Annotated in this window: 35 protein-coding genes (2 of these 35 cut by a window edge); 19 read left to right on the top strand and 16 right to left on the bottom strand. The window is 72.4% G+C overall.

What is annotated here, in order from left to right; translation table 11 throughout:
• From WME83_RS11895 to WME83_RS11905, 3 genes are all read right to left on the bottom strand, one after another.
• On the bottom strand, window positions 1-1407 hold the 5' portion of the coding sequence (locus tag WME83_RS11895) for a hypothetical protein (protein ID WP_437319392.1). The gene continues 1137 nt to the left of window position 1, outside the view; the window shows 1407 of its 2544 coding nt (coding positions 1-1407); its start codon is at window positions 1405-1407; the stop codon falls past the left edge of the window.
• A gap of 78 nt (window positions 1408-1485) precedes the next feature.
• On the bottom strand, window positions 1486-2472 hold the full coding sequence (bla, locus tag WME83_RS11900; protein WP_437319393.1) for a class A beta-lactamase: 987 nt from the start codon (window positions 2470-2472) through the stop codon (window positions 1486-1488).
• 75 nt (window positions 2473-2547) lie between these two features.
• Window positions 2548-6558 carry a protein kinase domain-containing protein gene (locus WME83_RS11905; protein ID WP_437319394.1) on the bottom strand — a complete coding sequence of 1337 codons (4011 nt, stop codon included), beginning with the start codon at window positions 6556-6558 and terminating at the stop codon, window positions 2548-2550.
• A 1057-nt stretch (window positions 6559-7615) separates the two neighbouring features.
• Here WME83_RS11905 and WME83_RS11910 point away from each other — a divergent pair.
• The 3 genes from WME83_RS11910 (at window position 7616) to WME83_RS11920 (ending at window position 9050) form a co-directional block, all read left to right on the top strand.
• Window positions 7616-8248 carry a hypothetical protein gene (locus WME83_RS11910; RefSeq protein ID WP_437319395.1) on the top strand — a complete coding sequence of 211 codons (633 nt, stop codon included), beginning with the start codon at window positions 7616-7618 and terminating at the stop codon, window positions 8246-8248.
• Entirely contained in the window at window positions 8245-8496 is a 252-nt protein-coding gene (locus tag WME83_RS11915; protein WP_437319396.1) for a hypothetical protein, read from the top strand. Before WME83_RS11910 ends, WME83_RS11915 begins: the two co-directional genes overlap by 4 nt.
• Window positions 8497-8603: 107 nt before the next feature.
• On the top strand, window positions 8604-9050 hold the full coding sequence (locus WME83_RS11920; protein ID WP_437319397.1) for a hypothetical protein: 447 nt from the start codon (window positions 8604-8606) through the stop codon (window positions 9048-9050).
• A 24-nt stretch (window positions 9051-9074) separates the two neighbouring features.
• Here the strand turns inward: WME83_RS11920 and WME83_RS11925 are convergent, their stop codons facing one another.
• Window positions 9075-11309, bottom strand: coding sequence for a penicillin-binding protein 1A (locus tag WME83_RS11925; RefSeq protein WP_437319398.1), 2235 nt, complete (start codon window positions 11307-11309; stop codon window positions 9075-9077).
• 534 nt (window positions 11310-11843) lie between these two features.
• Window positions 11844-13607 (bottom strand): serine/threonine protein kinase, encoded by a 1764-nt coding sequence (locus WME83_RS11930; RefSeq protein WP_437319399.1) that lies wholly within the window; start codon window positions 13605-13607, stop codon window positions 11844-11846.
• A gap of 696 nt (window positions 13608-14303) precedes the next feature.
• On the opposite strand from WME83_RS11930, the gene WME83_RS11935 reads away from it, so the two are divergent.
• Window positions 14304-16088: a hypothetical protein gene (locus WME83_RS11935; protein WP_437319400.1), complete on the top strand. Its 1785-nt coding sequence runs from the start codon at window positions 14304-14306 to the stop codon at window positions 16086-16088.
• A 168-nt stretch (window positions 16089-16256) separates the two neighbouring features.
• Here the strand turns inward: WME83_RS11935 and WME83_RS11940 are convergent, their stop codons facing one another.
• Together WME83_RS11940 and WME83_RS11945 are read right to left on the bottom strand one after the other, a co-directional pair.
• Window positions 16257-21809: an AAA family ATPase gene (locus tag WME83_RS11940; protein ID WP_437319401.1), complete on the bottom strand. Its 5553-nt coding sequence runs from the start codon at window positions 21807-21809 to the stop codon at window positions 16257-16259.
• A gap of 761 nt (window positions 21810-22570) precedes the next feature.
• The gene (locus WME83_RS11945; protein ID WP_437321985.1) at window positions 22571-23215 is read right to left on the bottom strand and encodes a class I SAM-dependent methyltransferase; all 645 of its coding nucleotides are present in this window, start codon (window positions 23213-23215) and stop codon (window positions 22571-22573) included.
• Window positions 23216-23522: 307 nt separating this feature from the next.
• Between WME83_RS11945 and WME83_RS11950 the strand changes: the two genes are divergently transcribed.
• Window positions 23523-24149 carry a DUF924 family protein gene (locus WME83_RS11950; protein WP_437319402.1) on the top strand — a complete coding sequence of 209 codons (627 nt, stop codon included), beginning with the start codon at window positions 23523-23525 and terminating at the stop codon, window positions 24147-24149.
• A 226-nt stretch (window positions 24150-24375) separates the two neighbouring features.
• Here WME83_RS11950 and WME83_RS11955 read toward each other — a convergent pair whose 3' ends face one another.
• On the bottom strand, window positions 24376-24945 hold the full coding sequence (locus WME83_RS11955; RefSeq protein WP_437319403.1) for a hypothetical protein: 570 nt from the start codon (window positions 24943-24945) through the stop codon (window positions 24376-24378).
• A 76-nt stretch (window positions 24946-25021) separates the two neighbouring features.
• Window positions 25022-26482 (bottom strand): peptidoglycan-binding protein, encoded by a 1461-nt coding sequence (locus tag WME83_RS11960; protein WP_437319404.1) that lies wholly within the window; start codon window positions 26480-26482, stop codon window positions 25022-25024.
• 526 nt (window positions 26483-27008) lie between these two features.
• Between WME83_RS11960 and WME83_RS11965 the strand changes: the two genes are divergently transcribed.
• Both WME83_RS11965 and WME83_RS11970 read left to right on the top strand, forming a co-directional pair.
• The gene (locus WME83_RS11965; protein ID WP_437319405.1) at window positions 27009-28655 is read left to right on the top strand and encodes a sigma 54-interacting transcriptional regulator; all 1647 of its coding nucleotides are present in this window, start codon (window positions 27009-27011) and stop codon (window positions 28653-28655) included.
• On the top strand, window positions 28652-32581 hold the full coding sequence (locus WME83_RS11970) for an nSTAND1 domain-containing NTPase (protein ID WP_437319406.1): 3930 nt from the start codon (window positions 28652-28654) through the stop codon (window positions 32579-32581). The genes WME83_RS11965 and WME83_RS11970 overlap by 4 nt, the downstream gene beginning before the upstream one ends.
• Before the next feature lie 13 nt (window positions 32582-32594).
• Here WME83_RS11970 and WME83_RS11975 read toward each other — a convergent pair whose 3' ends face one another.
• The gene (locus tag WME83_RS11975; protein ID WP_437319407.1) at window positions 32595-33638 is read right to left on the bottom strand and encodes an ADYC domain-containing protein; all 1044 of its coding nucleotides are present in this window, start codon (window positions 33636-33638) and stop codon (window positions 32595-32597) included.
• Window positions 33639-34141: 503 nt separating this feature from the next.
• Here WME83_RS11975 and WME83_RS11980 point away from each other — a divergent pair.
• From WME83_RS11980 to WME83_RS11990, 3 genes are all read left to right on the top strand, one after another.
• Entirely contained in the window at window positions 34142-35665 is a 1524-nt protein-coding gene (locus tag WME83_RS11980; protein ID WP_437319408.1) for an RtcB family protein, read from the top strand.
• Window positions 35666-35779: 114 nt separating this feature from the next.
• Window positions 35780-40015, top strand: coding sequence for a PAAR-like domain-containing protein (locus WME83_RS11985; protein WP_437319409.1), 4236 nt, complete (start codon window positions 35780-35782; stop codon window positions 40013-40015).
• Window positions 40016-40026: 11 nt separating this feature from the next.
• The gene (locus WME83_RS11990) at window positions 40027-40473 is read left to right on the top strand and encodes a hypothetical protein (RefSeq protein ID WP_437319410.1); all 447 of its coding nucleotides are present in this window, start codon (window positions 40027-40029) and stop codon (window positions 40471-40473) included.
• A gap of 113 nt (window positions 40474-40586) precedes the next feature.
• Here the strand turns inward: WME83_RS11990 and WME83_RS11995 are convergent, their stop codons facing one another.
• Window positions 40587-41294, bottom strand: a complete 708-nt coding sequence (locus WME83_RS11995) for a DUF4405 domain-containing protein (protein WP_437319411.1) — start codon at window positions 41292-41294, stop codon at window positions 40587-40589.
• A gap of 141 nt (window positions 41295-41435) precedes the next feature.
• Window positions 41436-42041 carry an RNA 2'-phosphotransferase gene (locus tag WME83_RS12000; protein ID WP_437321986.1) on the bottom strand — a complete coding sequence of 202 codons (606 nt, stop codon included), beginning with the start codon at window positions 42039-42041 and terminating at the stop codon, window positions 41436-41438.
• A gap of 111 nt (window positions 42042-42152) precedes the next feature.
• Between WME83_RS12000 and WME83_RS12005 the strand changes: the two genes are divergently transcribed.
• Window positions 42153-43091 carry a LysR family transcriptional regulator gene (locus WME83_RS12005; protein ID WP_437319412.1) on the top strand — a complete coding sequence of 313 codons (939 nt, stop codon included), beginning with the start codon at window positions 42153-42155 and terminating at the stop codon, window positions 43089-43091.
• A gap of 23 nt (window positions 43092-43114) precedes the next feature.
• Here the strand turns inward: WME83_RS12005 and WME83_RS12010 are convergent, their stop codons facing one another.
• Entirely contained in the window at window positions 43115-44059 is a 945-nt protein-coding gene (locus WME83_RS12010) for a lipocalin/fatty-acid binding family protein (protein ID WP_437319413.1), read from the bottom strand.
• A gap of 519 nt (window positions 44060-44578) precedes the next feature.
• Between WME83_RS12010 and WME83_RS12015 the strand changes: the two genes are divergently transcribed.
• Both WME83_RS12015 and WME83_RS12020 read left to right on the top strand, forming a co-directional pair.
• Complete coding sequence (locus WME83_RS12015; RefSeq protein WP_437319414.1) at window positions 44579-45742, top strand: hypothetical protein; 1164 nt, start codon at window positions 44579-44581, stop codon at window positions 45740-45742.
• Between the two features lie 130 nt (window positions 45743-45872).
• Window positions 45873-47405 carry a hypothetical protein gene (locus WME83_RS12020; protein ID WP_437319415.1) on the top strand — a complete coding sequence of 511 codons (1533 nt, stop codon included), beginning with the start codon at window positions 45873-45875 and terminating at the stop codon, window positions 47403-47405.
• Between the two features lie 116 nt (window positions 47406-47521).
• Here the strand turns inward: WME83_RS12020 and WME83_RS12025 are convergent, their stop codons facing one another.
• Entirely contained in the window at window positions 47522-48064 is a 543-nt protein-coding gene (locus tag WME83_RS12025) for a DinB family protein (protein ID WP_437319416.1), read from the bottom strand.
• A 295-nt stretch (window positions 48065-48359) separates the two neighbouring features.
• Here WME83_RS12025 and WME83_RS12030 point away from each other — a divergent pair, with 295 nt between their 5' ends.
• The 3 genes from WME83_RS12030 (at window position 48360) to WME83_RS12040 (ending at window position 52017) form a co-directional block, all read left to right on the top strand.
• On the top strand, window positions 48360-49160 hold the full coding sequence (locus WME83_RS12030; protein WP_437319417.1) for a methyltransferase domain-containing protein: 801 nt from the start codon (window positions 48360-48362) through the stop codon (window positions 49158-49160).
• A 283-nt stretch (window positions 49161-49443) separates the two neighbouring features.
• A complete protein-coding gene (locus WME83_RS12035) occupies window positions 49444-50427 on the top strand; it encodes an aldo/keto reductase (protein WP_437319418.1) in 984 nt (327 codons plus the stop codon).
• A 30-nt stretch (window positions 50428-50457) separates the two neighbouring features.
• Window positions 50458-52017 (top strand): DUF6798 domain-containing protein, encoded by a 1560-nt coding sequence (locus WME83_RS12040; RefSeq protein ID WP_437319419.1) that lies wholly within the window; start codon window positions 50458-50460, stop codon window positions 52015-52017.
• A 72-nt stretch (window positions 52018-52089) separates the two neighbouring features.
• Here the strand turns inward: WME83_RS12040 and WME83_RS12045 are convergent, their stop codons facing one another.
• Complete coding sequence (locus WME83_RS12045) at window positions 52090-52971, bottom strand: PAS domain-containing protein (RefSeq protein ID WP_437319420.1); 882 nt, start codon at window positions 52969-52971, stop codon at window positions 52090-52092.
• A gap of 905 nt (window positions 52972-53876) precedes the next feature.
• On the opposite strand from WME83_RS12045, the gene WME83_RS12050 reads away from it, so the two are divergent.
• From WME83_RS12050 to aqpZ, 3 genes are all read left to right on the top strand, one after another.
• Window positions 53877-55790 (top strand): GNAT family N-acetyltransferase, encoded by a 1914-nt coding sequence (locus WME83_RS12050; protein WP_437319421.1) that lies wholly within the window; start codon window positions 53877-53879, stop codon window positions 55788-55790.
• A 122-nt stretch (window positions 55791-55912) separates the two neighbouring features.
• A complete protein-coding gene (locus WME83_RS12055) occupies window positions 55913-56305 on the top strand; it encodes a DUF4156 domain-containing protein (RefSeq protein ID WP_437319422.1) in 393 nt (130 codons plus the stop codon).
• 270 nt (window positions 56306-56575) lie between these two features.
• The gene (gene aqpZ / locus WME83_RS12060) at window positions 56576-57313 is read left to right on the top strand and encodes an aquaporin Z (protein WP_437319423.1); all 738 of its coding nucleotides are present in this window, start codon (window positions 56576-56578) and stop codon (window positions 57311-57313) included.
• Here the strand turns inward: aqpZ and WME83_RS12065 are convergent.
• Window positions 57250-57671, bottom strand: partial view of a sulfite exporter TauE/SafE family protein gene (locus WME83_RS12065; RefSeq protein WP_437319424.1) — the 3' end only. It continues 472 nt past the right edge of the window; 422 of the gene's 894 nt are visible here — the last part of the coding sequence; its start codon lies off the right edge, out of view — the gene reads right to left on this strand; it ends in the stop codon at window positions 57250-57252. The genes aqpZ and WME83_RS12065 overlap by 64 nt on opposite strands.

Raw genomic sequence — 57671 nt, forward strand, 5'->3', positions numbered from 1 at the left:
CTGGGCCGCGGCCGCCGCCCGCTGGGCGGTCGCCTCGGTGAGCGGCACCGACGGCTCGCCGATCCGGGAGAGGAGGTGGAGCGCGCCCTCGGCGTCGACCGCGTAGCTCAGCGTCTCGATCCGCGCGAGGCCGCGGCGCAGCGCGGCCTCGTCGGGGCCTCGGGGGCCGCGGCCGCCGGGCGGCTCGGGCTCGCCGAGGGCGCGGCGCAGGACGGCGAGGTCCACGCCGAAGCGGAAGTCGGGGACGCCGGCGAGCGGCGCGTTCGTGTTGAAGGCGTCGGTCGCGATGAGCTGCCACGGCATGAGGCACCGCTCCGCGAGGCAGAGGCCGTCGAGCCCGGGGCGGAGCGCGAGGCCGACGAGGCCCGGCCCCGGCGACGCGAGCGGCTGCACGGCCGAGACCACGTCGATCTTGAGGGGGCCGCGCAGCGCCTCGGCGAGCGCGCCGCGCAGCGCCGCCGCGAGGTCGTCGCCGGGCGCGGGCTGGAGGCAGCGGGTGACGGCGGCGGCGCGCTGGGGGTCCTCCGCGCGGGCGAGGTGGGTGACGACGAGGGTGGGCCGGCCGGGCTCCGGGGGCGCGGCGCACGTGGCGGGCGCCGTGGTCATGAGCGACGGCGCCTTGGCCGGCGGCGCGGGGAGCGCGTCGAAGGACGCGAGCGCCTCGCGCAGCGCCGCCCCGGTGCGCGACGGCGCGCCCCCCGGCACGGGCAGGACGTCGGCCTTGGCGACCCGGTGGCGGAAGAGCAGCGAGATCGCGGCGAGGAGCGCCAGCGCGGCGAGCGCGGCGAGCGCGGGCGTGGGCCGGCGCTCCGGGCGGAGCAGGCGGAGGCCGCCGGTCGAGGCGACGCCCCAGCAGGCGAACGGCAGCGTGAGGAGCGCGACGACCGCCCAGACCGCGAGCAGCGCCGCGGCGATGCCGGTGCCGAGGCCGCGGTTCAGCGAGGCGACGTAGACGGCCGAGGAGAGGAGCCCGTAGCTCAGGAAGGCGAGGTAGCCGAGCGAGGCGAACGACGTCGCGCGGAAGGCGCGCGGCGCGAGGGGGTGGGGGAGGAGCGAGAGCGCGGCGGTGGCGGCGTGGAGCAGCGCGAGCGCGGCGGTGGCCACGGCGAAGAGCGTCCACGGCCGGAAGGGGAGGGAGAGCGCGGCCCACGCGAAGACGGGGGCGTGGAGGGCGCTGAGGAGCCCGACGGCCCAGCGGCGGGGCGTGGAGGGCGCGAGGGCGGCGGGGGCGAGGGTGGCGGGCGCGGGGGCGGCGCCGCGGTCGGCGGGCGCGGGGGCGGCGCCGCGGTCGGCGGGCGCGGCCGGGGGGGAGTCCGCGAGGGGGGCGGCCGCCATCGGGGGGGACGGCGGAGCGCTGTCGCGGAGCGGCTCCGAGGGCGCGGAGGGGTCGGTGTCGGGCGCCTGCATGGTGCGGCGACGCTTATCACGACGTCCGGCGCGCACGATCGCCGCCGTGGATCGACGGCGGCGCAGGGGGGCGCCGGCTCAGCCGAACGCCTCGGCGACGACGCGGGCGACGTCGGCGTGCGCGGCGTTCCGCGCGTCGGCGCTCGCCGACGGCGCGTCGACGAAGCTCGCGATCACGATCGGAGCGCGCGACGGGGGCCACGCGACCGCGACGTCGTTCGCGATGCCGTTGCCGGTCCCGGTCTTGTCGCCGACGACCCAGTCCTTCGGCAGGCCCGCCCGGAGGCGGGCGAGGCCGGTGGTCGCCCGGACCATCCACGAGGCGAGGCGCTCGCGCGACGCCCGCTGGAGCGCGCGATCGCCGACCAGGATGGCTCGAAGCGTATCGGTCATGGCGTCGGGGGTCGTCGTGTCGCGGAGATCGCCGGCCACGTTCTCGTTGAGGGCCGGCTCGTTGCGATCGAGGCGCGTCACCTCGTCGCCGAGGCCGCGGAGGTAGGCGGTGAGGCCGGCGGGGCCGCCGATCTGCGCGAGGAGCAGATTGGCGGCCGTGTTGTCGCTGATCTCGACGATGGCGGCGCAGAGCTCCTCGACGGTCAGGCTGCCCTGCGCGAGGTGGGCGCGCGTCACCGGCGCGTGCTCGAGCAGATCGGACTCACGGTAGGTGACGCGGTGATCCAGCTTGAGCTGGCCCTGGTCGGCGCGCGCGAGGACGCACGCCGCGAGGAGCGCCTTGAAGGTGGAGCACATCGCGAAGCGCTCGGCGGCGCGGTGACCGACGCGCGCGCCGGTCGCCGTGTCGAGGGCGGCCACGCCGATGCGGCCGCCGACCTGCGCCTCGATGCGCGCGAGGGCCGGCGCGGCCTGCGCGCCCGGCCCGGGCGAGGCCGCTGGTGAAGCGGCGGCCTGCGCGCTCGCGGCCGCCGGGGGCGTGGTCGCTGGGGCCCCGCTCGAGGTCTGGGCGCCGGCCGGTTGCGGCTGCTGTGCTCCTGCGCAGCCGAGGAGAAGGACGGAGGCGGCTCCACCGAGAAAGCCGCGGCGTGAGGATCGAGGGTGGTCTTGCATGCGGGCTGCCGTACGCCCGCGGAGCGAATCTCATTCCCGAGCGGAGAGGAAGAGGTCCGGCATCCCGGGCACTCCTCAAGATCGACCCATGAACGCCTCGGCGGGCTCTCCCAACCATGCGCGCGCCAGCGCCACGGTGCGGGTGTTCTCCGGAACGTTCTCGAGGAAGCTCTTCTTGTAACTGGGGTCAGCGATCTTGTGGACGATCGCGAGCAGGTGCGCTCGAGCCGTGGCAATGGCGGCGCGCGCGGCTCCTCGATCCCCCGTGGCGTGGAGGGCCTCCGCGTGGGCGAGGCGCACGAAGGCGCCACGGAACATTCCGCATGCACCGCCCATGTCCTCGACGCGAGCGAGCGCTTCTTCCGCAGCAGCGAGGGCTTCGGCGGCGCGACCTTGGGAGCGCCGGAGGGCCGAGAGCGTCCCCAGCGCGCCGGGATAGTCCATCGGAGACGCCTCCGCCAGGAGCTGCAGCGCCGCCGTGATCTCACGCTCGGCGCCCTCGAGGTCCCCGGCGCGGCGGCTCACCTCCGCGAGGGCCCAGCGGCCTCGACCCTCGTCGAGGGGGACGCGGTGCTCGTACCCGAAATCGCGGAGCTCCACGGCAGGCTGGCGGGCCTCGTCGTGCGCGCCGCGGTCGGCGCGCAGCCACGCCAGGCCGAAGCGACGAAACGCGCTGAATACGGCCAGGCCTGTGTCGACGAACGGCGCCAGCCCCGAGAGGACCTGCTCGGCGGCGAGCGGCGCGCCGAGGTGCCATAGGCACATTCCTTTCGCCAGGTGGGCGATGCCGATGTCGGACTCGTGATTGGCCGATTGAGCGCGAGCGAGATCCATGGCGCGATTTGCGTCGTCGAGCCCTCGCCACGGTTCTCCTGCTATGCAGGCGCTCCTGATCGAGGACATGACGGTCCACACGAGAGACGCGAGCGGCTCCTGACGGTCGAGGGCGTTGATGCCGGCGTCGAGCCGTTCCATGGCCTCGTCCGCCCTTTGAACTCTCCCGAGGACGTCGAGCCCGCTGACGGCCGCGACGATCGCCAGCGCGTGAAGACGCGCGGCGCCGGGGGCGGGGGTCGTCTCTTGAAGCAGCTGGATCGTGGCCATGTACTCATCGATCCGTCGCGCCGCGAACGCGCTGGCCAGCATCGCCATCGCCCCCCGCGACCAGGAAGAGGAGCCGCGCGGCGAGATCCTCATCACCTCTTCGGCGTACGCCGCTGCGTCGCCCAGTGTCTGCGGACACCAGACGAGCGCCTCGCAGAGGATGCCGAGCAGCGCGCTCCGCAGCTCCTCGGAGCCTCCACAGGCGAGCCCCTGGCGAGCGCGGACGGCCGCGGCGGCCACGTCGCCGCTCCGGTGCGCCTGGTCCGCGGCGCGAAGGTAGAAGTCTGCTGCCCGGGCGCGATCCCCGCCGCGCTCGAAGTGTCCAGCCAGCAGCATGGGATCTGTCTCCCCGCGCTGCTCGAGCCACGCGCCCGCGATCCGATGTCCGAGCGCCATGTCCGCCTCGGTCAGCATCGCATACGCGCCTTCCCGGAGGAGCGCGTGCCGGAACGCGAACTCTCGCTCTCCCGGGAAACGGCTCTCCTGGAGCGCCACGAGCACCTCCAGGTCGACAAGGCGCGCGAGATGCGCATCTGCGGAGGGCGGAGGCTCCGCACCACCGAGCAGCGACGAGACGCCGCCCTCCCAGAACACCTCGCCGAATACGCTGGCCGCGCGCAGCAGCCGCCGCGCCTCGGGGTCGAGCCGCGACAGGCGCGCTTCCACCATGGCGAGCACGGTCTCGGGCAGCGCCTCACCACGGCCCTCCGCCACCGCCCGGATGAGCTCCTCCAGGTAGAACGCATGCCCGCCGGCGAGCGCCACGATGCGCTCCAGCATCTCCCGGCCGATGCTCGCGCCGAGCGCCTGCCGCACCAGCCGCTCGCACGCCTTGCGCGGCAGCTCCTTCAACCGGATCTCCTGCGTCTGGCGCTCCGCCCACAGCCGGGGAAAGGCCTCATGCACCTCGGGCCGGGCCAGCGCGAGCACCATCCAGGGCATGGCGCGCAGATCGCGCAGCGCTGCGTCGAGGAAGCTCACCGTGGGCTGGTCGCCCCAGTGGAGATCCTCGAGCACGAGCAGCACCGGCCGCTGCGCCACCTCGGCCCGAAGGAAATCCAGCCAGGCCTTCCGCAGCTGGTCGCTCATGAGCTGCGCGTTCTGACGCGCCGTCCGCAGGGCCACGCTCTCCTCGTCGGCGAACGGCGTATCCACGATCTCGCCCAGGAACGCCGCGATACCCCGCTGATCGGCCGCCGGGGTGCTCCCGGCCACCCGGGCCCGGATCTTGTCCCGGCGCGCCTCCAGCGGCTCGCCGTCGCGCAGGGAGAGCGCGCTCCGGAGCACTTGCCCGAGCAGGCCGAAGGACGATCCTGCTCGCAGCGAGTCGACGCGACCGGTCCAGATCGCGACCTCATCGCCACGCTGGCGAAGTCGGCCGGTGAGCTCGGAGGCAATGCGCGATTTGCCCATCCCGGCCGGCGCCGTGATCAGCACCGCCCGGGCGAGCGGCTCCTCGAAGCACTCCTGGAGGAGCGCCTCGAGCGTCGCGATCTCCCAGTCGCGCCCCACGCAGGCCGTGGCCTTGCCGAGCAGCGTGCGTGCTCCCTCCGCGAGCTCGCGCTCCGCGCGTAGCTCGAGCCCGGCGTCGGTCTCCACGACCTCGAAGCGCGCGTCGAGCAGCCCGGCCGTGACCTCGTCGATGGCGACGGGCCGAGCCCGGCCGCGCACGGGGGGCGCCGCCAGCATCCGCGCGGCCCGGTCGATGGCGTCGCCCGCGCACAGGCGCCCGGTCACCTCGGACCGACCCGTCGCCAGCACGACCGGTCGATCCCGGGAGACGGCTCGCAGCGCGAGCGCGCAGCGCGCGGCCTGGGCCGCTTGATCGGTGGGGACCTGGGTCGTCCGTGCGAGCGTCACGATGGCCGTGCCGTCGACCAGGACCTCCAGGAGCCCTCCGTGGTCTGCGGCGGTCCGGCGCAGCTCTCCCTGAACGCTGGAGAGCTCTGCCTCGCAGAGCGTCGGCGCGCCGTCATCGGCGGGCGGCTGCTTGCCGAGCAGCACGACCGACAGGATCCGCCGCTCTCCGCCGGTCAACGACGGAGGCTGCGTGCTCCTCGACCGACGCGTGTGGACGGAGGGGCGCCGCTGCGCACCGCGAAGCGCCTCGAGCTCCTCGGCCACCGCGGCCGCGTCGCCGGGGCGCTCCTCCGGCTCCTTGGCGAGCATCCGGCTCACGAGCTGCTCGAGCGCCTCCGGCACCTGGGGGCAGCGTTCGCGCACGCGCGGCGCTTCCTCGGCAAGGACCTTGGCGAGGATGGCGATGAGGTCGTCGCCGAGGAATGCCGGCGTCCCCGTCAGGCACTCGAACAGCACGCAGCCGAGCGCGAACACGTCCGCGCGCGCGTCGACGTCGCGCCCGCTGCGCGCTTGCTCCGGCGCCATGTACCCCGGAGTGCCGAGCAGCGCTCCCGCCCGGGTGATCGTCTTGGCGTCGCCGCGCCTCGCGATCCCGAAATCGAGGACCTTCGCGCGCGTCACGTCGCGCTCCACGAGGAAGATGTTGCTTGGCTTGAGATCGCGGTGGACGACGCCGCGCGCGTGCGCCGCCGCGAGCGCCTCGGCGACGCGCGCCCCGAGCGCCAGCGCCTCGTCCACGCCGAGCGCCCCGCGCGCGAGGCGGACCGACAGGTCTTCCCCCGCGAGCCACTCCATCACGAGGTAGCGCTGGCCCGAAGGGGTCTCGCCGCTGGTCACATACTCGACGATCCCTGGATGTCGCAGCTCGGAGAGCACCGCGGCCTCTCGCGTGAACCGCACTTCATCGTCGAGGCGCCGCTCGAGGAGGACCTTGACTGCCACGTCCCTGCCAGAGCTCCGGTCTCTCGCCCGGAAGACCTCTCCCATGCCGCCGGCGCCTGCGCGCCCGTCGATCTCGAACCTTCCAGCGATCACGTCCCCCGGCTGCACCGCCGTAGTATCGACCTCCCGCAATGAGGATGTCCACTTGAGATGCCGATGCTCGGCGACAATCCCTTCCACCGCCGGACGAACATCGGAATTGCCGGCGGGACGGTGCGGAGCTGAGGGCTCCTCTCGCCATCCTCGAAAGGGAGCGAGGACAGCCCGGCGCGTCCTCGTCCTGCGCGACGCCATCGTCGTGGGGAGCCCGGGATAGCCCACGAGGCACGCGGTCGCTGGTCGGAACGGTACATCGAAGAGGCCATCACGCCGAGCCACGGGGGCGGCGAGCGCCGGGAGCCGGCGGGCGCGACCAGGTGAGCGCGCCGCGGCACGGCCGGGCTCATCGCATCCTGCGCCGAGCGGCTCTGCCGCGATGCGCGGCGGGCGCCGGTCATCGGATGCGGCATGGATGCGCAGCGCGCAAAGGCGAGGCCCGCCGCCCGCCGCCGGCTCGCGGTGCTGCTCCTCGCAGCGCCCCTCCTCTGGGCGAGCTGCGGCCGGCCGTCCGCTCGGGTGCCCGCGGCGCGCCGTGTGGAGCCGCGCGTGCGGGCCGTCCTGGAGGCGCACGTCGCCGCCGCGCGCGCGGGCTCGGTCCCGCTGCTGCTCGTCGCCGACGCCGCGACGAGCGCGTCCGCGAAGGGCCCGCCAGCGGCGACGCCGCCGCCGGCGACCGTCGTGTCGTCGGGTGTGCCGTTCGCGCCGGGCGCGCTGCGCGACGTGGCCTCCTCCGCCTGCGCGACGGCTGCGGCGCCCAGGTTCCGCTGCGCGCGAAGCCGCTCGCGGTCTGGCCGCTGGACGGCTCGATCCGCGTACACCTTGCAGGCAAACCCGTTCTCGCACCGGCCCGTGTCGACGTTGCAGCGCCGCGAGAAGCAGTCGTCATCGGACTCGCTGGCGGCCTCCGCGAGCGCGCAGCACGGCTCCTGGCAGCGGAGCACGCCGAAGGAGCCCGCAAAGCAGAGCAGCTTGCCCTGCGGCACGCCGGGACAGCACTCCCCGAACGACGCGTCGCAGATCTCGCCGGGCGGACGGCATTTCGGCGGTTGCCCACACGCCGTTCGGCTCTGTCTGGCAGTTCTCGGTACAGCGCTGCGCGTCGTCCGTGCAGAGCTCGCCGATCGGCATGCAACCGCCGATGGACTGGCAGAAGGCGGCCCCGGGAACGATCTCGACACGCGTTGGAGCAACACTGCGATGGGCCGCTGCACGCCTCGCCGGCGGGATCGCACGCCCCCTGCGCCACGCAAACGAGCACGCCGTCACCCCCATCCGCGCACAGGTTGCTGCAGCAGTCGGCGTTGCTGGAGCACACCTCTCCCTCCACATGGCAGCCGCCGAGCGGCTGACCGCACCACCTCTCGCCGGCCACGGGCGCGTCCTCGCAGACGCCGCTGCAACACTCGCCGCCGCCCACCGAGCAATCCTCGCCCGGCTGCAGGCAGCCGCCGCCCTGCGAGCAGGTGCCGCCGTCGCACAGGTTGGAGCAGCACTCGGCGTTCAGTCGTGTAACTGTTCCTTGTCGATGCAGATTGCCCTCTCCAGAGCCAGGCTGCAGATCGCGCTGTTCGCCTTGAGGGCGGCCGTCGCGAGCGCCGGGCTCGGCGTCGAGGTGCTCGAGCCGATCCTCAATTTGAAGAGCCGCAGCGGCGTCATCCCGCTGCTCTCGCTGAGCTGCGAGCAGAATGTGCCCACGTGGTACACATCGTGTCTGCTGTTCGCGTGCGCGCTCACCCTGGCGATCCAGGCTTTGCCGAAGAGGGATGTATGAGATCCACGGTTGTGCTCGTCCCGTTCGGCTTCGCGTGCATCGGCGCGCATCTTGGCTATGTCGCGATCACCACCCTCGCGTTCGCGATCTTCTGGGCAACCCTCTCGCTTGGACGAATGTCGGCGCGGGTTCACCAGCAAGACTGCTCCGCGCACGTTGTCAATCCGGAGACAACCGCGCAAGCACATCCGAGCCAAGCCTTGAGCAACGCGAGTGATCGCGCGATGCAGCCCGTGGCCCCGAGTTGACCAAGACTCCAGATGTCGACACGACGCGAGGACCTCGCCGCTCCACCGAAGCTCGGCGGACGCCGCCGGTTCCGTCCCTGAAGTCATCCACGCCGATCGGAGGATCCATGCGCCAGCACATCCGTGCCCACCACGTCGTTGCTCTGTTGCTCCTCGCTCTCCTCTGGGGCGGAATCGCCGCATGCGGCGATGACCCGCCCGAGCACGACTGCGCGATCGGCGATCCCGTCGACGGACCAACGTGCGAGTGCGACGGAGCTGACTGCGTTTGTCCCTCGTCCGGCGACTGCGCGATCTTCTGCATCGCAGATTGCGATCTCCAGTGCGCCGGCTCCGGAAGCTGCGATTTCGACTGCGGCCCTGACTGCGACATCGCCTGCACCGGATCGGGCAACTGCGCGCTCACCGTGGGCCATGGCTCGACCGTGGATTGCACTGGGTCGGGCGACTGTGATGTGGTCTGCAGGGGAGACTGCGACGTCCGGTGCCCCGGCTCGGGCGACTGCGTGGTCCACTGCGAGCCCGGAGCGGTGTGCACGACAGACGGGGCGTAGTCGGCCCTCCGAGCTGACCGAGGCTCAAAACGGCCACATGATCCGAGGAGCCTCGCCGATCGACGGGAGCTCGGCGTGCTCCGTCGGCTCCGTGCCTGCAAGGAACACCTCCTCGATCGCGCCGGCGGCGCCCGGCAGCGCGAGTCGACCGGTGGCCGCATCGATCGGCACGTGCACGAGCCCATCCGGCGGCGCGGCGAAGTCGGTACGCGGTCTCGCCTTGTGCGCGTCCTGCATGAACGCGATGAAGGCCGGGAGGGAGGTCGCGCCGCCCGTCTCGCCGGGGCCGAGCGGGGAGGCGTCGTCGTAGCCCGTCCAGACGGCGCACGCGATGTCGGTCGAGTAGCCCACGAACCACGCGTCCTTCGCGGCGTTCGAGGTGCCCGTCTTGCCCGCGACCGGCGTGCTCATGGATCGCGCGCGCTTGGCTGTCCCCGACTCGACAACGGAACGCAAGAGGCTCGTCGTGATGTACGCCTCGGCTTCGCCCATCACCCGGCGCGCTGGCGCTGCGCTGGGCAGCGGCAGCGGCTCGCCGCCCGGGCCGATGATGCTGCGAATGATCGCTGGATCGCGGTACGTACCCCCTGCGGCGAACACGTTGAACGCCGCAGCCATCTCGAACGGCGTCACCTCATAAGCGCCGAGCGCCAGCGACAGATCCGCGCCGAGCTTCGAGGTGATCCCGAGCGATCGCGCCCACTCGACGACCTTGGCGGGCCCGAGCTGCTCGAGCGTCCACACCGCGGCTACGTTGACGCTCTGGGCAAGCGCTTCGCGCAGCCGGCGCGGCGCCTGCCCGTCGCTCTCGTCGTAGTTGTCGGGCCTGTATTTCCCCTGGAGAGCGGCCGGCTGGGTTTCGAGGATCGACGCCGCGGTGAATGCCCGCGTGTGGATCCCGTAGCTGTACACGATCGGCTTGAACGTCGAGGCGGGCTGGCGGTGCGCCGACCTCGCCCGATTGAGGGCGCCGCGCACGGCGTCGTAGCTGCCGACGACCGCGAGCACCTCGGCCGTTCGGACGTCGAGGGCGACGAGCGCGCTCTGGGGCCCGAGCGCGAGCTCCAGCCGTCCGCTGCGCGGGTCGCCGCCGGCAAAGGTGACGCGCACGACCTTGCCGATCTCGGCGAACTGGCTCGGGGGCAGGTTGCGTGGATTGTAGCGCGCCGCTCTCTCCAGCTTCACCACGCCTTGCGCCGTACCCACGCGCACGGTGAGCGTGCCTGCCGCGTCGTCGGCCTTCGTGACCACGCCGTGGTAGACGCGCTCGCTGCCCTGCGTGGGAGCTCCCTCGAAGGGAGCCGGATCTCCCTTGCCACGCTTCAGCGGAGCGATGAGCCCGCGGCGCGCGGCGTACGCGTCGAGATTGCCGCGCACCGCCGCTCTCGCGGCGATCTGCAGCTTCGGATCGATCGTGGTCGTCACGGTGTACCCACCGCGGTTGGCCTGGGGGCCCACCGCGGCGACCAGCGCGCGCTCGACCTCGGCGACGACCTCGGGCGCCAGCTCGGCGGCGTGTTCGGGCGGGGGGGCCAAGGCGATCTTCTGGCGAGCGGCGGCCTCGACCTCGGCGCGTGGCGCGAGCCCTTTATCGCCTAGCTGCTGGAGCACGTAGCTGCGCCGCTCCTCGGCGCGGGCGAGGTCGACGCGCGGAGAGTAGATGCTGGGCCCCTTGACCAAACCTGCGAGCAGGGCCGCTTCGGCGAGCTGCACGTCTCGAACACTCTTCCCGAAGTAGTACCGCGCGGCTTCCTCGACACCGTAGCGCCCGTGCCCGAAATAGATGTGGTTCAGGTAGAGCTCCAGGATCTCGTCCTTCGTGAGCTCCTGTTCGATGCGGCGAGCGAGGATGAGCTCACGGATCTTGCGCGCGAAGGTGCGCTCCGGTGTGAGGAGCACGTTCTTGATCACTTGCTGGGTGATCGTGCTGCCTCCCTGGCGGGACTGCCCGGACCGCAGGTTCACGAGGAGCGCCCGCAGGATGCCGACGTAGTTCAGCCCCTCGTGCTTGTAGAAGTTCGCGTCCTCCGCGGCCAAGACGGCCAGCTTCATGCTTCTCGGCACCACGGAGATCGGAACGACGGTGCGTCGCTCGACGAAGAGCTCCGCGAGCGGTGTCCCGTCGCGCGCGAGGATGCGCGTGACCTCTGGCGGATGGTAGCTCTTCAGCTCCGAGGTCCGCGGCAGGTCTTGGCCGTAGTGCCAGATGAGCACCGCAAACGCCAGAAGACCGAGGCCCAGCAGCGTCGACGCGGCCATGGCGATGCGCCACGCCCATCGCCGCAATCGCCGTTTCCACTGGACCTTTCGCGGGCGCTGATGCGCCTGCTCCCGCGCCCGGCGGGCCGCCACGGCGCGGCCGAGCGCGCTCGCCAAGACCCGTAGCGCCGATGCGATCCGACCGGTGGCCCTCGCGAGCCGTCGCGCCGGCAGCGCGCCTGGCACGGGCGGTCGCGCAGGGGGCTCGGCCGGCGATGGCCCTGCGGCGCCGCCCGCGGGCGGCGGCGACCACGGCAGGGTCGGTCGCTCCTGTTCGGCCTGTCGAGCCCTCTCGGCGGGGATCGCCGGCGTGGCGGCCTGCGGCGAGCGCACCCATAGCTGGGTCGCGGGCTCGTTCACCTCCGCATCGTCGCGGCGGGCATCCGTGCCGCCGTGCGAGGCGGACCCGAGGTCACGACGGCCGAACTGGTCCATATCCATCCAGCTTCTCCGCGCCGTGGCGAGCCGAGCGCGCGCATCGTGGCGCCCTCATCGCAGACGGCACGAGGGCAGCGCACGAGCGCGATGCGACGGTCAATCGGGGCATGAGGCTCCGCACACCTGAACGTTGCCAGGACAGGTCTCTATCTGCCCGAGACACGTGCCGATGACGCATTCGGATCCAGGCGGGCAGTACACGATGCACGGGGCGCCCGTGATGCAATTGATCGAGCAATCGCCTTCGCACGAGACTTTGTAGATCCCCGATCCCACGCAGTTGACCAATGCGTCTCGGCGCGCTCCGATCTTGCAGACGCTCCCGCCTTGACAATCCACCTGGCACGCTTCCTCGCACACGTGATGGCAATCGTTTGCCTCGATACAGCTGGTACGCTGCGACGCGCTGGGCCCCTCCTCGGGGCCGCGGCCAGGCGAGCGAAGCCCTGTGTCGCCCTTCTTCTCGGGGCTGGGCTCCGGAGCCTTCGCAAGGCGATCCGCCGCCGAAGCGGCGGGGACCTTGGCAGGCGGCGCGGCCGCCGATTTCTGCGCGCCGGTCGCGGCTGGCGGCGTCGCGTCGGACTCGACGTGCACCGCACGAAAGTACACGGCGGCGAGCACGCCTGCGGCGAGCAGCGGGAACGCCAGCACGGCCCATCGCAGTCTCCGTCCACCTACCGTGGTCGCCGTCCACTGCGTCGCCTGGGTGAACGCCGAGGCCGCCGATGAGGAGGCAGGAGCCGGAGCGACGGCCGATCCGCCGCCCAGGGCGCCCTGCGCGCTCGCAGCATGCCGGACGTCGGCGGTGGCCGCATCGCGGTTGGCGCTCCCCATGCCGCCTGCCGGCGGCGGCGTGGGACGCAGATCACCGGCGCCCGAGACGCGCACCGGTGCGGCTGACGAAGGGGCGAGCCCCTGTGGCAGCCACACCGTGGCGGCGGTACTGAGCGAATCTGCCGCGGGGGCGGAGGTCCCGGCCGCGCCGAACCGCAGGGCAAAGGGGGGCGGTTGACCGGCGAAGACCGCGCGTACGTCCTGCTGCATGACCGTCGCGCTCGGGTAGCGCTCGTTTCGATCGAACGCGAGCGCTCGATCGACGATGGCGCACACTCCCTGCGGAGTCTCCGGAGCGACGCTCGCGAGCGGCGGCGCAGGCAGCGTGGCCATCTTGACGACCAGCTCGGTGTCAGATTCCGCCTCATGAATGCGCCTCTTTGCGATCAGACGAAACATCGTCGCTCCGACCGCGAACACGTCGGCACGCGCGTCGACCTCGTCGCCTCGGACTTGCTCGGGTGGCATGTATGCGACCGTGCCGAGCGTCGTCCCAGTGCGCGTATGAACGAAGTCGGTCGCGGCCTGCCTGACACGGGCGACGCCGAAGTCGAGCACCTTCAGGCGCCCGTCGCGCGTGCGGAACAGGTTGTCTGGCTTGATGTCGCGGTGGACGATGCCGTGCGCATGGGCCGCGTCCAGCACGTCCAGCAGCCCGTCGACCATGCCCAGGAGCTCGGCCAAGTCCATCCTACCCAGGCGCCTTCCGCGCGCGGCGATCGACTCACCATCGAGCAGCTCCATGACGAGGAACGGGCAGCCGTCCGCGGCCGTGTCGATGTCGTGTATTTCGACCGCGCCGGGATGCACGAAGCGATTGACGGCCTGCGCTTCCTGATAGAACCGCGCGCGCAGCTCGGGCACGCGCGCGATCTCGGGGTGAAGGATCTTGATGGCCCCTCGCCGCCCGATCTTGTGCACGCCGACGTAGACGGCGGCCATACCGCCCGCGCCCAGGAGCCGCTCGATCGTCCACTTTCCGCACAACACCGTGCCGATTCTGCGCTGCAGTTCGAGTTCGTCCATATCCGGTCTTTGGCTTTCTAACTTCCGCGGCGGAGTCCTCGCGGCGCCCCGTCGTCGACCTGACCGTCGTTCACTCCAGTCGATTCAAAAGCCAAACCCCATCTGCGCACAAACGCCGACATTCTTACAAGATTTGACATGCGACGGGTTTTGTGCTGGGGATCCACGGCGTCGAGGAACCTCTCGAGCTCGGTGCTCTGCCGGCACGTTCGGAGTACTCACGTTCAAGGCCTCGACCTGGGGTCATGGGGCCAGCGGATGGCCTGAAGGTTACCCTATCGCCCGAGCGAGCGGGGGCAGGAAGCTGGCCAGGCGCGATGGCACCGTAGCAGCACCGGAGTACCTTCCGATGCGAGCTCTCGTTCTGCCTCGTCGAACGGTTTGCCTGTCTCGTCGAACGGTTCGCGACCGAGCTCGCTCGGCGGGCCGGCCAGGTCCGTCCACGATGTCCCCTTGAGCGGCCGATGCTCGGCGACAATCCCTTCCACCGCCGGAGGAACGAATCGCCGGCGGGACGGTGCGGAGCCCAGCGCTCCTCTCGCCATTCATGACGTCGAGCGACGGTGGCGGCGAGCGCCGGAAGCCGGCGGGCGCGACCGGGCGAGCGCGCGCGTGTCCGAACGGCCGGGCTGATCGCGGCCTTGCGCCGAGCGGCTCCGCCGCGATGCGCGGCGGGCGCCGGTCATCGGATCGGACATGGATGCGCAGCGCGCAAAGGCGAGGCCCGCCGCCCGCCGCCGGCTCGCAGCGCTGCTCCTCGCAGCGCCCCTCCTCTGGACGAGCTGCGGCCGGCCGTCCGCTCGGGTGCCCGCGGCGCGCCGTGTGGAGCCGCGCGTGCGGGCCGTCCTGGAGGCGCACGTCGCCGCCGCGCGCGCGGGCTCGGTCCCGCTGCTGCTCGTCGCCGACGCCGCGACGAGCGCGCCCGCGAAGGGCCCGCCGCCCGCGAAGGGCCCGCCGGGGGCGACGCCGCCGCCGGAAGCCGTCGTGTCGTCGGGCGTGCCGTTCCCGCCGGGCGCGCTGCGCGATGTCCGCCTCCTCCGCCTGCGCCACGGGCGCGGCGGCCAGGTCCCGCTGCGCGCGAAGCCGCTCGCGGTCTGGCCGTTGGACGGCTCGATCCGCAGCGCCCTCATCGCGTTCCACGCCGCGCTCGCGCCGGGCGAGCGCGCGATCTACACGCTGGAGCACGGCGCTCCCCCGCGCCCCGCAAAGGACGCTCCGCCCGGCGAGCCCCCGGCGGGCGCGCCCCGGGACCGCGCTCCGGCGGGCTCCGCCGGGCAGCGGGCGGACGCGCCGGGCATCGAGGGCGCCACGCTCGACGAATCGCTCCTGCCGGACCCGGACGGCCCGATCGCCGCGGTGCTGCCGCCCTCGTGGTACGCGGCGAGCCAGGTGTGCGGGCCGCAGCTCCCCGCCATCGACGACCGCCGCTTCCCCGGGTTCGAGAGCGGCATCGAGGGCGCGCTCGCCCGCATGACGCCCGCCTACGACGCGTACGGGGTCAGCTGCGCGGGCGCGCACCGCACTTACTACGACGGCCCGCACGCGCTCTACCAGCGCTTCCTCCGGAACGGCGACGCCGCCCGCTACCGGCGCGCGCGCGCCGAGGCCGTCTGGTACCGGCAGCACGAGCTCCGGTTCTCGCCCGACCGGCGGCTCGCGGTCCACGTCTGCGAGAAGGAGGACTGGACCCCCGCGGCGCCCCTCTCCTGGCAGGTCCTCCGGCGCATGCTCGGCCAGGGGATGCTCGATGACTACCTGCTCACCGGCGACCCGGCGGCGAAGGAAGCGGTCCTCGCGATGGGCGAGGCGCTCCGGCTGAACCTGCCCGCGCTCACGGGCGGCAAGGAGGACGTGCTGCGCGCGACCGAGCGCAACATGGCCTGGGCGATGATGACGCTGTCGAGCTACTACGCCCTCGACCCGCGGCCGGAGCTCCTCGCGGTGCTGCGCGGCCTCGCGGATCGCACGGTGGCGTGGCAGCGGCAGGGCGCGTCGGGCGCCTTCGAGCACGACCTCCACCGCGCCGACCCGACCGAGTGCGAGCGCGGCCCGCGCGGCGGCTCGCCGTTCATGACCGCGCTGCTCGTCGACGCGCTCATGGATTACCGCGCGCTCACCGGCGACCCGCGGGTCCGCGACGTGGTGGCGCGCGCGGCGGACTGGCTCGCGGAGCGCGCGATCACCTCGGACCGGCGCGCGCTCCGGTACCTCTGGGGCTGCGAGACCGACGCGTACGACGACAGCGGGACCGCCGACCTCAACCTGCTGATCGTGCCCGTGTTCGGCGCCGCCTATGCGCTGACCGGCGATCCGCGGTGGATCGACGTGGGAGACGCGCTGGCGGACGTCGGCGTGAAGGAGATGTGGGTGAAGCAGCCCAAGCACTGGAACCAGGCGATGCGCGCGTTCGGGCGCTACCTCGGGTACCGGGCGGCGCCCGCGGCGCCGGCGACGGCGGGGCGGCTGTCCGCCGGGCGCTAGCTACGCGTGTCAGGAATCCCGCCAGGATCTCTGCGACGACGAGACGGAGTGAACGACGCGGCCGACATCGGCGGCGACCAGACCGTGACGGTGTGCGGGATCAGACGCTCGCTGTCGGCGGCTATCGCTACCGCGGTCTATCACGCACGAAGCCGCTCAAGGCAACCGCTACGACGACAGATCCCCCGCGCGCTCGGTCGAGAGCGGCAGCTCGACGCAGAAGGTCGAGCCCCGGCCGACCTCGCTCGACACGCGGACTCGGCCGCCGTGCGCCTCGACGATGGTGCGGGTGATGTAGAGGCCGAGCCCGAGCCCCCCGAAATGCTTCGACGAGACGCCGCGGCGAAATCGCTCGAAGAGCTGCGCCTGCACTTCGGCCGGGATCCCGATCCCACGGTCCGTCACCGAGAGCCGCGCGACCCGATCTTCTCGGGTGATGGCGATGTCGATCGGCTGGCGCTCCCCGAACTTGATCGCGTTGGTGAGGAGGTTGGTCACGACCTCCTCCAGGCGGTGCGGGTCCCACCGGCCGATGACCGGCTGCTCCGCGCGCACGGCGACCGCGCTGCCTGACTGCGCGATCTGATGGCCGAGGAGGGCGACGACCTCGTCCACGAGCGCGCGCAGCTCGACGGGCGCTGTGTACAGCTCGAGCCTCCCCGCCTGGATCCGGGAGACGTCGAGGAGCATATCGACGAGGTTGGTGAGGCGCTTGACCTGGCGGCCAGAGAGGGCGACCGCGGATCGCACGCGCTCGACGTCCATGCCCCGCGCGAGCCTTTGCCCCAGCGATTGAATGGCGAGCTGCAGGCTGGTGAGCGGGGTGCGGAGCTCGTGCGAGGCGATAGAAAGGAACTCGTCCCGCAGGTGCACGGCCTCCTCCGCTGCCGTGCGCGCCCGCCGCTCGTCCAGGAGGAGCTGATCGCGCTGCTGCTCGGCGCGGACGCGCGCGCTGATGTCGCGGAAGCTCCAGACCCGCCCGACCACGCGCCCGCCGAGGCGCTGGGGCTGCGAATAACGCTCGAAGACGCGCCCGTCCGCGAACGGGATGGTATCGAAGCCGGACTCCTCGGGCGAGGCATAGAGAGCGCGGATCCTTTGCAGGAACGCCTCGGGATCGAGGACCTGGTCGCAGACGAACGTACGGAACGTGTCGTCCGACCCGGTGGAGAGGATCTCGTCCGGGATGCGCCACATCGCCGCGAACCTGTGATTCTGACGCACGACGTGCTGCTCGTCGTCGACGACGAGGATGCCGTCCGCCGTCGATTCGAGCGTGGCCTCGAGGAGCGAGTAGGAATGGCGGAGCACCTCCTCGGCGCGCCGTCGCTCCGCGTTCTCCTGCTGCAGATCCGCATAGAGGCGCGCATTCTCGATGGAGCTGGCCGCCTGGGCCGAAAGGAGCCGGATCACCTCGACGCGATCGGGGGTGAAGGCAGAGCGGGTGAGGTCGTTTTCGAGATAGATCACGCCGGCGAGGCGGCCCTTGTAGACGATGGGCGCGGCGAGCGAGGAGCGCGGCGCACCGCCGGCGAAGCAGGGATCGCGCCCGAACGGCCCGTCGATCGCGAGGTCGCCGAGCAGGACGGTCTCGCGCGTCCGCGCCACGTACGTGACGACGCTGGCCGGCAGGTCCTTGCGGCCCTCGAGGGGCGCCGCGCCGAGCACGTGGACCGACGCATCCCGGATGTGGTGCTCGGCCTCGACGACGAGCCGTCCGTCACGCAGGAGCAGGAGGACGCCGCGCCGCGCGCCGGCGTTCTCGACCATGATGCGCATGAGCGCGTCGAGCAGGCGGTCGAGGACGATCTCGCCCGAGATGGCTTGGGAGGCTTTGAGCACCGAGCCGACGTCGAGCGCGGAGCCGGCCTGCGGGCCCCTCTCGCCGCGGAGGCTCTCGCCCGGGACGAGGTCGGGGTACGCCTGCTCGAGGCGCCGCATCGCCTCCGTCGCGCCCCAGCGGCCGTACGCCCTGTGTGCCTTGGTCAGGTAGGCGCCGGCGATGGTCTCCTTGCCGAGCGCGCGGAAGCAGAGGCCCGCGAGCTCGTTGCCGAGCGCCTCGTCGTGGAGATAGCCGCCGCGCTGCGCGAGTGCGATCGCCTCGTCGTAGCGGTCCCCGGCGGCGCGCGGGTCGCCGCGGGCGCGCTCGAGCTCGGCGAGGAGGAGGGCGCGGCGGTGCGCCAGGTTCTCCGGGCAGAGGTCCGCCCAGCGCGAGAGTTTTTCGGCGGAGACCTCGGCGCGGGCGAGGAAGAGCGCGCGCTCCTCCGGGGAGACGACGTCCGCCGCCTGCGTGAACGCGATGCCTGCGTAGCCATGGAACGCGGGGTTGCCATGCCAGGCCGCCACGGCCGGGATTTCGATGTCCGGCAAGAGCGCAGCGCGCGCCGCTTCCTCGAACGCCCCCTGGAAGACGCAGAGGACGACGATGTAGAAGTGGGCGAAGAAGAACGAGGCCTGGTTGTCGATGCGGCGGGACTCCTCGATCACCTCGTCGATATCGACCCACGCCCCCTTGAGCGTGGCGGGGCGCTCGGTCTCGACCGAGAGCTGGTGCGCGATCTGTCCGACCGCGCCGACCGCCCAGGTGATGGCATTGAACTCGTCGAGCTTGCGCATCGGCTGGTAGCTCTGCGCCTCGGCGAGGAGGTCGGAGAGCGGGAGGCCGCGCAGGAGGCTGTTCGTGATGCCATTGGCCGTGTTGTAGAACGACCAGATGTACTGGCCCGTTTCGAGCCCGGCGTGCATCCCGGCGACCAGCGACGACTTGCAGGTGGCGTAGCCCTCTCGCCAATGCTGCACGAAGGCGCCCCACATATTGCGGAGCATCGCCTCGGACTTCTTGTCCGTGTAGCGGTCCGCGAGGTCGACGGCGGCGCGTCCGAAGCGGTAGCCGAGCGCGATGTCGCCGCGGGCGCAGAGGAGCATCCCGAAGTTCATGCAGCCGAAGATCGAGTTCTTCGAGAGCCCGTGGCGCAGCGTGTTCTCGAGGATCTGTGCGACCGTGATGCCGAGGTTGTTCGTGGCCAGGAAGTAGCAGGGGAGAAAGAGCTCCTGGAGCACGTCCTGCATGGCGAGGATCTCCGGGTCCGCGAGCGGCGGCAGGCCTGGCAGCGCCTCGGTCGTCCTTTCCCGGACGAGATCCATCGTCGCCCGCACCTGGGCGTCGAGCATGACGTCGTCCGGGAAGGGAGGCAGGTCGATCCCGAACGGGCGCAGGGCCTCGAGCCCCTCCGCGAGCGCGGCTGGCAGGTCGTTCTTGAGCACCTGCACGTTCATCTTGAGCCGCAGCACCTCGGTGCGGTCGAGCCGGCTCGCGGCCCGCTCCAGGCCGTCGGAGAGGATCGCGAGGGCGTCGTCATGCCGGCCGCAGAGCGAGAGCATCAGGGCGGTCCTCTTCGCGTACTCGAGGCGGAGCGGGTACTGTGACGCCCAGGCGTCCTCCGGAAGGCGTAGGAGGCCGAACTGCAGGTAGCGCAGCGCGGCGCCGAAGGCGGCCGAGTCCTCGGCGCGGCATGCGGCCTCGAGGCTCATGCGGGCGAGGTGCAGGCGCTCCGCGGGGTCCGACACGAGGTCGCCTGCGCTGTTCAGGTGGCCGACGACGTCGAAGAGGCTCTGGCTCTCCGAGAGGTCTAGCTTGCCCGCGAGCAGCCGGCCGATCCGGAGGTGGAAGGCGGGTCGGTCCACCTCCGGGATCATCGCGTAGGCGCCCTCCTGGACCTTGTCATGGGCGAAGCGGTAGCCGTCGCGCCCGGCGATCACGAGCCCCTCGCTCACGGCGAGATCGAGGCGGGCGTACGCGTCTTCCGGCGAGCACTCGTTCACCGCGGCGAGCACGTCGAGGTCGAACCGGTTGCCGATCGCCGCGGCGAGGTTGAGCGCCTTCACCGTCGACGGCGGCAGGCGCGCGATGGTGCGCACCATGAGGTCTGCGACGTTGTCCGTGTACCGGAGCGCGTCGATCGCGGCGAGGTCCCAGCGCCAGCCTGATCCGGCTGCGTACGCGAGGACGCCGTGGTCGTGCAGCGACCGGACGAACTCCTTGACGAAGAACGGGTTGCCGCCGGTCTTCTTCTGCACCGCATCGGCGAGCGGCCCACAGTCGCTGCGCTTGAGGCTATCCGAGAGCATCTCGATCAGGTGCGGGCGCGCGAGCGGGGCGAGGACGATGTTGCGCACGACGAGCCCGGCTTGCTTGAGCTCCTCGATCGCCAGGACGAACGGGTGCGCGGGCGATACCTCGTTGTCACGGTAAGCGCCGCAGAAGAGGAGCGCGTCGAGCGAGTCGTCGGCGAGCAGCGCGCGGAGCAGCACGAGGCTCGCGGGGTCGATCCACTGAAGATCGTCGAGGAACAGGACGAGCGGGTGCGTGCGCCGCGCGCACACCGAGACGAACCGCAAGAAGCACCGGTTCAGGCGGTTTTGCGCCTCGATCGGGCCGAGCGTCGGGACGGGCGGCTGCGGGCCGATCACGTGGGAGAGCGACGGGATGACGTCGCAGACGACCTGCGCGTTCGGCCCGAGCGCTTCGAGGAGCGCGCTCCGAAAGCGGAGGATGCGAGCCTCGCTCTCGGTGAGGATCTGCCTCACGAGGCCGTCGAACGCCTGGATCACCGCGCTGTAGGGGGCGCCGCGGTTGTATTGGTCGTATTTGCCGCTCGTGAAATAGCCCTTCTGCCGCGCGAGTGGCTTCAAGATCTCGTGCACGAGCGAGGACTTCCCGATCCCCGAGTAGCCGGAGACGATGACGATCTCACGGCTGCCCTCGAGCGCGCGCTCGAACGCGGCGGTGAGCGCCTCGATGTCATGCTCGCGGCCGTAGAGCTTCTGGTGGATCCGGAAGAGGTCCTGACGATCGCGCTGGCCCGCGACGAAGGGCTCGATCGTCCCCGTGCCGCGCAGGGCCTCGCGGCAGCGCTCGAGGTCGGCGAGCAGGCCCTCGGCGCTCTGGTAACGCTCCTCGGCGTTCTTCGCGAGCAGCTTGAGCACGACGTCGGAAACGGCCTCGGGGATGGTCGGATCGACGCGGGACGGCGGCGCGGGCGCGAGGGCGAGGTGCGCGTGAATGAGCTCCATCGGGTCCAGGGCCTCGAAGGGGCGCTGACCCGTGAGCATCTGGTACAGGATGACGCCGAGCGCGTAGAGGTCGGTCCGGTAGTCGACGCCGCGGTTCATGCGGCCTGTCTGCTCGGGGGAGACGTAGGGCAGCACCTCGGCGATGACCGCCGGCGCGTAGAGCCGTTCGTGCGCGCGGGTGATCTCGGCGTCGACGCCGAAGCCATTGATCTTGACCGCGCCGCGCGCGCCGACGAGCACGTTCTGCGGGCGCAGATCGCGGTGGACGAGCCCGGCCGCGTGCACCGCGGCGAGACCTTCTGCGAGCGCGGCCGCGAGATCGAGCGCCTCGCCGACCGGCATCCTGCGTGACGGGCGCGCGGCGAGGATCCGCGCGAGATCGCGGCCCGGGAAGTCCTCGAGGACGACGATCAAGGAGCCGGCGAGCGCCTCGACGCCGCGCAGCGCGACGACGCGGGGCGAGGCGAGGCGCGCGACGCGCTCGTACTGGTGCTTGAAGCGCGCGACCTCGGCGCCGGTCGATCTTTCCGCGCGCAGGATTTTCAGCAAGACCGGGACGCTGTCGCCTTCGCGGCATGCGCGGTACAGGGTGAAATCGGCGGTTTCCTCGATCTTCTCGCGGAGCAGGTAGCCTCTCTCGACGATCATCGCAAACCTTGCTCGCTCGCCCGTAAAGGCGACGCACTGCGACCAGCTACCTTTATATGCCAGAGGGTGTGACTTGGCACCGGGGCAGTTTGGACCACGCCCAGCTCGTGCGACTCTTGGGTGTGCAGGCGCGTGAGGTCGTCAGGACACTCCGAACGCCGCCCTGGAGTCTGGACGCTCGGCGCACCCGTTGGCGGCCAGGGGTCTCATGGGAGGGGTGTTCTGCCTCTCCCGGAGCTTGACGGCCAGCCCGCCGTGCTGCGCACGGGGGAAGGAGCGCGTCTTCCCGACCCGACGCGCGATCCCTGGATCGAGCGCCTGCTCTGGAAGCGGAGCGTCGTCGTCGATCGCGGACCGCTGCGCACCGCGCTGAAGATGCTCCACGAGGCGGAGCGGCCTAACGTGCTCCTCATCACCGGCGAGACGAAGAGCGTTGATCTCGTCACGTGTGCGTGCTCGGGACCGGCCAGCCAGCGTGGTGTAGACAATACTGTACAGTCGAGTGAACTCGATGGATCGGTTGGTTTTGTAGGCGGATCAGTGGGCCGTACTTTTTTGTACGTTATACCAGCTGCCGGTCGTTGGCGGGAAAGTCTTGACAGGTCGGAATGGCTTTGCGCGGGCTGTTCTCCTCCAGTCGTAGATCTGCCGCGTCGATCCCGATGAACTCCGAAACCCTCGCCCCTGTGCGGGCGAGGAACAGCAACAGGGCGTGATCGCGGCGGCCCTGCACCTTCTCTTCGGTCGCGGCGAGCTGCGCGCTACCCCGGCTTCTTCGTCACGACCAACGCAACCATTCCCCCAGCACCGACCTCCCTCTCCTCGATCTCGACGAACCCTACCTCGCGCATCTCGCGGAGGATCGTCTCGCGATCGTAGACATGGACGACCGGCGCCTTCCCGAACCAGCGCAGCACCGTGATGATCGCGCCGTAAGGTACCCAGGTGCTGCCGAGGCAGACGTTGGACGAGATGAACGAGCCGCCGGGCTTGAGGAGGTCGAAGATGGTCTTGAGGGTGCGCCTCCGATCGGGGACGAGGTGGAGGATGGAGTAAGCCCAGGCGCTGTCGAAGTGCTCGGGCTCAACCGGAGCACGTCCGTCGAGCGTGCCCTGGCGAAAGGTGACGTTGGTCGCGCCTTGGACCTGCTTCTTCTGGCTGGCGATGCGGATCATCTCGGACGAGACGTCCATCGCGTGGATGTGGCCGGCGAACGGCGACATCTCCAGGGCGAGCGAGCCGGTGCCGCAGCCGATCTCGAGGACCGTCGGCGGGGACGCGCTCGGAACGAGCGCGCGCACCGCGATGTCGGCGGCTCGACGGCAGGCGGCTGACAGCCACGGCGCGCGACGTCGCGAACAGGTCCCTGTCGAGCCGCCACCCCAGCGCGAACCGTCGTTCGGCAGCGGAAGTAGCTCGACTGCGTGAGGATCGGGGAGTCATCCATGCGGTGGACCGAGCCGCCCCGATCCGGTAGGCTGATGATGCTGACGCGTTGTGGGGGCGGCGCATCGCTTCGAATGCGGGGGTGCCTCTCATGTTGCTGACACAACTAGTTCTTCGAGCTCTATGCGGCCGCCGCCGATGAGCTGCTCCCGGCGATCACGACATCCGTCTCACGCTCGGCGTCGGGCGGCTCAGGTGGCGGCGACCCCGCGCGCGCCGTCACCGAGCGCGCCCCCGCCGGCGGACAGCTGACACCGAGGAAAGCTGATGCTCATGACAGAAGAAGTCGAAGAGGTTCTCGGATTCTGGTTTCCGGAGCGGATGAGCGGTGACAAGGAGGAGCTCACCCGCCAGGTCGAGTGGTGGTTCCGCGGCGGCGCGGACGCCGCCATCCTGGAGCGGTTTCCGCCGCTGCTGGAGCGCGCTGCGCGTGGCGAGCTCGACGGGTGGTCGAGCGCGCCGCGCTCCCGGCTGGCGCTCATCCTCGTGCTCGACCAGTTCTCTCGCACCGTATACCGGGGGACGGCTCGCGCGTTCGCGCAGGACCCGAGAGCGCTCGCCCTGGCGCTCGAAGGGATAGAGATCGGTCATCACGCGGCGCTGGAAGACCCTTGGCAGAAGACCTTCTTCTTCTTGCCGCTCGGGCACTCGGAGGACCTCTCCAACCTGGATCGAGCCGTCCAGCTCGCCGAGGAGCTCGTGAGCACGGTGCCCGCGGAGTTTCGTTGGTGGTTCGAGTTCTCCGCGAACCAGGCCCGCGGGCACCGCGACGTGATCTCGCGGTTCGGTCGGCATCCGCATCGCAATGAAGCCCTGGGCCGGCAATCGACGCCGGAGGAGCTCGAGTTCCTGGCGAGCGGCCAGCTCGTTCATGCGCGCCCCCTGCCGCGCTAGCGGGAGCGACAGCGGTAGAGCGAACAGCGGCGACGGCTCCGCAGCACCAAGGGCGCTCAGGCCACGGTCGCGCCTCGTCACGGCCCCACGTCGCCGGCTGCTGCTCCTCGGGTTCGTCGGATCCGACGGTCACGTCGCGGTTCGAACCAAGCTTGCTCACCCCGCCGGTGCAACCGGCAGCCGAGCAGCCGACCAATCGCCTCGTGAACGACCCGGGCGGGCGGAGCTAGCCGGCCGGCCGGAGCCGGAAGGCGCCGCACTCCGGGTGCTCGATGCGCCCGGCGAAGAGCGAGCCGTCGAGCGCGAGATCGCCCTTCATGCTCACGGTGACGTAGTTGGGAGGGCGCTCGAGCCAGGCGCCGGGCGAGAACGCCGCGGTGCGCGTCTCGGGGTCGTAACGGCCGCGCATGAGGTACTTCCCGGATGCGCCGGACGCGGCATGACGGAAGTCGAAGACGGCCTTGATCCGGTCGCCCTGGACCTGAAGGATCCGGAACGTCATCTCGGTCGTGCCCTGCGGGCAGTCGTAATCGCCGATCCAGGTGCGCGTCCGCGCGAACGGGTTGTCGCCGCGGGGCTCGTCCGGCACCCAGTCGTCCGCGGCCACCGCGGCTCCCGCCGCCGAGGGCGGATCGTGGATGACGATGTAGATCGTCTCGGCGGGGGGCGGCGGCTCCGGGGCGCGCGGCTCGGCCAGGGTGGGCGCGGGGCCGCAGGCGGCGAGCAGGAGGGCCGCGCAGGGGGCGCGGCGCAGGGCAGAGCGACGTTCGGGGACAAGGGCGTTCGCGGTACCCATGGGCGGGAGGGTACCACAGGGGCGCGCGGCCGGAGCCAGCGCCGGCGCGCCGGGCGGGCGGCGGCGCGCCGCGCGATCAGCCGGGGAAGGAGCGGTACAGCGAGCTCATGTTCCGCGCGTACGTGTCGGCGTGCGCGGTGTAGTAGCGCAGCCGCGAGAGCTCGAAGGCGGCGCCCGCGGCGTCTCCCGCGTCGAAGCGCGCCAGCGCCGGCTGGTAGTGCTTGCCCATGAGCCGCCAGTAGTCGGCGGCGCCGTCGAGCGCCTCGGCGTGGGCGCGGAAGCGCATGTCCACCTGCTTCCACACGTCGGGATTGCGCTGCACCCGCTCGGCGACGCGGATCACGTAGTACTGCCCGGGCCACTGGCCGAATCCGGTGATGTTGCCCAGGTTGTAGTTCCACACCTTCTGCCCGCGTCCGTTCTCGATGGCCACGTGCGCCCACGCGCAGGCGAGGCGCGCGCGGCTCGGGTTCTCGTGGAAGACGAGCTCGTGGCTGTGCTCCAGCACCGCCGAGAGCTCCGCCTCGGAGAGCGGCGTGGCTTGCTTGGGCACCTCGCGTGGGGGCAAGCCCTCGCCGCTCCGCGCCTCGGCGGCGCTCCAGGTGAGGGGACCGACGATGCCATCCGCCCCGAGGCCGTGCCGCTTCTGCCACTGGCGCGTGAGCCGCTCGGTCACGCCGCCGAAGACCCCGTCCGGCTCGGCCCCGATGACCCGCTGCCAGGCGGCGACGTCCTCGCCCCGCGCGCCGAGGCGCAGGATCTGGCGGACGACGGGGCTCGGCCCCGGCTGTCCGCTCGCCGAGGCGTGCTCGGCCTGCTCGAGGGCGTCGGCGCCGACCGGCGGATCCGCGGGTCTCGTCGGGTCGGCCCCGGCGCCCTCCAGCCAGGGGCGGATGTGCTGGCGGAGCACCCTCGGCAGGACCTCGCGCTGCTGGAGGATGTGCGCCTCGGCGTCGATGGCCTTGCTGGCGTACGAGTAGATCCAGAGCTGCCCATCGTTGCGCACCGCGGGCGCGTCGACGGGGCCCGCGGCGTCGAGGGGCCACTCCGTGGCCTGGCGGAGCACCGTCGCGGTGGAGAGGAAGGGCGTCTCCGGCGACCTGAGCTGCTCGACGTAGCTTTGCTGGGTGTGCGTGGCCACGACGAGCAGCTCGCCCCGGCGGGCGCGCGCGAACGTGTCGCGCCACACGTCGATCTGCCAGGCGACCGGCGGCTTGCTCGCGTGGGTGCCGTCGACGAGCACCAGGGCGGCGACGGCGCTGTTCGCCTGCGCCCTCTCGAGCAGGCGGGATCGCACGCCGCTGCAGCCGAGAGAGTAGCCGGCGAGGACGATGCGGCCGAAGGTGGGGAGGTGCAGCCGGTCGCGAACGGCGGCGGTCACCGCGTCGAGGTTGTCGGCGGTCTTGCCGGTGGCATAGGCGACCACGCATGGCGCGGGGCCGAGGGCGTCGCGCAGCGCGGCGTCCATGTGAGGGCCGACGAGGTAGCAGAGGACGAGATCGCGGGGCTCACCTGAGCCCATCTGGACGATGCGCATGGCGGATTCCTTTCCTCGATGAGGGCCGGCTCAGGCGCGAGCTCGAGGTCTTGCAGGTGCGGCCACCCCCCGATGGATTCACCCTCAAGATCACGACCACGGGCGTCGGGCGTCAAGGCTGTGTCTGGCGAAGGGAGTCGAGCTGGTGTCCTGAACGGCTTGGGTTCGGGTGCCGTGGGTGGCTGCAACCGGCAGGCCAGGAGGAGGAGCCCGGCGCCACGCCAGCGAGAGGCGCGGGCGAGGTGGGTGGAATGGGCGGCGCCGAGCAACACGGGGAGCGGCGGCCCCTGCGCGATGAGCCCGGGTCCGCTCGAACGGAGTCCGCTGCGCCGGACTGCGTCCGCGCCAGCGGACTCGCGCGGGCGACCCAGGTTGGCGGCGGCGACCCAGGTTGGCGCCGGCGATCGTCCGTTATCGCGTACCAGTGAAGAAACACAGCTTCCGAGGCACAGCGCAATCGCGCCTCGACTCGGCCGGCCCCCCTCGGATCTTCACGCCGCACCGCGTTTCGGTATACCGGGGAAGTATGCCATCTCCTCGGGATGACGAAGCCCGCCCCGCCTCACCCGCTCCTCCTGCGGACGCCGCCCTTCGCATCGAGCAGGAGCGCGATTTCTATCGCAAGCTCCTCGAGCTCGGGCAGACCGAAGAAATCGAGCCGTTCCTCGCCGAGGCCCTCGCCCTGATCGTCCAGATCACCGGCGCCCGCAGGGGCTATGTCGAGATCGTGTCTGACCCGGACGCCCGGGGCGAGCCGCCCTTCTGGGTCGCCCACGGCTGCCAGGACAAGGACGTCGCCGAGATCCGCGCCGCCTTCTCGCGGGGCGTCATCGCCGAGGCCCTCGCCACAGGCCGCACCATCATCACCGTCTCCGCCCTCCACGACCCGCGCTTCCGCGCCAACGAGAGCGTCGAGCGCAACCGCATCGAGGCCGTGATCTGCGCCCCGATCAACGTGCGCTCCCCCGCCGGCGCTCCGCCGCTCGGCGTCGTCTATCTCCAGAACCGCATCGAGAAGGACCGCTTCACCGAGGAGGATCGCCGCCGCGTCGAGGCCTTCGCCCGCCACCTCGCCCCCTTCGCCGACCGCCTCATGCTGCGCTTCCGCCGCCGCGACGAGGCCGACCCGACCCTCCCGTTCCGGCGCGCCCTGCGCGCCGACGCGATCGTCGGCAAGAGCGCCGCCCTCGCGCTCGTCCTGTCGCAGGCCGCCGTCGCCGCGCCCCTCGACGTCACCGTCCTGCTCACGGGCCCGTCGGGCACCGGCAAGACCCAGCTCGCCCGCGTCCTGCACGAGAGCGGCCCGCGGGCGCGCGGCCCCTTCGTCGAGCTCAACTGCGCCGCGCTCCCCGAGGCGCTCCTCGAGAGCGAGCTGTTCGGCGCCCTGCCCGGCGCGCACTCCACCGCCAGCCGCAAGCTGGAAGGCAAGGTCGCCGCCGCCGACAAGGGCACCCTCTTCCTCGACGAGATCGGCGAGCTCAAGCCCTCGGCGCAGGCGAAGCTGCTGCAGCTCCTGCAGTCGAGGGAGTACTACCCCCTCGGCGCGAACCGCCCCGTCCGCGCCGACGTGCGCGTCATCGCCGCGACCAACGTCGACCTCAAGGCCGCCGCGCAGCGCAAGGAGTTCCGCGAGGATCTCTTCTACCGGCTCCAGGTGCTGCCGATCCGCCTCCCCGCGCTCTCGGAGCGCCGGGAAGACATCGCCCTCCTGGCCGAGCATTTCTGCGCGGCGGCCTGCAAGACCCACGGGCTGCCCGCCGTCCACCTCAGCGTCGACGCGCTCTGCGCCGTCGAGGCGGCGGAGTGGAGCGGCAACGCGCGCGAGCTCGCCCACGCCGTCGAGGCGGCCGCCATCCGCGCCGCGGCGCAGGGGGGCCCCCAGGTCGAGCGGCGCCACCTCTTCCCCGGCGACATCGCCGCGCCCGAGGGCGCCGCCGCGGCCCCGGCCATCACGACCGCGCCCTACCGGGGCCTGACCTTCCAGGAGGCCACCCGCCGCTTCCAGGCGGAGCTGCTCCGCGGGGCGCTCGAGGAGAGCGGCTGGAACGTGGGCGAGGCGGCGTCGAAGCTCGATCTCGCCCGCTCCCACGCCTACAAGCTCGTCCGCGCCTTCGGCCTGACGCGGCGGCGCGGCGGCCCCGACGAGCCTCGGCCGGGCGCCAAGCCGCCGTGAACGACGCCCGCAGCCTCGACGACGCGGCGTGGAGCCCGCCCGCCACGTTCGACGGCTACCGGCTGCTGCGGCTCATCGGCCGCGGCGGCATGGGCAGCATCTACCTCGCCCACGACAGCCTCCTCGACCGCCCGGTCGCCATCAAGTTCATCGCCGCGCCCCGGCCCGACGCCGTCGCGCGGCAGCGCTTCCTCATCGAGGCCCGCGCGCTCGCGCGGCTGTCGCACCCGAGCGTCGTCGCCGTCCACCGCGTCGGCGAGGTCGACGACCGGCCCTACCTCGTGTCCGAGTTCATCCGTGGCAAGAGCCTCGCCGAGCTGGAGAAGCCGGTGTGCTGGAGGCGGGCGCTGCGGCTCGGCCTCGGCCTCGCCCGGGGCCTCGGCGCCGCCCATCGCCACGGCGTCCTCCACCGCGACATCAAGCCCCAGAACGCCATGCTCGGCGAGGCCGGCGAGCTCAAGCTCATCGACTTCGGCCTGGCCAAGCTGATCGAGGAGCCCGCCGCCGCCCTCGGGAGGCCGCCGCCCCCGAGCCACCGCGCCTCCAGCGCGATCCTCCGCGAGGTCGACGGCGCCGCGAGCACGGTCGCCTGCGAGGGCGATCCCGCCTCCAGCGCGGTCGACCGCGAGTGCGATCGCACCTCCGGCACGCTCACCCGCGCCGACGCGCTCCTCGGCACGCCCCTCTACATGGCCCCCGAGCTCCTCCGCGGCGCGCCCGCGACCCGCCAGAGCGACGTCTATGCCCTCGGCGCCGTGCTCCACGAGCTCTGCACGGGCGCCGCGCACCGCGCGGGCGTCTCCCCGGACGCGCCCCTCGACGACTGGATCGACGCCGCGCCCGCGCCGCTCGAGTCCGCGGTCCACGGCGTCGACCCGCGCTTCGCCGCCGCCGTCGCCCGCTGCCTCGAGCCCGCGCCGGAGCGCCGCTTCGGCTCCGGCGAGGCGCTCGCCGAGGCCCTCGAGCTCGTCGACCTCGAGGAGCCCCGGGCGCCCATCCCGGAGGGCAACCCCTACCGCGGCCTCCGGCCGTTCGAGGCCGAGCACCGCGCGCTCTTCTTCGGCCGCGAGGGCGACATCCGCGCCGTGCTCGACAGGCTCCGCGCCGAGCCGCTCGTCGTCATCGCCGGCGACAGCGGCGTCGGGAAATCGTCGCTCTGCCGCGCCGGCGTGCTGCCCCGCGTCGTCGAGGGCGCGCTCGGCGACGGGCGCGCGTTCCAGGCGTTCTCGCTCGTGCCCGGCCGGCGCCCGCTCGCCGCGCTCGCCGCCGCGCTGGACGCGGTCACGCTCGACGAGGGCGCGCTCCCCCCGGCGTCGGGCCTGCGCATCGAGGGCGACGTCGAGGGGCTCACGCGCGCGGTGCAGCGCCGGATGGCCCGCGCGCGGGGCGCGCTCTTCTTCGTCGACCAGCTCGAGGAGCTCTTCACCCTGGCCGAGCCCGCCGAGGCCGCGCGCTTCGCCGAGGCCCTCTGCCGCCTCGGCTCGCTCGCCGCGGGCGTGCGCGTGCTCACCACCGTGCGCGGCGATTTCTTCACCCGCCTCTCGTCCCTCCCGGCCCTGGGCGACGAGCTCGGGCGCGCGCTCTATGTCCTGCGCCCCCTCGGCCCCGACGGCATCCGCGCGGCCATCACCGCCCCGGCGCGGCGCACCGGGATCACCTTCGCGTCCGAGGCGACGGTCGACGCGCTGGTCGAGGCCGGGTCCGCGGCGGCCGGCGGCCTGCCGCTCCTCCAGTTCGCGCTGGCGGAGCTGTGGGACGCCCGCGACCCGGTCGCCCAGCGCATCCCCGAGGCGGCCCTCGAGGCCATCGGCGGCGTGGCCGGCGCGCTCGCGCGCCACGCCGACGCCGTGGTCGCCGCGCTCGCGCCCGCCGAGCAGGCAGCGGCGCGGCGCATCCTGGTCCGGCTGGTGACGGCCGAGGGCACGCGCGCGCGCCGCAGCGCGGCCGAGCTCGGGCTCGAGGACGCGGCGGCGCGCGCGGCGCTCGAGGCGCTGATCCGCGGCCGGCTCGTGGTGGGGCGCGAGGTGCGGGAGGGGACGCATCGAGCGCCGGGCGGAGCGCCGGGCGCCTCCGGCACCGCGTACGAGGTCGCCCACGAGGCGCTCGTGCGCGGCTGGGGCGCGCTCGGCGCCTGGCTCGACCGCGACCGGGAGGACCGGCGGGAACGCGAGCGGATCGAGGTGGCCGCCGCGGAGTGGGCGCGGCTCGGCGGCGCGTCCGAGGCGCTCTGGAGCGCGCGGCAGCTCGCCGAGGCGGCGCGGGTCGCGGAGGACGCGCTCGGCCCCGGGGAGCGCGCCTTCCTCTCGGCCTCGCGGCGGCGGCTGCGGCGCACGCGCCTCGCCAGGGCGCTCGGGGTCGCCGCGGCGCCGCTCGTCCTGGGCCTCGCGCTCGCGGGGCTCGAGTGGAAGGCGCAGCGGGACCTGGACCGGGTGGTCGCCGGCCATGAGGCGGCCGCGCGCGCCGCGGAGGGGGAGGGGCGGCGGCGCAAGGCCGACGCCGACGCGCTCCGGAGGCGGGCCTTCGCGGGCTTCGACGCCGCGCTCGGCCAGCGCGCGGCGGCGTCGCTGGTCGAGGAGGAGGCCGCCGAGCGTACCTGGGCCGAGGCCGTCGCGGCGGCGCAGGAGGCGGAGGAAGCGCTCGCGCGAGCCGGTCAGGCGCTCGAGGCGGGGCTCTCGCTCGACCCGAGGCGCGCCGACCTGCGCGCCGGGCTGGGCGACGTGCTGCTCGAGGGCATCGAGCTCGCCGAGTGGTTCTCCAAGCGGGAGCGGCGGAAGGAGCTCGTGCGGCGGCTCACGATCTATGACGAGAGCGGGGCGCGGCAGCGCCGGCTCGTCGCGCCGCCGCGGCTCGCGATCGAGGTGACGCCGCCGGGCGCGTCGGTGACGCTCGGGCGGTACGACGCCGACGCCGACGGGCGCCGCGCGCTCCGGCCCGTCCGGGCGCTCGGCCGGGCCCCGCTGCCGGAGATCGCGCTCGACGAGGGGCCCGGCTCGTACCTGCTGACGTTCCAGGCCGAGGGGCGGGCCGACGTGCGCTATCCGATCCTGCTCGGCCGCGGGGAGCGGGCGCGGGTCGCGTTCGAGCTGCCGCCGGCCGCGGCCGTGCCGGAGGGGTACGTCTACGTCCCGCCGGGGCGGTTCCTGTTCGGGAGCGCGGACGCGGAGAGCTTTCGCCGGGGCATGCTGCAGACGCAGCCCGAGCGCGAGCTCGCGACGGGCGGGTACCTCATCGGGCGCGCCGAGGTGACCGTGGGCGAGTGGATCCGGTTCTTGCGCGATCTTCCCCCGGCGGAGAGAGCGAAGCGGACCCCGAGGGAGCGCGCGCAGCCCTGGGGCGTGCAGCTCGACGAGCTCCCGGAGGGCGGGTGGGCGCTCACGCTCGTCTTGAACGGCGCGCCGGTCACCTTCCGCGAAGGGGAGCCGCTCCGCATCCCCGGTCGCCGCGCCCGGGCGGAGCAGGACTGGCTGCGCATCCCGATCACGTCGATCGCGCTGGAGGACGCGCTCGCGTACACGGCGTGGCAGCGGTCGACGGGGCGCCTGCCCGGGGCGCGCCTGTGCGACGAGCGGGAGTGGGAGCGGGCGGCGCGGGGCGCGGACGAGCGGCTCTATCCGCACGGCGACCGGCTGGCGCCGGGCGACGCGAACTTCGATGAGACGTACGGCCGGGTGAGCGACGCCTACGGTCCTGACGAGGTGGGCTCGCGTCCGGCGTCGGCGAGCCCGTTCGGCGTGATGGACCTGGCCGGGAACGCGTGGGAGATGGCGCGATCGGCCGGGCCGCGGGAGGAGCTGCTCGTCCGCGGCGGGGCCTGGTATTACGACGCGCTCTCCAATCGGAGCAGCAACCGCACGGCGGTGGAGGCGCAGACGCGGAGCGGCCTCGCGGGGCTGCGTGTCTGCGCCGATTTCCCGCCGCGCGACTGACGGCGCGCCTCGGTCAGAGCGCGCAGAGCCAAGGATTCTTCGGGCAAGTCCCGCTCGGCGTGACGTTGTCATGCGTGCTGCGCGTCACGAGGAGGACGTCCTCCGGCCACCTCGCCCGCTTGTCCCCGGAGAGCGCCGCCCCGTTGCACTCGGGCAGCGCCTTGACCGCCGCATCGGCCTCGCACGCGGGGAAGCGTGGGGCGCTGATGCAGAGCGGCCCGTCCTTGCCCCACGCGGCCTCGATCTGGAGCGGCATCTGGCTCGTGCTCGGCTGCTGGACGCCCAGGCGGTCGTACACGTCGATGAAGGTGCCGTCGCAGGTATACGCGAGCCCGCTCGAGTATTCGGCCCGCGCCGCGTGGATGCACGCGGCATAGTAGTCGGAGAGCGATTTCCCCTCGAGGGACCCCCAGGGCGGATATCCCCAGTTCACGCATTTGGCGGCGATCCCGGACATGCACGCCAGGGTGAAGACCTTCTTGTCCTCTCCGATGCGTTCGTAGTACTCGCCGGTCGTCTCGTTCCATGCGCCGGGCACCGCGATCGCCCGTCCATGGAGCTGGCTCGTCTGGTCCTGCGGGCAGACGTCTTCGGGGCCGGGTACGTAGTTTTGCCCGAGGCAGGGGTTGATCGCACCGGCGTCGCTGGTCTGCACCACGACATCGTAGATGGGGACCTTCCCGGAGCTGACGCAGCCGTTGCTGCCCGCGAGCCTCAGCGTGACCGGCACGTCTCCGTGCCCGTCGAGATACCCGACCACGTTCGTTGGGAGCGCCTGCGGCGGAACCTCGTTTCCGGCGGCAGAGAAGTACCAGAGCTTCTCGAGGTGTCCACCCCGGTAGCCGCGCGCCTGCGGATTGACCTTGAGCTTCTCGACCTTCGGGGGACGGGGGGAATTGGGGATCTGCCTCTTGAGGGGGAGCTGCGCCGTCGCATGATCGCCGGGCGCGTCCGTCCCGTGAACCCTGGGCGCGTCCGGCGCGCGGCTGCCCGAGTACGTCGAAACCCCGAGCGCTCCGGCGCCGCAGGCGAGCCCTGCGATGGATACCAGCGTCAACCCCAACCCATGGCGAATGCGACCACTCACGGTGACCTCCGGATCAGTGCCACTGCCTCGACGCCCTCCGCGCGGCGCTCGGATCGGGAGCGACGCTCGCGGGGGCAGTTTGTGGCGCGGCGCGAGGCCTCCAAAGCAACCCGCGCGCCAGGCGCCGGAGGGGCGGCGCACGCGAGGGAGCGCCGGCTTTCCCCGCGATCCCTGGGGAGCGCGCGCCGCGGACCTCGGCAGGTCCGCTGGACGAGATTCCGCTCCTGCGCACCGTGTCCGCTCCAGCGGACAGCCCTGGTGCGCGGACCCGCGCCCGCCGCTTGACGATCTGCGTTTCGCGTCTATCTTGAGCGCCGCTGCTGCGGTGTGCGCCTCCCTCGTGCGCGCGCCGGGTCCACACCGGGGGAGAGTGAGCCGCGGCCCCGTCGCGCGATCGCGTCGGCCGCGTGCGTCTTCGTGAATTGGACAGCAGCATGGTTGGCAAATTGCATCTCGATGCGGTGGTGCGTCGCGTGGATGGCGCGACGGCCCGCATCGACAATCCGTTCGGGATCCCGATCACCCTCGTGGCGCGGGAAGATGTCGTCGTCGAGGCCGACGGCATCGAGGAGCTCCTCCGTTTCGCCTCGCTGGAAGGCACGCTGCGCGATCTCCGCGCATGGGAGAAGGCCGGCAGGATCGCCCCGTTCTGGGGCGGCGCGGCCGGCGAGATCCGGTCCATCGTGCTCACGCCCGATTTTCATAAGGGCGCGGGCATCCCCGTGGGCACGGTCGTCGATGCGCGCGGGTTCGTGGTGCCGCAGGCCGTCGGCAACGATGTCTGTTGCGGCATGCGCCTGCTCGCGACGGACGTCGATCGGGACGAGCTCGCGCCGCACGTGGGCGCCCTGAAGCGGCGGCTCCGCGCCATCTTCTTCCAGGGACAGCGCGATATCCCCATGTCGCCGCGCCAGCGCGCGGCCATGCTCCGCGACGGCCTCGCCGGGCTGCACGAGACGGCGGCGGACAACGCCCGCACCGGCCTGTGGAGCCACTACGATCCGCGCGCGCAGCGCGAGGATCTCGAGCGCGTGCACTTCCACGGCGCGTTGCCCGCGCGCGGGACGTTCGCGTTCGACGCGTACATCCAGGCGTCGGGCCGCGCGGACGGGCGCGACATCCAGATCGGCACCGTCGGCGGAGGCAACCACTTCGTCGAGATCCAGGCCGTGGACGAGCTCGTCGACGGCGGGACGGCGCGCGCGTTCGGGCTGACGAAGAACGCCGTCACGATCATGGCCCACGCGGGCTCGGTCGGGCTCGGACACGCGGTCGGCGGCTATTTCAACGAGCGCGCCCGCGCGCTGTACCCGGCGGGGGTGCCCCACCCAGCGCACGGCTTCTATGTGCTGCCGGCGGTGGGGCCCCACGCCCGCGAGGCCTCGGTCTACCTGGATGCGATGCGGAACGCCGCCAATTTCGCCTTCGCGAACCGCCTCTTCCTGGGCCTCATGGTGGTGCGCGCGCTCCAGGAGGTCCTCGGCCGTCGGATCGCGAGCTCGCTCGTGTACGATGCGCCGCACAACCTCATCTGGGAGCCCGACGGCGCCGAGCCGCGCTACTTGCACCGCAAGGGCGCGACGCCCGCCCCGGGACCGGATGGGCAGGGCGGGGTGTTCGCGTACACCGGTCACCCGGTGATCATCCCTGGATCGATGGGCGACGCGAGCTGGGTGCTCGCCGGCGCGGGCCACGCGGAGCTGCTCGCGAGCGCGTGCCACGGCGCGGGCCGCAGCCTCACGCGCGGCCGCTCCGCGCACGCCGACGAGGACCTCTACCGGCGCGCCGTCGAGAAGCTGCATGTCGTGACGCCCCTCGATCCGGATGCGCCGAGCGTCCGGCGGCGGCGCGACATCCTCGCGAAGTACCACCAGCGGATGAAGGAGGAGGCGCCGTATGCCTACAAGCCGATCGCGCCCGTCGTCCGCTCCGTCGAGGATGCCGGGATCGCGCGGCGCGTGGCGCGACTCTGGCCGCTCGTCACGGTCAAGGGATAGGGCGCGCTCCGAACGACGGCGCGACGACCACGCCGCCGGCAAGCCCTGAAGCCGCGCGCGTTCCGGGTTGGCGCCCCCGGAGCAGCGCTGTAGCCTGCGGTGGGAGGTTCGCTCATGGCCAAGGTGACCGCGCTGGGCATGGACACGATCACCGAGAAATCCGGCCACCAGATGACCGGCATGGCCGTCAGCGTGTGCCTGACGCCGGCGGCGCCGAGCCCCTTGCCGATCCCCTATCCCACGATGGGCACGGTCGCCGAGGGGATCATCGATCCCTGCATGCGCACCAAGATCGAGGGGGCCAAGATCCTCACGGTGGGCGGCTGCATGAAGGCCTGTCACGGCAACGAGCCGGGCACGCTGAAAGAGGTCGTCAGCCTCAACACGGCCGGGCCGTGCTTCCCCTGGCTCGGGGCGCCCAACGTCTTCATCGAGCTCGGCATGGCCGGCATCACCGGCAGCATGGGGCAGATGAACAAGAGCATCACCGTCGGCGCGGGCGCCAGCGCGAGCGGCGCGGGCGGGGGCGGGGGCGGCGGCGGGGGCGGCGGCGGCGGCGCCGGCGGTCCGGGCGGCGGCGGCCCGCAGGGCGGGAGCAACGGCGGCGGGGGCGGCGGCGGCTCGAGCAGCGGCGCCTCGCCGCCGAAGCCGCCGGCGCCGCCTCAGGCCGAGGGGCAGGCCGCCGCGGCGCACCCGATCGACGTGGTCACCGGCACCATGTACACGAACCCCAAGCTCGATGTCCTGCTCCCGGGGCCGTTCTCGGTCGGCCTCGTACGCCGGTACGCGACCTCGGCGGTGCGCTCCCGCTGCGGGATGGGCTGGGGCTGGTCGCACAACCTGCACTGGTACGCGCGCAGGCACGGCGACGGGCTCGTGCTCGTGGACCCCGATTTCCGCGAGGTGCACCTCCCCGAGCCCGAGAGCGATCAGGTGCTGGTGCTGCCTTACGGCGTCAAGGTGGGCCGCTTCGGCAGCGACCTCGTGGTGGACCTCGACGACGGCGCCGTGCGCGTGCTCCGCTACGATCCGGCGGAGCTGCGCTATTGCCTCGCGGAGCTGCGCGACGACGCGGGCAACGTGGTCGAGCTCGAGTGGCGCGAGGGCATGCTCGTGCGCCTCGTCGACTGCGCCGGCCGCGTCCTCACGGTCGAGCGGGACGGGAACCTCGTCGTGCATCGGCTCTCGGTGACGGACGACGAGGGAAAGGTCCACCAGAGGACGCTCGTGGTCCTCGAGATCGACGCCCGCGGCGATCTCGTCCGCGCCGTCGACGCAGGCGGCGTCGAGACGCTCTTCGCGTACGACGAGGATCACTACCTCGTCCGGGAGTCCTCGCCGGACGGCATCGATTACCACTTCATCTACGCGGACGTCTCCGGCGAGCGCCGCTGTGTCGAGAGCTGGGGCGAGCTCCGCGGCGGCGACGTGCTGCGCGAGATCGGGTACGCGCCGCCCGCCGGAGCGCCCAGGCCCAAAGGCATCTTCCATACGCGCCTGTCGTGGGGCCCCGAGCCGCTTCAGACGCACGTGATCGACGGCCTGGGGCAGCGGCACCTGTACGTGGGCAACGCCTTCGGGCTCGTCACGGCCTACCAGGATCCGCGGGGGTACATCACCCACTACAGCTACGACGGCGCCGGCCGGCTCCTCGCGATCCGCGACGCCGAGGGGCGCGTCGCGCGCCGGCGCGTCGACATGTCGGGCAGGCACACCGAGGTCTCGGTGGGCGGCGATCTCCTGCGCGCCGTGCGCTTCGACGACGACGCGGGGGCGGTGACCATGACCGAGCCCGGAGGCGCGACGCGGCAGGTGCGCTACCAGGGCTCGAGGGTGACCGAGGAGGTCGACGAGCTCGGCCGCTCCACCGTCTACGGCTACGACCCGCGGGGCCTGCTCGCGCAGGTGATCCACGCCGACGGCACCGAGGACGCTTACGCGTACGACGCGCACGGCAACGTCCGCGAGGTGAGCGCCGGCGGCGGGGTGGCGCGCTTCCGGTACGAGTTCGACCTCCTCGGCCGGCCCGTCCGCGCGGAGACCCCGAAGGGCGTCGCGCTCGAGCTCGATTACGACTCTCGCGATTACGTGATCGCCATCCGGGAGCCCGGGGGCAAGGTCACCTATTTCGATTACGGCCCCACAGGGCACCTCGTCGCCGAGCGGGCGCCGAACGGGCATGAGATCCGGTACCGGATGGTCGGCGACGTCACGGTGGAGTCGGTGCACAGCGACGGGCGCCGCTACCGCGCCGGCTACGACGCGCTGCTGCGCCTCTCCTGGATCGAGAACCCGGCGGGCGAGCGGCACGTCTTCGAGTACGACCCGTCCGGCAACATCCGGGCGGAGACGTCGTTCTCGGGCGTCCGCACGGAGTACGAGCACAGCGGGGTCGCCGAGATCGTCTCGGTGACGAAGGCGGACGGCTCCTGGGTGCGGCTCTCGAGCGACGCGATGGGCCGGCTGCGCGTGCGCGAGCACTCGACGGGCGAGCGCGAGGAGTACGGCTACGACGAGCGCGGCGGGCTGCTCTACGCGAGGAGCGCCGCGTCGGAGGTCGTCTTCGTGCGCGACGCCGCGGGCCGGGTCCTGCGCGAGGAGCAGCGCCTCGGCGGCTTCCAGTTCGCGGTGTCGTACCGCTACGACGACGCCGGCCGCGTCGTGGAGCGGAGCTACTCCTCGGGCTGGCGCGTGACCACCGAGCGCCGCCCGGGCGACGGCGCCCCCACGGCCTGGGAGGTCGCCGTGGAGGAGGCGCGCGCCGCCCGGCTGACGCTCGCCTACGACGAGCGCGGCGTCGAGTCGGAGCGCGCGTTCGGAGAGGACGGGCCGCGCGTGATCACGCGGAGCGACCTGTACGGCCTGCCCGTCCATCGGGCCGTGGTGTCGTCGACCGGCGGCGAGATCGCGGCGCGCTCGTACGCATGGTCCAAGGCGGGGCCGATCGAGGCGGTGGACGACAGCCGCGCGGGGCAGCGGCGCTACGTGCTCGACGAGGTGGGCCGCCCGCTATCGGTGCAGGGGCTCGGCGCGAACGAGCAGCTCTCGTATTCGCCGCAGGGCACCCCGATGCCCCGGGGCGAGGCGTGGGCGCTCGGCCCCGGGGGGCGCCCCGTGCGCACGGCCGACGAGCACCTCACCTGGGACGCCCTCGGCCGCCTGGCGCGGCGCGCCTCGGCGGAGCGCGGAAAGAGCTTCGAGTACCGCTACGACGCGCTGAACCGCCTCGCGGCCGCGGTGCGCGACGACGGCCTCGTGATCCAGTTCCTCTACGACGCGCTCGGCCGCCGCGTCGCGATGACGATGGGCGGCGAGAGCGTCTGGTTCGGCTGGGACGGCGACTCCGCGGTCGAGGAGGTGGCGAGCGGGGGAGGGCGCGTGCGGCGCGTCTTCGCCGACGACGGCTGCACGCCGCTCCTCGAGGCGCGGCAAGGGGCCGACTTCCGCGCGGTCGTGACCGACGCCGCCGGCACGCCGTGGCTCTTCCTGTCCGCGGCCGGCGCCTTCGACGAGGTGGACTTCGGCGCGCTGGGCGACGTGACCCGCCGCTCGGGCGATCCAGGGACGCTGCGCTTCGCCGGGCAGCGCTGGGACGCCCCGACAGGCCTCTTCTACAACCGCCACCGCTACTACGACCCAGCGCTCGGCCTGTACATCACGCCCGATCCCGCGGGGCTCGCCGGGGCGTTCCACGAGCTCGCGTTCGTTCCGAACGTCACGCTGTACATCGACCCTTCGGGGCTCACGACGATCCTCGTCGGCCAGCGCGGCGACAAGGCGATCGAGAGCCACAAGGCCAATCTGCAGAAGATGTATCCGGGGGCCACGGTGCTTTACCACGACGAGCTGAAGAACGCCCCGCTGGCGAACGAGAACCACGTGATCGTGTCGACGCACGGGTACCCGGGCGGGGTCGAGTGGGGAGAGAAGAAGAAGTTCCTGGGGCTCATCCCTTACGGCAACCGGCCCACGGTCAACGGGCAGCAGCTCGGCGACGTGCTGAAGGGCGCGGGCTTCAAGGGGGGGCCGGGCTCGCGCGTCGATCTGTCGACGTGCAACGGCGCGACGCCGCCGGATCCGAAGTGGGGCATCGGCAACGACAGCACGGCGCAGGGCGTCGCAAACGTCACGAAATCGAGCGTCTGGGGCGCCAAGTCGAACGACCCCGCCGCCACGTACCGCGGCGACGTCGAGGATATCTCGGGCAAGAAATGGTATCAGTTCTGGAAGAAGCCGAACAACTGGGGGCCTGGGATGATGGCGCCGGTTGGACAGAGCCCGGTGAACGGGGCGATGAACCCGAGGCGAGATGTGTACGTGCGGAAGGGCGCGTACGTCGAGACCCGGTGAGGAGTTGAGCCATGCCGGCGCCCCGTTTGCCTCACGTCCCCGCGCGTCTCCCCTGGCCCGACACGACCGGGCCGGACCCTTCCCAGGCGGCGCTCGACGCGCTGTGGTCGAAGACGCGCGCGGTGCGCGTTTACCCGGGCGAGCTCGGTGAGCACGGGCCGCTCGCCCGAGCGCCCGTCGTGGAGCTCCGCGGGCCCGACGTCGCCGAGCTCGCGCGTCTCCTCGCGTTCGAGCCGCCGCCGGAGCGCTTCCGGGTGCCGAGCCTTGGGCAGTGCGCGCTCGAGCTCCGGGGCCGCCTGTTCCGCGTCGGTCTGCTCGGGCTCGACGTGGAAGGGGCGCTCCGCGTGATCGGCTGGGGCTCGGACGTCACGCTGCGCGAGCCGGCGGCGGTCTTCGCGTGGCTCGCGGAAAAGGGCGGGCCTCCTCTCGCGGAAGCGCTCCAGCAGGGGGCGCGCTAGCGCTCGGGGTGACGGGGTAAGGCTGAACGCCTCCCGAGCCCAGCTGGCGGGCCGCCCTGCTGAGCGGCTCCTCGTCCTCCGTATTTGCAAGCGTCGATCTCTGGTCCACCTCTTCACCTGGCTTCGTAAAGAAGTGTCTCTACGACTTCTTCGGGAGAAGAGCCGTTGTTCAACCAGATGTCTTCGATCGTGTCGGCGCCCTCGAGCCCGATCCCCTTTTTGTTCAACACCGTGGCCGCTTTGATGTGATCGATTTCAAGGACCCTGAATGAGTCGGAGATCGGGGCTCTCGCCACTTTCTCCATGATGATCAAATCTGCCGGAACCTGAGCTCGTTCAAGGATGATGAGCCCGACGGACAACACGGCCACGGCGGCAGCTGCAATGAAGAAGTTCGTCTTTCCGAAGTGGCTCTTCATGCTTTTCCAGTTGATGGTCACATGGAGAAAAGCAAAGAGCACGAAAGTCAACCCCATCACTTCGTGCAGCACCTCTGTGAAGCCGTCAGCTAAGTGGAAGAACATCAACACGCCGGAAAATCCGACAGAGACAAAGATGAACGCAAGGAAAGGGGTTACAAAAATCCTGTTCAGCTTCATGCTCAATCCTGTCTTGAGGTCCTCGGACGCGCTGGCGATCGCCGGAGCTCCCTCGAGGGCGCTGGGCGAGGTGGGCGGCGGCCCCATGTCCGCGTCATCGCAGCCGGCGAACGCACGACCCGAGGGGGCGGCCGCGATCATCGCGGCCGGCTCGGTACCAGCCGTGCCATTTACGGAGATCCGCCGCAGATGGCGTGCGGCTGCTGAACGCCGCTCGCGCACACACGGTTATTGAGTGCTATATACACATAATTCCGAAGGGGTCACGCGTCAAGAAAAAATGTGCGTGATGCACGCTTCTGCTGGGTGACCGCCCACCAGCCCAGGCGGCCCCGCCTCCGCTCTCTCCCGCCAGCGCGGCCCTCACCCCCCGCCGATCAGCGCCCGAAGCGCGTCCGCTTCCCGCTTCGCCCGCGCCGCGATCGGCAAGAGCCCCACGAGGCACGACGCCGGCACCTCCCGCGCGAGGATCACGCCGTTCTGGCTCCGGAACACGCGGACGCCGCGCGCCCGGAGCCGCGCGGGGCTGATCTCGAGCATCACGTCGACGTTCGAGCGCTTGCCCACCGCGCTCCCCGGCGCGTCGGTGCAGTGCACGTGCGTGCGCGCCGCCGGCCGGATCCCCTCGCGGGCGATGCTCCGGACCGCGTCCACGCTGGTGCCGTGCCAGATCGACGCGTCGCCGTGCACCTCCTCCCAGGACGCCTCCAGGCCGGCGAGCGTCACCGGCATCCCCTCGCGCGAGTGCCCCTGCGAGGCGCGCACCCGGTCGCCCCGGATCTCGAGGCGGTTCTTCGTGTTGTTCTCCACCACCGCGTCGAGCAGCGAGCGCGGCATCCCGAGCGCCCGCAGCACGTCGTCCACGGCCACCCAGCCCGCCTCGTCCATGGCGACGCCCATCGAGGGCGCCCCGTGGCGGAGCAGCCAGGAGAGCTTCTTGCTCATGTCGGTCAAGCGATCGCGGCCCATCGTCAAGCTCCATCCTTTCGAACGTCGGACGAGGAGAAGCATAGACACCCCGCTATCGCGCGGAAGAAGTATTTCTGGATACGCTATCGCGTTTCGCGATAGCGTCCCGGCATGCTCAACCTCGACTGGCTCGGCGCCTTCGTGGTCTTCTCCGAGCACCTCAACTTCACCCGCGCGGCGCGGGCGCTGCACGTCTCGCAGCCGGCGCTCCACGCCCAGATCGGCAAGCTCGGCGACGCGCTCGGCGTCACGCTCTACCAGCGGCGCGGGCAGCGGCTGGAGCTCACGGCGGACGGCAAGCGCGTCGCCGCCTTCGGGCGCGAGGTGGGCGAGCGGACGCGCTCGTTCCTCGACGTCCTTCGCCACGGAGAGAGCCGGGAGCCGGTCGTGCTCTGCGCCGGTGAGGGCTCGTACCTGTACCTGCTCGGCGAGGGGATCCGCGCCTTCACCGCGCGCGCCGTCGCCCCGCTCCGCCTGCTCACGCGCGACCGCGAGGCCACGCTCGACGCCGTCGTGGCGGGCGAGGCGCACCTCGGCGTCGCGCCGCTCGAGGGCGCGCCGGACGGGCTCGCCGCCGACCGCCTCACCGAGGTCGAGCAGGTCCTGGTCGTCCCCGAGGCGCACCCGCTCGCCCGGAAGCGCCGCGCCCACCTGCGCGATCTCGAGGGGGCGCGGCTCGTGGTGCCCGGCCCCGGGCGGCCTCACCGGGCCGCGCTGGCGCAGGCGCTGCTCTCGGCCGGCGTCCGCTGGGAGCCGGCGGTCGAGGCGAACGGCTGGGAGCTGATGCTCCACTTCGTCCGGCTCGGCGTCGGCATCGCCGTGGTCAACGCCTGCTGCCGCCTCCCGCGCGGCCTCGTCGCGCGCCCGCTGCCCGAGCTGCCGCGCAAGGTCTTCTACGTCGTCCACCGGCGCGGCGTCGCCCTCCAGGGCGGGCCCGCGGCGCTCCGGGACGCGCTGCTCGCGCACGGCGCCGCGTGGCAGCGCAAAAACGCGCGCGGCGCGCCGATCGCGCCCGACGTCACGCCGAGCGCGCCGGCGCGCCGGCGCTGAGCTCCCTCACCCGATCTCCGGGCTCAGGCCGCCTTCTTGGACCTCGACTTGCCCTGCTTCGCCTGCTTGCCGCCCACGTCGTCCGGGCGGCTCACCAGCTTCGAGAAGTAGCTCGGCTCGCCGTTCGCCTTGGCCTCCTGGTACACGAAGGCGAGGTTCGACTCCTCGAACTTGGCGAAGAAGTCGTCCCACGAGATCTCCTCGAGCGTGTCCTCCCCGCTGAACCCCGGGAAGTCGATCCGGAGGACGCCGGGCTCCCCGTTCTTCTCGGTCCGCGTGACCGTCGCCGGGCGGCCGCCGCGCGCCTCGACCCAGGCGCGGATCTCGTCGTGATCGACCGTCATGTGGGACGCGTGGTCGTCCTCGGCGCCCTTGCCGCGGGCCTGCTTTCCGCGAGGCCGCTGCTCGGCGCCGCCGCGCTCCTCCTCGTCGTCGTCGAGGTCGATCTGGGCCTCCACCTCGATCTCCTGCGCGCCCTCGCCCGCCTGCCCGCCGCCCTTTCCGCGCGCCTGCTTGGCGTGCGGCCGCTGCTCGGCGCCGCCGGGCTCCTTGTCGAGATCCATCTGGACCTCGATCTCGACGTCCAGCTCGCCGCCGCCGCTCCCGCCCTTCGCGCCGCCCGCCTTCGCCTTGCTGCCGCCCTTCGCGGCGCCGGACGTGGACTTGCCTTTCTGGACCATGTCCTCCGGACGGCTCACCAGCTTGGAGAAGTTGCTCGTCTGCCCGTCCGCCGTCTTCTCCTGGTACACGAAGGCGAGGTTCGACTCCTCGAACTTGGCGAAGAAGTCGTCCCACGAGATCTCCTCGAGCGAGCCCTCCCCGCTGTAGCCGGGGAAATCGATGCGGAGGATGCCGGGCTCACCGTTCTTCTCGGTGCTCTTCACCGTCGCCGGGCGGCCTCCGCGCGATTCGGCCCACTGGCGGATCTCGTCGTGATCGATGGTCATCTGCGATGAATTGGCCGACATGGTCTCTCTCCTGTGCTCGTACGTCGATTGGATCGAGGACGGCAACCTGCGTGCCAGAGGGCCATGAGAAGATCCGCGCGGGTGATGGACGGGCTCATCCGTAGGCGGCCTGGAGCGGCGCGTACGCGCGGCGCGGTACGAGCACGTCCCGCCGTCGGGCGCTGCCGTCGCCCGTGTCGCGCGTGCGAGCCCGGCGTTATCGTGACGAGACCGAGCCGAAAAGGAAGGGAGCTCTGCCGTGGCCGGGCGCAGGCGCGACGAGGCAATCTGCCTCGCCTGCGGCGAAATGCTGTAGTGTCGGGCGCAGGTGTGGAGTGTACGGGGGGACGGCGCTTGACCAGCTCGCCGGCAACGTTTTAGCTGCTCGGTGGGAGGCTGCGCGATGCGCGGAGTTCTATGAAAACGCACTCACACGAACCACAAGAGACGCCGTCATCGAGGTTTGCGCGCCCGCTGCGCCGCGGGCACCGCGGATGGGCTGCGGGGGCCGCGCGCGCCGCGCTCGCGTCGAGCGCGGCGGTGCTCGCGCTCGGGTGCGTGCTGGAGATCGACGCCCCCGGCGCGACGGGCAGCGGTGGGGCCGGCGGCAGCGCAACGGCGAGCGGCGGGGCCGGCGGCGAGGGCGGCGCGGAGAGCACCTCGGCGTCCGGCGGCAGCTGCCCGGGAGAGACCGACTGCTCCGGCGTGTGCGTCGACACGGGCTCCGATCCGGCGAATTGCGGCGCGTGCGGCGACGCCTGCGCAGCAGGGGAGTCGTGCTGCGACGGAACGTGCGCCGACCTGAGCAGCGATGGGCTGCACTGCGGCGCCTGCGGCCATGGCTGTCAGGGTGGGCTGTGCAGCGACGCCGCGTGTCAGCCCGTCGTGCTCGCGACGGCGGCCGGCACGCCCCTCGCCATCGCGGTGGACGCGACCCACGTCTACTGGACGCACCGGGATACGGACGAGATCATGAGTGCGCCCATCGACGGCGGCGAGGCGGTCACGATCGCCGAGAGCTGCCCGTCGTTCGGGATCGAGGTGAGCGCGACGGACGCAACCTGGACCTGCGCCGAGCTCGGCACCCTCTACAGGGCGCCGCTCGAAGGCGGCGAGCCCGTGCCGCTCGCGACCGGGCTGAACCTCCCGATGGGCCTCGCGCTGGACGCGACGAGCATCTATGTGGGCGACGACAGCGCGGTGATGCGGGTCCCGATCGGGGGAGGGGAGGCGGTGGAGCTCGCCGTGGGCAGCGGCTCCCGCCGCCTCGAGATCGACGACACCCACGTCTACTGGACCAACGCGGACGCGAGCACCATCCGGAAGGTGCCGATCGGAGGGGGCGAGGACGTGATCCTCGCGACCGGATACTTCGAGTCGCACGAGGTCGCGCTCGACGCGACCACCGTGTACTGGACGACCCCGGGCGAGGGGCCGAGCGTGGGCTCGGTGAACAAGGTGCCCAAGGCGGGTGGCACGCCGGTGGCGCTCGCCGCGGGCCAGGCGTCCCCGTTCTTCATCGCGGTGGACGGGGCCCACGTGTACTGGGTCAACGTGGCCGACGGCGAGATCAAGAGGGTGCCTGTCGACGGCGGCGAGGCGGTCGTGGTGATCTCGGGCGTATCGCCGAACGACCTGGCGGTCGACGGCACCAGCATCTACTGGACCGATGAGAGCGGCTTCGTGATGAAGCTGGCCAAGTAGGCGCCCGGCGCGCCGAATGGACGAGGGAGGCCCACGCCGCAGCGCGCCAGCGCGTCGACCCGCTGCGCGAGCGCCGGGCGGGTGCTACCTAGCATCGAGCGGCGCGAGCCGCGCTGCCGAGGCCGAGCACGTGACCGCCGCGTACCATCTGCTCCTCCGGGCTGCTGTGCTCGCCGTGACCACGGCGACCGCGACGGCGGCGGCCGCGCGCGAGCCTCGACCTCCTGCGGCTGCTCCCGCCACGGGCGCGCCGCGGGCCGCGCCCGCCCTGCCGTCCGCGCGCTCGCGTCGGCCTGCGCCGGCCCTCCCTGCCGCGCGCGCCCCGCAGCCCGCGCCCGCGCCGTCGGCGCGCGCCCCGCATCCCGCGCCCGCCCCGCCGTCGGCGCGCGCCCCGCAGCCCGCGCCGGCCCTGCCTGCCGCGCGCGCCCCGCATCCCGCGCCCGCCCCGCCGGCCGCGCCGGAGCCGCCCTCGGCGCCGCCGGTCGCGCCCGAGCCCGAGCCCGCGGCCTGGCGCGCCCTCGTGGTCGGCGGCGGCCCGCGGCCGCCCATGAACCAGGTGGCCATCGAAGGCCACGTCCGGTACTTCCAGTCGCTGCTCCCGGCCACGGTGGAGCGCCGCGTCCTCTTCGCCGACGGGAGCCGGGGCACGCGGAGCGTGCAGTTCCTCGACGGCCTCCGCATGCGCTACCGCGCGCCCAGGCTGCCGCGCATCGACGGCGCGACGACCCGCCGCGGGTTCGACGCGATCTGGCGCAAGTTCGTCCGCGCGCGCCCGGCCGACCCGCTGCTCCTGTACTTCGCCGGCCACGGGAGCCCGGATCCGCGGCGCGATCTCGACAACAACGTGTTCGACCTCTGGGGCGGCGGGGGGCTGTCCGTGCGCGACCTCGCCGCCCGCATGGAGCAGCTGCCCGACGACACGCCCGTCGTCCTCGTCATGGCCCAGTGCTTCTCCGGCGCCTTCGCGAACCTCCTCTTCGAGGGCGGCCGGCCCGACGGCGAGCTCGTCGAGCGCGACGTCGTGGGGTTCTTCGCGGCGACCCGGGACCGCCCCGCGTCGGGCTGCACGCCCGAGATCAACGAGGCGGATTACACCGACTTCAGCAGCTATTTCTTCGCCGCCCTCTCGGGCGTCGATCGCCTCGGCAACCGCGTCGGCGGCGCCGATTTCGACCAGAACCGGTTCGTGGGGATGAACGAGGCGTTCGCGTACGCCCTCCTCCACCAGGCGACCGGCGACGTGCCGGTCGCGACGTCCGATGTGTTCCTCCGTCGCTTCGTGAACAAGCCCGATCACGAGACCATGGCGACGCCCTATTCCAGGGTCCTCTCGTGGTCGAGCCCGGCCGAGCGGGCCGCCCTCGAGGGCCTCTCGGACGCGCTCGGCCTCCGCGGCGAGCACCGGCTGCGGGCGGCGTACGACCGCGAGTTCGGGCCAGGCGTGGGCAGGAAGGACGTGGAGGACGTGACGTCGGCGCACCGGCTGCGGTTCATCCGGCTCGCCAAGAGCGTGGTGCTGGCGAGGGCGCTGCGGCAGAGCGGCGATCGCGCCCTGGTCGAGCGCTTCGAGCGGCTGCGCGCCGCCGAGGCGCGCAACCCGCTCGCCGAGGCCAAGGCCGCGAGCCAGGCGCGGCAGGACACGAGGCGGCGCGCCGCCCGGTGACGTAGCTCCGTGCGTCAGAGATCCCGCCAGGGATGGCTGACGCACGGAACCAGCGGCGGCCTCGCCGGCCTACCCAGGGGCTCCGCCACGGCGCTCGGCGCGGGGCGCCGCACGCCTCACGGCGCGGGCTTCTCCTCCACCTGCATCGCGAACAGATCCGTCACGCCGGGGTCGATTCCCATCTGCGTGAGCAGGGTGGTCACCTGGCCGCGGTGATGGGTCTGATGGTTGAAGAAATGGCCCACCGTCCACCAGAGCGGCTGGGTCAACACCGTGCCGCCCCGCGTGAAGGTCAGGTCGCCCGAGAGCGCCTGCTCATCGATCTGGTGCACCCAGGCGAGGATGTCCGCGTCGGTCCTGGCGCGCTCGCGGGAGAGATCGTCGAAGTCTGCGTAGAGCTCCTGCGACAGCGAGGTGATCTCGATGGCCCTGCCGCTCGCGTCGCGCACCGCGAACCGCTCCTCGTCGCCGGTGAAGCGCCCCATCCACCTGCGATCGGCGAGCAGGAGGTGGTTCAACGTGCCGTGGATCGACCTGAAGAAGGCCCCGCGATCGCGCTTGCGCTCCGCGTCGTCGAGCTTGCCGACCAGCGCATAGAGCTTGTCGTTCATCCACAGGTTGTAGCGAGCCAATGCGCGATATTGATCTACCCAGCTCATGAGTCAACCTCGTCCGTCCAGGTGCAGGCACGCACCCTATCACGCTCGCCCGCGACCGCGAACCCCCGGCCCGCGCCGCCGCGGACGCGCGTGCGGCTTCGACGGGCCCGCGTCACCCTCGCGGACGGCGCGCCTCGGACGCATCGCCGCCGTCGCGCGCAGCGACCGAAATCGCGCTTGCTCGGTCCGCTATGGCGGACTATTGTCCTCGATAGCAGACACGCGGTGATCGGCGAGAACTCCCGGTTCGGAGCCGCCTTTCGCCCCTTTCTACCTCCTCTCCCAAGGAGCCACGATGGTCAGCCTTGCGCTCGATTCAGCTGTCCTGGCCGAGACGTACGATCGCGTCAGCGATCGGCAGTTCAACCACGGAAAGCTGCTCATCGAAGATCTCCAGATTTCCCCGGGCGAGCGCGTCCTCGACGTCGGGTGCGGGACCGGTCGGCTCGGGGCTCATGTCGCCGAGCTGGTCGGCCCCTCCGGCGAGGTGGCCGGCGTCGATCCGCTGCCGCTGCGCGTCGAGCTGGCGAACCAGAAGCGCCGGCCGAACTTCCGCGCCAGCGTCGGCCAGGCCGAGGATCTCTCGCAGTTCGCCGCCGCGAGCTTCGATGTCGTGTTCCTGAACAGCGTGCTCCACTGGCTGCCCGAGAAGCTCGGCCCGCTGCGGGAGGCGCGCCGCGTGCTCAAGCAGGGAGGGCGCATCGGCATCACCTCGGCCGCCAAGGAGCGCCCGCACGAGGTCGAAGATGCGCTCGATAGCGCGCTGTCGTCGCTCGGCCTGACCGGCACCGCGGAGACGCTCGGCAACACCACCTACAAGGTGACCTCCGACGACCTGAGGGGCACCCTCCTGCGCGCCGGCTTCGAGGATCCGAAGCTCCAGATCCGCACCTTCACGGATCACTTCGCGGCCACGGACGATGTGATCGAGTTCTACCTGGCCAGCTCGTTCGGCAATCTCCTGTCCAGCCTCGCTCCGGCGGACGCCGCGCGGGTCAAGGCGGCGCTCGAGGCCGAGCTCGAGCGACGCCGCGCGCCGGAGGGGATCCGGCTGCGACGTCACCTGATCTTCGCCGTCGCGCGCGCGGGCGCCTGAGCGGCGCCGAGGAGCGGGAGCGGGCCTGCGCCTCGGCCGCGTCGACGAGCGCCGGCCGCGGTGCTCCCCCAGCAGCACCGCAGCAGCAGGCGCTGCTCTCGCGGCAGCAACCGATCCCGCCTCGCGCCGCGCCGGTCCGCCGGCCGCTGGACGCGACGCCGGCACGGCCCCTGCTTTCCTGCGAGCTTTCTCCTTTTTTGCAAACGACCGGCCACCATCGCCTCGCGTGCCGGACATCCATCCCCATCCAGCGCAGGCCGCACGCAGCGCAAGGAGCTCGTCCATGGAGTACACGAATCTCGGTTCAACCGGCCTCAAGGTCTCGCGGATCTGTCTCGGCGCCATGACCTTCGGCTCGCCGAAGTGGCGGGACTGGGTGCTCGACGAGGCGGCGAGCCGCCCGATCATCAAGCGAGCCCTGGATCTCGGCGTCAACTTCTTCGACACGGCCGACGTCTACTCGCTCGGCGAGAGCGAGTCGGTGCTCGGCCGCGCGCTCAAGGATCTCGGCCCCTCCCGCGATCGGCTGGTGATCGCCACCAAGGTCCACGGCGCCATGGGCGACGACCCGAACCAGCGCGGCCTCTCGCGCAAGCACATCAAGCACTCCATCGACGACAGCCTGCGCCGGCTCGGCACCGATTACGTCGATCTCTACCAGATTCACCGCTTCGACCCGCACACCCCCGTCGAGGAGACGCTCGACGCCCTGAGCGACGTCGTCAAGGCGGGCAAGGCGCTCTACCTCGGCGCCTCGTCCATGTACGCGTGGCAGTTCGCGAAGCTGCTCCACACGTCGGACAGGCTGGGCCTCCACCGGTTCGTGGCGATGCAGAACCACTACAACCTCGTTTACCGAGAGGAGGAGCGCGAGGTGATCCCGCTCTGCAGGTCCGAGGGGATCGGGGTCATCCCGTGGAGCCCCCTCGCGCGCGGGTTCCTCGTGGGCAACCGGAGCAAGGACGGCAAGGGGGAGACCGCCCGCGCCAAGTCGGACGAGTTCGCGCAGCGGCTCTATTTCCAGGACTCGGACTTCGCCGTCGTCGAGAAGGTGACCGAGATCGCCGCGAAGCGCGGCGTCCCCAACGCGCAGGTGGCGCTCGCGTGGCTGCTCCAGCAGCCCGGCGTCACCGCGCCGATCGTCGGGGCGACGAAGCTGTCGCACCTCAACGACGCGGCCAAGGCCGTGGAGCTCAAGCTCGACGCCGAGGAGCTGCGCGCGCTCGCCGAGCCGTACCGGCCACACCCGGTGCTCGGGCACACCTGAGCGCGCGGCCGTGGTAGGTTCGCGGCCGCCGTGCAGCCGGCCACCAACGCAACGCGACCCGCGGCCGAACCAGCGCGCGATCCGGAGGACGCGCCCCGCGCGGACCACGACGCCGCGGGGCGCGCGTGGTCGTGGCTCGCGCCGTGCGCCGTCTTCGGGGCGGTCGCGTCGATGTCGCGCTCGTTCGTGTCCAACCAGAACACGTACCTCGTGCACGCGGCGCGGAGCTCCGGCGCCTACCCGGAGCTCGCGGCCGACTGGTTCGCGCACACGGCGGATCCCACGCCGTTCTTCACGGGGCTCGTGGCCCCGCTGCTCGCGCTCGCCGGTCCCGGCGTCCTGCCGCCGCTGAACGCGATCCTCACCGCCGCGTGCCTCGCCGCGATCGTCCTCGCGGCCGAGGCGCTCGTGCCGGCCGGCGCACCGCGCGCCCCGCGGTGGGTCGTCGCCTGCGCGCTCGCGGTCGCGTGGCTCGCCAGCCCTCGCGCTCAATACGGCTTCGCGGGGGTCGCCGACCAGCAGGTGCTCCGCAACTTCCTCCAGCCGGCGAATTTCGGCGTGCTCCTCCTCGTCGGCCTCGCCCTGCTGCTCCGCGGGCGCCCGCGCGCCGGCGCGGCGATCGCCGCGCTGGCGGCGGTCATGCACCCGACGTACATCCCTTCCGTGCTGCTCCTCGTCGGCGCGGCGCTCGCGCTCGACCGCGGCGCCCCGTGGCGGCGCAAGGCGGTCGCGGCCGCGCTCGCCGGGGCCGTGCTCGCGCCCCCGCTCCTCTGGACGGCGACGCGGTTCGCCCCCTCCGACCCCGCGACGTTCCGCGCCGCGCAGCGGATCCTCGCCGACGAGCGCATCCCGCACCACACGAGCCCGCAGCTCTGGTTCGATCTCGGGGCCGCCCTGTGCGCGCTGATCGTCGCGGCGGCCCTCCTGATCGCGCGGCGGTCCGGCAAGGCGCTGCTCGGCGCGTACGCCGGCGTCTGCGTGCTCGGCACGCTCGCGGCCGCCGCGTTTCCGCAGCTGTACACGCTGCGGCTCGCCTTCCCGTGGCGGATCTCCACCTGGCTCGTGCCGCTCTCCACCGCCGTGCTGTTCACGGCGCTCCTCGGCCGCCTGATGCGCCGCCCAGCGCGGCGCGTCCTGCCGGGCATCGCCGCGGGCGCGTGGGTGATCGCGACGGCCGTCGCCGTGCGCCAGGGGCTGCACCGCATGCGCCCGCGCGAGGAGCCGGGCGTCGCGCTCGCCCGCGAAGCGCAGCGCCGGGGGGCGGCGACGGACGTGATCGTCAGCCCCCCGGCCTGGGAGCACCTGCGCCTCAACGCGCCCGCGGCGCTCTTCGCGGACTGGAAGTCGCACCCGTACGCGGACCGGGAGGTGCTCGAGTGGGACCGCCGCATCAAGCTCCTCTCCGGGCTCTACGCGGGGGCGGGGCCCCTCTCGTGCGGCGCGCTCGCGCCGATCCTCGCGAGCGCGCCGGCGCCGCGCTGGGTGATCGTGCCGAGGGGCGCCTCGCTCTCGTGCCCGGGCGTCGAGCTCGCCGTCGAGGCCGCGGACGGCAGCCTCTATCGCGTGCTCGCCGCGCCGCCTCCGGGCTAGTGTCCCACACGCGAAGAAGCGCTCTCCGAGAGCCGTAGGAGCGCGCCCTTGCCGACGTTGGCCTCGGCGGGCCTACGCGGGGCGCATCCGCTGCAATGCGTAGCGGATGCCGCTCTGGAGCGTGCCAGACGTCACGATCGATCCCAGGTCGACGCCGAGATCCACGAGGGTCTGCGCCACCGACGGCTTGATCCCCGTCAGCACGACCTGCGCGCCGATGAGCCCGACCGCCCGAGCGGCGCGGACGAGGGAGTCTGCCACGCCCGAGTCGACGTCGCGGACGCCGGTGATGTCCAGGATCGCGACGGACGCCTGCCTCGCGACGACACCGTCGAGGAGCGTCTCGAGCACCTGGCTCGCGCGGTTGCTGTCGATGGTGCCGATGAGCGGCATGACGACCACCTTGTCGGCGATCGGGATCAGCGGGGTGCTGAGCTCTCGCACCGCCTCCTCGTGCGCTTTTCTCTCCTCCGAGAGCCGCCGTGCCATGTTCTCGGACGTCACGTCCCAGAAGATACCCTGGATCCCCACGATCTCGCCGCGCAGGTCGCGCACCGGCGCCTTGACCACCTTGACGTAGATCGTCTCTCCGGTCGTGGGCACCCTGTGCTCCTCGATGGTCTCAAAGGTCTCGCCGGTCTTCAGTACATGAGCGTCGTCCTGCCGGTACTTCTCGGCCAGCTCGCGCGGGTAGAGGTCGAACGGCGTCTTTCCGAGGAGCTGCTCCAGGGACATCCCCACCGACGCGAGGAGCGCGCTGTTCGCGAACACACACCGCCCGTCCAAGTCGCTCCGGAAGATGCTTTGAGGGATCAGGTCGAGGAGCGACAGATAAGACAGCTCACGCTCGCGCCAAGCTCTCTCCGCGAGCTCCAGCTCAGCGACGCGTTGGCGCAGAATGTGCAGCTCTTCTCGGTCATCCTGGCCTTTCGTCATCGGAGCGCCCCTCCTCATGCCTGTCCGTCATGCACGGTCCGCAACGGATCGAGGCGTAACATGGGTGTGCCTCGCTCTACAAGCACGGCCCTGCGAGCCTTGGAGAGGGGAGGGCCTCCGGTGCCGCCGGCTGCCTGAGCAGCCGACCGAGCGCTTGGCGAACGACCCGGGCCGACACCTCGCCCCCGAGGGCGACGGCGCGACTCAGGGAGCTGGCGAGCGAGGCGACCACGGCCGCCGAGGCGACGGCTCGGTCACCGCGAGCTCCCCAGGCCGGGGCTTGACAGTTGGGCCCGGGTTGGGGCCATGGCTCCCGACGATGAGGCAGCCCTGAGGTCAAGGGCTTGAGCGCTCTCCCACAACCCAGAGGGTCCGACGGAGCGCGACGGTCCGGCGCCGCGGGACGGTTCCGCCAGGATCGTTGTGACGATGAGGCGGAGTCGGACCGATTTATCCAATTCTATGGGTTGAAGGACCAAGCATCGCTGAGCGGTCACGTCGTGTCATTTCGGCGGCCAAGCTCTTCGCTCTCCATTTCGATGCACGCGAACAGCTCGTCGTCACGCCTCCCTGAAATCGGCCGTGATCTGGGAACCATCACTCGATGGAGTACCAGCTCTTGTTCATGAACCTGCTGCAGAACGCCGCTGCGCGCGTGGCCGCGTTCACCTCGCGTCCGCGGAGCCGGGGTGCGGAGCGGGGCAGCGCTCCGAGGAAACATGGCTGGGGCCGCCCGCGCGAAGCCGCCGCGAGGCGGCGCAGAGGTCCGGCCATCCGTGGCCGGAGTTCTGGCGGGCGGCACGACCCTGCGGAGGTTGCGCGGCCGCTCGCCTCTGCGAGGATACGGCGCCGAGAGGGGCCGTGAGCCCGGCGGAGCGCCTCCGGACGGCGCTCTCCGCGGAGCGCCCGCCCCAGGAGGCCAGGTGAGCGAACGACTCGACGTTGAGGTGCTGCACCGCCGCGAGGAGCTCGAGGCGCTGCGGGAGCCGTGGAGCGCGCTGTGGGAGCGATGCCCGGCGGCGACGGTGTTCCAGCGGCCGGAGTGGCTGCTCCCGTGGTGCCGCGAGCTCGGGCCCGAGGAGGTGCTGGCCCTGGCGTTCCGGTCCGAGCAGGGGCTGGTGGGCCTCGCGCCCCTCGCGATCCACGACTACCGCGGCGAGCGCCTCGTCGCGCTGCTCGGCGCCGGGATCACCGACTACAACGACGTGCTGGCCGCGCCCGGGTACGAGCGCGCGGTCGCGGACGCGGTGCTCGCGTACCTCGACGAGCGCGCGGACGCCTGGGACGTCGCGGATCTCCACGACCTGCGCGGGTCGTCGCCCCTGCTCGCCGCCCAGGCGCCCGCTGGCTGGTCGGACGAGATCGAGAAGCACGAGGCGTGTCCGAGGGTGACGATCCCGGAGGGCGCCGGGCCGGACGAGCTGTTCTCGCCGGGGATGCGCGCGCGCGTCAGCCGCGCGCGGAAGCGGCTCGCGAAGGCCGGTGCGCTGCGCGTCGACGTGGCCGACGCGTCGAGCGTGGACGAGCTGCTCGACGCGCTGTTCGCGAACCACCGGGCGCGGTGGGTCTCGCGCGGGGAGGGCGGGGTGCTGGACGAGGCGCTCCGGCCGTTCCACCGCGCGGTCGCGCGGGGGCTGTGCGCGCGGGGCGCGCTGCGGCTGTTCGGCCTGCGGCTCGACGGGCGGGTGATCGCGTCGCTCTACGGGCTGGCCGAGCGGGGCGGCATGGCGTCGTACATCACCGGCTTCGATCCGGAGTTCGCGTGGTACAGCCCTGGGCTCGTGATGCTCGCCAGCGCGATCGAGCACGCGGCGGCCGAGGGCGCGCGGACCGTGGACTTCCTCCGCGGCCGCGAGCCGTACAAGTACGAGTGGGGCGCGGTCGACGGCTGGACGTACCGCCGGCGGCTGCGGCACCGGCGCGCGCGCGAGGCCGGGCGGGAGGCCGGGCAGGGCGCGCTCGAGGGCGCGGTGGCGGCCGTGATGGCCGGCGAGGCGTCGCCGGAGGTCGGCCTGGTGCGGCTGCTCGGCGCGGCCGGGGACCTCGCAGACGCGGCGCGCGCGATCGAGGCCGCGCGGCCCGCGGCGGGGGAGGGGGAGGCGGCCGCGCGGCTCGAGGCGCTGCGCCGCTGCCTGGACGAGCGGCGCGCCGCGTGCGGCACCGTGGCGGAGATGCTGGGCGCGCACCGCGACGCGGGCGTCGCCGGGCCCGACGCGCCGGCGCGCGCCGCGCGGCTGTTCGACGAGCTCTGCGCGCGCTCGGAGGAGGCGAGCGTCGCGGCGTACTCGCTCGGCGATCCGGCGCTCCTCGAGCGGGCGACGGGGGAGGTGGTCGAGCTCCTCGAGCGGTGGGGCGCGGTCGGGGAGGACCGCGCGATCCTGCAGATCGGCTGCGGGATCGGCCGCTTCGAGGCGGCGCTCGCGCCGCGGGTGCGCGAGGCGTGGGGGCTCGACGTCGCGCCGCGGATGATCGAGGCCGCGCGCCGCCGCTGCGCGGGGCTGCCGAACGTGGTGCTCGCGGTCTCGTCGGGCGTCGATCTCGGCGACGCGCCGTCGTCCCGCTTCGATCTCGTGTACGCGGTCGACTCGTTCCCGTACCTCGTGGCGGCGGGCGAGGCGGTCGTGGATCGGCACGTCGCGGAGGCGCGCCGGGTGCTGCGGCCGGGCGGGGAGCTCGCGATCCTGAGCTACTCGTACCGGGGCGACCTCGCGCGCGACGCGGCCGACGTCGCGCGGCTCGCGGCCCGCCACGGGTTCGACGTCCTGGTGAGCGGCGAGCGGCCGTTCTCCCTGTGGGACGGGCGGGCGTACCGGCTGCGGAGGATCGAGCACTGGTGAGGCACCGCCTTCCGAGAGGCAGCCCGCCGCCCGCGAGCCGGCGTCGGAACCCTGCCCGACCGGCGGCGCCGCGAGGAAGAAGCCCCGCCGCGCGCCGTATGCATCGGCAGAAGGTACTTGACATGAAGACCACGACCTACCGCGCGTTCGCCCTCATCGTCCTCTCCTCCCTGACCCTGCCTGCCTGCGCCGCCGTGGAGCTCAACCCGGGCGCGGAGAAGGTCATCGTCACCAAGCAGCCGGCCCCGGAAGGGTGCAGGTTCCTCGGCACGCTCGTCGGAGAGCAGGGCGGCTCGATCTCCGGGAAGTTCACCAGCAACGCCAACCTGCAGAAGGGGGCGGTGAACGACATGAAGAACCAGGCCCACGACCTCGGCGGCAACTACGTGGTCCTCGAGAACACGAACGCCGGCACCACCATCTCCGGCGACCGGGACAGCATCTCCGGCGAGCAGACCGACGTCACCCACATGGGCAACGCGTACAGCTGCCCGCCCCAGCTCGTCGGCCTGTAGCCCCCGCCCGAGCCAGCGAGCCGGCCGCGGCGATGGCCCGCGGCGCGAGGCCCCCGCCGGAAGCGCCGGCGGGGGCCTCGCGCCGTCCGGCAGCAACGCGGCGCGCCTGGGCTCATCCAACGTCGACGAAGCGCGGGTGGAGCATCGCCTCGGCGGCAGCGCCGGGCGAGCGCGCGGCCTGCCCCGACGCCGAGGCGGCTCGGCCGCCGGGCGCGGCCGCCGCCGCGCTTCGCGCCGCACGGAGGAAAGCCGGCCACAGGAGAGGGGGAAATGGAACTGTCGTTGTCCAAGCGTACGGCCGCGGAATTTCTCGGGACGTTCTGGCTCGTGCTCGGCGGCTGCGGGAGCGCCGTGCTGTCGGCCGCGTATCCCGGGCTCGGGATCGGCTTCGCGGGCGTCGCGCTCGCGTTCGGGCTCGCCATGCTGACGATGGCGTACGCGGTCGGCCACATCTCGGGCGCTCACTTCAACCCCGCCGTCACGCTCGGGTTGATGGTCGGCGGGCGCTTCCCGGCGCGAGACCTCCTGCCGTACATCCTCGCCCAGGTCGCCGGCGCCATCGTCGCCGCCGGGATCATCTACGTCATCGCCAGCGGCTCCGCCGGGTTCGCCGTGAGCGACGGCTTCGCCTCGAACGGCTACGGCGCGCACTCGCCCGGCGGCTTCTCGCTCGTCGCGAGCCTCGTGGCCGAGATCGTCCTCACCTTCGGCTTCGTGGTGGTGGTCCTCGGCGCCACCGATCTCCGCGCCCCGATCGGGTTCGCGCCCCTCGCCATCGGCTTCGCGCTCACGCTGGTTCACCTGATCGGCATCCCGGTCACGAACGTCTCGGTGAACCCGGCGCGCTCGACCGGTCCTGCCCTGTTCGTCGGCGGGTGGGCGCTGTCGCAGCTCTGGCTCTTCTGGCTCGCCCCGCTGGCCGGCGGCGCGCTCGCGGGGGCGCTCTATCCGGTGCTCGTCGGCGCGAGGCCGGCCCGCGCCGCCGTCACGCCGCGCTCGACGGTCTGAGCAGGGGGCTCCGGGCGGGAGAGCCGGGCCGGCGGGCCGAACCGGTCCCACCCGAGCTTGGCCGTGAGCACGAGCCCGAGCGCGACCACGAACCACCGCACCTTGCTCGGCGCGATGCGCCGGGCCACCACGGCGCCGGCGAGCGAGCCGACCACCGCCGCCGCCATCATGATCGGCGTGGCGACCGGGTCGACCGCGCCCGCGAACAGGAACGCGAGCGCGGCCACGCCGTTGATCAGGCTCGCGAGCACGGTCTTGATCGCGTTCAGCCGGTGGATGTCCACGTTGCCGCCGAACGACGAGAGCAGCGCCAGCATCATGATGCCGATGCCCGCGCCGAAGTAGCCGCCGTAGACGC

It is taken from the genome of Sorangium sp. So ce385 (genome assembly GCF_051474135.1).
GTDB lineage: Bacteria > Myxococcota_A > Polyangia > Polyangiales > Polyangiaceae > Sorangium > Sorangium cellulosum_D.

Excerpts from the sequence above, each read along its gene's own strand:
- bla (WP_437319393.1), bottom strand. The coding sequence starts at position 2,472 with ATGCAAGACCACCCTCGATCCTCACGCCGCGGCTTTCTCGGTGGAGCC.
- WME83_RS11910 (WP_437319395.1), top strand. The coding sequence starts at position 7,616 with ATGGACTGGCAGAAGGCGGCCCCGGGAACGATCTCGACACGCGTTGGA.
- WME83_RS11915 (WP_437319396.1), top strand. The coding sequence starts at position 8,245 with ATGAGATCCACGGTTGTGCTCGTCCCGTTCGGCTTCGCGTGCATCGGC.
- WME83_RS11920 (WP_437319397.1), top strand. The coding sequence starts at position 8,604 with ATGCGCCAGCACATCCGTGCCCACCACGTCGTTGCTCTGTTGCTCCTC.
- WME83_RS11925 (WP_437319398.1), bottom strand. The coding sequence starts at position 11,309 with ATGGCCGCGTCGACGCTGCTGGGCCTCGGTCTTCTGGCGTTTGCGGTG.
- WME83_RS11930 (WP_437319399.1), bottom strand. The coding sequence starts at position 13,607 with ATGGACGAACTCGAACTGCAGCGCAGAATCGGCACGGTGTTGTGCGGA.
- WME83_RS11935 (WP_437319400.1), top strand. The coding sequence starts at position 14,304 with ATGGATGCGCAGCGCGCAAAGGCGAGGCCCGCCGCCCGCCGCCGGCTC.
- WME83_RS11940 (WP_437319401.1), bottom strand. The coding sequence starts at position 21,809 with ATGATCGTCGAGAGAGGCTACCTGCTCCGCGAGAAGATCGAGGAAACC.
- WME83_RS11950 (WP_437319402.1), top strand. The coding sequence starts at position 23,523 with ATGCTCATGACAGAAGAAGTCGAAGAGGTTCTCGGATTCTGGTTTCCG.
- WME83_RS11955 (WP_437319403.1), bottom strand. The coding sequence starts at position 24,945 with ATGGGTACCGCGAACGCCCTTGTCCCCGAACGTCGCTCTGCCCTGCGC.
- WME83_RS11960 (WP_437319404.1), bottom strand. The coding sequence starts at position 26,482 with ATGCGCATCGTCCAGATGGGCTCAGGTGAGCCCCGCGATCTCGTCCTC.
- WME83_RS11965 (WP_437319405.1), top strand. The coding sequence starts at position 27,009 with ATGCCATCTCCTCGGGATGACGAAGCCCGCCCCGCCTCACCCGCTCCT.
- WME83_RS11985 (WP_437319409.1), top strand. The coding sequence starts at position 35,780 with ATGGCCAAGGTGACCGCGCTGGGCATGGACACGATCACCGAGAAATCC.
- WME83_RS11990 (WP_437319410.1), top strand. The coding sequence starts at position 40,027 with ATGCCGGCGCCCCGTTTGCCTCACGTCCCCGCGCGTCTCCCCTGGCCC.
- WME83_RS12000 (WP_437321986.1), bottom strand. The coding sequence starts at position 42,041 with ATGGGCCGCGATCGCTTGACCGACATGAGCAAGAAGCTCTCCTGGCTG.
- WME83_RS12005 (WP_437319412.1), top strand. The coding sequence starts at position 42,153 with ATGCTCAACCTCGACTGGCTCGGCGCCTTCGTGGTCTTCTCCGAGCAC.
- WME83_RS12010 (WP_437319413.1), bottom strand. The coding sequence starts at position 44,059 with ATGTCGGCCAATTCATCGCAGATGACCATCGATCACGACGAGATCCGC.
- WME83_RS12025 (WP_437319416.1), bottom strand. The coding sequence starts at position 48,064 with ATGAGCTGGGTAGATCAATATCGCGCATTGGCTCGCTACAACCTGTGG.
- WME83_RS12030 (WP_437319417.1), top strand. The coding sequence starts at position 48,360 with ATGGTCAGCCTTGCGCTCGATTCAGCTGTCCTGGCCGAGACGTACGAT.
- WME83_RS12035 (WP_437319418.1), top strand. The coding sequence starts at position 49,444 with ATGGAGTACACGAATCTCGGTTCAACCGGCCTCAAGGTCTCGCGGATC.
- WME83_RS12045 (WP_437319420.1), bottom strand. The coding sequence starts at position 52,971 with ATGAGGAGGGGCGCTCCGATGACGAAAGGCCAGGATGACCGAGAAGAG.
- WME83_RS12055 (WP_437319422.1), top strand. The coding sequence starts at position 55,913 with ATGAAGACCACGACCTACCGCGCGTTCGCCCTCATCGTCCTCTCCTCC.
- aqpZ (WP_437319423.1), top strand. The coding sequence starts at position 56,576 with ATGGAACTGTCGTTGTCCAAGCGTACGGCCGCGGAATTTCTCGGGACG.